General features: G+C 51.7%; 48 protein-coding genes, 1 pseudogene and 1 riboswitch (2 of these 50 cut by a window edge). Of the genes and pseudogenes, 11 read left to right on the top strand and 38 right to left on the bottom strand.

Annotation, left to right across the window (positions count from 1 at the left end; all coding sequences use genetic code 11):
- From ACFPOF_RS08735 to ACFPOF_RS08725, 3 genes are all read right to left on the bottom strand, one after another.
- Positions 1-122: the 5' portion of an ABC transporter permease gene (locus ACFPOF_RS08735; protein ID WP_378131633.1), read on the bottom strand. 781 nt of this gene lie to the left of the window's left edge; the window shows 122 of its 903 coding nt (coding positions 1-122); it begins with the start codon at positions 120-122; its stop codon lies beyond the left edge, outside the window.
- A 147-nt stretch (positions 123-269) separates the two neighbouring features.
- On the bottom strand, positions 270-1973 hold the full coding sequence (locus tag ACFPOF_RS08730) for a type 2 periplasmic-binding domain-containing protein (RefSeq protein ID WP_378131632.1): 1704 nt from the start codon (positions 1971-1973) through the stop codon (positions 270-272).
- Between the two features lie 503 nt (positions 1974-2476).
- The gene (locus tag ACFPOF_RS08725) at positions 2477-4372 is read right to left on the bottom strand and encodes a PrkA family serine protein kinase (RefSeq protein WP_378131630.1); all 1896 of its coding nucleotides are present in this window, start codon (positions 4370-4372) and stop codon (positions 2477-2479) included.
- Between the two features lie 180 nt (positions 4373-4552).
- Here ACFPOF_RS08725 and ACFPOF_RS08720 point away from each other — a divergent pair, with 180 nt between their 5' ends.
- A complete protein-coding gene (locus ACFPOF_RS08720; protein ID WP_378131628.1) occupies positions 4553-5443 on the top strand; it encodes a DUF2161 domain-containing phosphodiesterase in 891 nt (296 codons plus the stop codon).
- Here the strand turns inward: ACFPOF_RS08720 and ACFPOF_RS08715 are convergent.
- Positions 5418-6527 (bottom strand): aminotransferase class I/II-fold pyridoxal phosphate-dependent enzyme, encoded by a 1110-nt coding sequence (locus ACFPOF_RS08715; protein ID WP_378131801.1) that lies wholly within the window; start codon positions 6525-6527, stop codon positions 5418-5420. The genes ACFPOF_RS08720 and ACFPOF_RS08715 overlap by 26 nt on opposite strands.
- A gap of 140 nt (positions 6528-6667) precedes the next feature.
- Between ACFPOF_RS08715 and ACFPOF_RS08710 the strand changes: the two genes are divergently transcribed.
- Positions 6668-6820, top strand: a complete 153-nt coding sequence (locus ACFPOF_RS08710; RefSeq protein WP_378131626.1) for a hypothetical protein — start codon at positions 6668-6670, stop codon at positions 6818-6820.
- 93 nt (positions 6821-6913) lie between these two features.
- Here ACFPOF_RS08710 and ACFPOF_RS08705 read toward each other — a convergent pair whose 3' ends face one another.
- The 3 genes from ACFPOF_RS08705 to serC all read right to left on the bottom strand — a co-directional run bounded on the left by ACFPOF_RS08705 (position 6914) and on the right by serC (position 8979).
- Complete coding sequence (locus ACFPOF_RS08705; RefSeq protein WP_115992011.1) at positions 6914-7156, bottom strand: AbrB/MazE/SpoVT family DNA-binding domain-containing protein; 243 nt, start codon at positions 7154-7156, stop codon at positions 6914-6916.
- Between the two features lie 166 nt (positions 7157-7322).
- Positions 7323-7787 carry a tRNA (uridine(34)/cytosine(34)/5-carboxymethylaminomethyluridine(34)-2'-O)-methyltransferase TrmL gene (gene trmL / locus ACFPOF_RS08700; protein WP_378131624.1) on the bottom strand — a complete coding sequence of 155 codons (465 nt, stop codon included), beginning with the start codon at positions 7785-7787 and terminating at the stop codon, positions 7323-7325.
- A gap of 103 nt (positions 7788-7890) precedes the next feature.
- On the bottom strand, positions 7891-8979 hold the full coding sequence (gene serC / locus ACFPOF_RS08695; RefSeq protein ID WP_378131622.1) for a 3-phosphoserine/phosphohydroxythreonine transaminase: 1089 nt from the start codon (positions 8977-8979) through the stop codon (positions 7891-7893).
- Between the two features lie 128 nt (positions 8980-9107).
- Between serC and ACFPOF_RS08690 the strand changes: the two genes are divergently transcribed.
- From ACFPOF_RS08690 to ACFPOF_RS08675, 4 genes are all read left to right on the top strand, one after another.
- Entirely contained in the window at positions 9108-9758 is a 651-nt protein-coding gene (locus ACFPOF_RS08690) for a 2'-5' RNA ligase family protein (RefSeq protein ID WP_378131621.1), read from the top strand.
- Positions 9759-9831: 73 nt separating this feature from the next.
- Entirely contained in the window at positions 9832-10074 is a 243-nt protein-coding gene (locus ACFPOF_RS08685) for a hypothetical protein (RefSeq protein WP_378131619.1), read from the top strand.
- Between the two features lie 51 nt (positions 10075-10125).
- Positions 10126-10809 carry a class F sortase gene (locus ACFPOF_RS08680; RefSeq protein WP_378131617.1) on the top strand — a complete coding sequence of 228 codons (684 nt, stop codon included), beginning with the start codon at positions 10126-10128 and terminating at the stop codon, positions 10807-10809.
- 181 nt (positions 10810-10990) lie between these two features.
- A complete protein-coding gene (locus ACFPOF_RS08675; RefSeq protein WP_378131615.1) occupies positions 10991-12031 on the top strand; it encodes a YheC/YheD family endospore coat-associated protein in 1041 nt (346 codons plus the stop codon).
- Between the two features lie 121 nt (positions 12032-12152).
- On the opposite strand, the gene glnA is transcribed toward ACFPOF_RS08675, so the two are convergent.
- From glnA to ACFPOF_RS08655, 4 genes are all read right to left on the bottom strand, one after another.
- Positions 12153-13577, bottom strand: coding sequence for a type I glutamate--ammonia ligase (gene glnA / locus ACFPOF_RS08670; protein WP_378131613.1), 1425 nt, complete (start codon positions 13575-13577; stop codon positions 12153-12155).
- A gap of 277 nt (positions 13578-13854) precedes the next feature.
- Positions 13855-14916 (bottom strand): 3-deoxy-7-phosphoheptulonate synthase, encoded by a 1062-nt coding sequence (gene aroF, locus ACFPOF_RS08665; protein WP_378131611.1) that lies wholly within the window; start codon positions 14914-14916, stop codon positions 13855-13857.
- Between the two features lie 168 nt (positions 14917-15084).
- Positions 15085-16035 (bottom strand): sugar phosphate isomerase family, encoded by a 951-nt coding sequence (locus ACFPOF_RS08660; RefSeq protein ID WP_378131609.1) that lies wholly within the window; start codon positions 16033-16035, stop codon positions 15085-15087.
- 46 nt (positions 16036-16081) lie between these two features.
- A complete protein-coding gene (locus ACFPOF_RS08655) occupies positions 16082-16792 on the bottom strand; it encodes a PIG-L deacetylase family protein (protein WP_378131607.1) in 711 nt (236 codons plus the stop codon).
- A 177-nt stretch (positions 16793-16969) separates the two neighbouring features.
- On the opposite strand from ACFPOF_RS08655, the gene ACFPOF_RS08650 reads away from it, so the two are divergent.
- Complete coding sequence (locus ACFPOF_RS08650; protein ID WP_378131605.1) at positions 16970-17872, top strand: AraC family transcriptional regulator; 903 nt, start codon at positions 16970-16972, stop codon at positions 17870-17872.
- Positions 17873-17884: 12 nt separating this feature from the next.
- Here the strand turns inward: ACFPOF_RS08650 and ACFPOF_RS08645 are convergent, their stop codons facing one another.
- The 14 genes from ACFPOF_RS08645 to liaF form a co-directional block, all read right to left on the bottom strand.
- A complete protein-coding gene (locus ACFPOF_RS08645) occupies positions 17885-18769 on the bottom strand; it encodes a hypothetical protein (RefSeq protein WP_378131603.1) in 885 nt (294 codons plus the stop codon).
- Positions 18770-18803: 34 nt separating this feature from the next.
- Positions 18804-19727, bottom strand: a complete 924-nt coding sequence (locus tag ACFPOF_RS08640) for a TIGR03943 family putative permease subunit (protein WP_378131601.1) — start codon at positions 19725-19727, stop codon at positions 18804-18806.
- 41 nt (positions 19728-19768) lie between these two features.
- Complete coding sequence (locus ACFPOF_RS08635) at positions 19769-20761, bottom strand: permease (RefSeq protein ID WP_378131599.1); 993 nt, start codon at positions 20759-20761, stop codon at positions 19769-19771.
- Between the two features lie 15 nt (positions 20762-20776).
- Complete coding sequence (locus tag ACFPOF_RS08630; RefSeq protein ID WP_378131597.1) at positions 20777-21970, bottom strand: HupE/UreJ family protein; 1194 nt, start codon at positions 21968-21970, stop codon at positions 20777-20779.
- A 96-nt stretch (positions 21971-22066) separates the two neighbouring features.
- On the bottom strand, positions 22067-29926 hold the full coding sequence (locus tag ACFPOF_RS08625; RefSeq protein ID WP_378131595.1) for an S-layer homology domain-containing protein: 7860 nt from the start codon (positions 29924-29926) through the stop codon (positions 22067-22069).
- Between the two features lie 550 nt (positions 29927-30476).
- Positions 30477-30986: a DUF2062 domain-containing protein gene (locus ACFPOF_RS08620; RefSeq protein WP_378131593.1), complete on the bottom strand. Its 510-nt coding sequence runs from the start codon at positions 30984-30986 to the stop codon at positions 30477-30479.
- A 10-nt stretch (positions 30987-30996) separates the two neighbouring features.
- Positions 30997-31956: a 4-hydroxy-3-methylbut-2-enyl diphosphate reductase gene (locus ACFPOF_RS08615; RefSeq protein WP_378131591.1), complete on the bottom strand. Its 960-nt coding sequence runs from the start codon at positions 31954-31956 to the stop codon at positions 30997-30999.
- Positions 31957-32582: 626 nt separating this feature from the next.
- Positions 32583-34094 carry a sensor histidine kinase gene (locus ACFPOF_RS08610; protein WP_378131589.1) on the bottom strand — a complete coding sequence of 504 codons (1512 nt, stop codon included), beginning with the start codon at positions 34092-34094 and terminating at the stop codon, positions 32583-32585.
- Position 34095: 1 nt separating this feature from the next.
- Positions 34096-34782 (bottom strand): response regulator transcription factor, encoded by a 687-nt coding sequence (locus ACFPOF_RS08605; protein ID WP_378131588.1) that lies wholly within the window; start codon positions 34780-34782, stop codon positions 34096-34098.
- 80 nt (positions 34783-34862) lie between these two features.
- The gene (locus ACFPOF_RS08600) at positions 34863-36398 is read right to left on the bottom strand and encodes a S1C family serine protease (protein ID WP_378131586.1); all 1536 of its coding nucleotides are present in this window, start codon (positions 36396-36398) and stop codon (positions 34863-34865) included.
- Between the two features lie 174 nt (positions 36399-36572).
- A complete protein-coding gene (locus tag ACFPOF_RS08595) occupies positions 36573-36977 on the bottom strand; it encodes a YugN family protein (RefSeq protein ID WP_378131800.1) in 405 nt (134 codons plus the stop codon).
- 100 nt (positions 36978-37077) lie between these two features.
- Positions 37078-37752: a response regulator gene (locus tag ACFPOF_RS08590; protein ID WP_378131584.1), complete on the bottom strand. Its 675-nt coding sequence runs from the start codon at positions 37750-37752 to the stop codon at positions 37078-37080.
- 50 nt (positions 37753-37802) lie between these two features.
- The gene (locus ACFPOF_RS08585) at positions 37803-38834 is read right to left on the bottom strand and encodes a sensor histidine kinase (protein ID WP_378131582.1); all 1032 of its coding nucleotides are present in this window, start codon (positions 38832-38834) and stop codon (positions 37803-37805) included.
- A 3-nt stretch (positions 38835-38837) separates the two neighbouring features.
- Positions 38838-39779 (bottom strand): cell wall-active antibiotics response protein LiaF, encoded by a 942-nt coding sequence (gene liaF, locus ACFPOF_RS08580; protein WP_378131580.1) that lies wholly within the window; start codon positions 39777-39779, stop codon positions 38838-38840.
- Between the two features lie 250 nt (positions 39780-40029).
- Here liaF and ACFPOF_RS08575 point away from each other — a divergent pair, with 250 nt between their 5' ends.
- Complete coding sequence (locus tag ACFPOF_RS08575) at positions 40030-41310, top strand: ammonium transporter (protein WP_378131578.1); 1281 nt, start codon at positions 40030-40032, stop codon at positions 41308-41310.
- A gap of 90 nt (positions 41311-41400) precedes the next feature.
- Here ACFPOF_RS08575 and ACFPOF_RS08570 read toward each other — a convergent pair whose 3' ends face one another.
- The 4 genes from ACFPOF_RS08570 to ACFPOF_RS08555 form a co-directional block, all read right to left on the bottom strand.
- The gene (locus ACFPOF_RS08570) at positions 41401-41760 is read right to left on the bottom strand and encodes a hypothetical protein (RefSeq protein WP_378131576.1); all 360 of its coding nucleotides are present in this window, start codon (positions 41758-41760) and stop codon (positions 41401-41403) included.
- Between the two features lie 184 nt (positions 41761-41944).
- Positions 41945-42448 carry an RNA polymerase sigma factor gene (locus ACFPOF_RS08565; protein WP_378131574.1) on the bottom strand — a complete coding sequence of 168 codons (504 nt, stop codon included), beginning with the start codon at positions 42446-42448 and terminating at the stop codon, positions 41945-41947.
- Between the two features lie 175 nt (positions 42449-42623).
- A complete protein-coding gene (gene thrS, locus ACFPOF_RS08560) occupies positions 42624-44564 on the bottom strand; it encodes a threonine--tRNA ligase (RefSeq protein WP_378131572.1) in 1941 nt (646 codons plus the stop codon).
- Between the two features lie 1126 nt (positions 44565-45690).
- A complete protein-coding gene (locus ACFPOF_RS08555) occupies positions 45691-46572 on the bottom strand; it encodes a putative sporulation protein YtxC (protein ID WP_378131798.1) in 882 nt (293 codons plus the stop codon).
- A 126-nt stretch (positions 46573-46698) separates the two neighbouring features.
- Here ACFPOF_RS08555 and ACFPOF_RS08550 point away from each other — a divergent pair, with 126 nt between their 5' ends.
- Positions 46699-47808: a GGDEF domain-containing protein gene (locus tag ACFPOF_RS08550; protein WP_378131570.1), complete on the top strand. Its 1110-nt coding sequence runs from the start codon at positions 46699-46701 to the stop codon at positions 47806-47808.
- Between the two features lie 90 nt (positions 47809-47898).
- On the opposite strand, the gene mqnC is transcribed toward ACFPOF_RS08550, so the two are convergent.
- From mqnC to metA, 4 genes are all read right to left on the bottom strand, one after another.
- Positions 47899-49035: a cyclic dehypoxanthinyl futalosine synthase gene (gene mqnC / locus ACFPOF_RS08545; protein ID WP_378131568.1), complete on the bottom strand. Its 1137-nt coding sequence runs from the start codon at positions 49033-49035 to the stop codon at positions 47899-47901.
- A 146-nt stretch (positions 49036-49181) separates the two neighbouring features.
- Positions 49182-50366 carry a MalY/PatB family protein gene (locus ACFPOF_RS08540; RefSeq protein WP_378131566.1) on the bottom strand — a complete coding sequence of 395 codons (1185 nt, stop codon included), beginning with the start codon at positions 50364-50366 and terminating at the stop codon, positions 49182-49184.
- 21 nt (positions 50367-50387) lie between these two features.
- Positions 50388-51545 (bottom strand): PLP-dependent transferase, encoded by a 1158-nt coding sequence (locus ACFPOF_RS08535; RefSeq protein ID WP_378131564.1) that lies wholly within the window; start codon positions 51543-51545, stop codon positions 50388-50390.
- Positions 51546-51548: 3 nt separating this feature from the next.
- Positions 51549-52496, bottom strand: coding sequence for a homoserine O-acetyltransferase MetA (gene metA, locus ACFPOF_RS08530; protein WP_378131562.1), 948 nt, complete (start codon positions 52494-52496; stop codon positions 51549-51551).
- Between the two features lie 95 nt (positions 52497-52591).
- A riboswitch (SAM riboswitch) is annotated at positions 52592-52706 on the bottom strand.
- A gap of 389 nt (positions 52707-53095) precedes the next feature.
- Between metA and corA the strand changes: the two genes are divergently transcribed.
- The gene (gene corA, locus ACFPOF_RS08525) at positions 53096-54031 is read left to right on the top strand and encodes a magnesium/cobalt transporter CorA (RefSeq protein ID WP_378131560.1); all 936 of its coding nucleotides are present in this window, start codon (positions 53096-53098) and stop codon (positions 54029-54031) included.
- Positions 54032-54128: 97 nt separating this feature from the next.
- On the opposite strand, the gene ACFPOF_RS08520 is transcribed toward corA, so the two are convergent.
- Positions 54129-55130, bottom strand: a complete 1002-nt coding sequence (locus tag ACFPOF_RS08520; protein WP_378131558.1) for an HRDC domain-containing protein — start codon at positions 55128-55130, stop codon at positions 54129-54131.
- Between the two features lie 236 nt (positions 55131-55366).
- Between ACFPOF_RS08520 and ACFPOF_RS08515 the strand changes: the two genes are divergently transcribed.
- On the top strand, positions 55367-55663 hold the full coding sequence (locus ACFPOF_RS08515) for a DUF3055 domain-containing protein (RefSeq protein WP_378131556.1): 297 nt from the start codon (positions 55367-55369) through the stop codon (positions 55661-55663).
- On the opposite strand, the pseudogene ACFPOF_RS08510 reads toward ACFPOF_RS08515, so the two are convergent.
- From ACFPOF_RS08510 to ACFPOF_RS08495, 4 genes and pseudogenes are all read right to left on the bottom strand, one after another.
- A pseudogene (locus ACFPOF_RS08510) lies at positions 55653-56203 on the bottom strand (fumarylacetoacetate hydrolase family protein); the annotation flags it as partial. The gene ACFPOF_RS08515 and the pseudogene ACFPOF_RS08510 sit on opposite strands and share 11 nt — an antisense overlap.
- Positions 56204-56231: 28 nt before the next feature.
- Positions 56232-56378, bottom strand: coding sequence for a hypothetical protein (locus ACFPOF_RS08505; protein WP_378131554.1), 147 nt, complete (start codon positions 56376-56378; stop codon positions 56232-56234).
- Entirely contained in the window at positions 56372-57022 is a 651-nt protein-coding gene (locus ACFPOF_RS08500) for a cyclase family protein (RefSeq protein ID WP_378131552.1), read from the bottom strand. Before ACFPOF_RS08500 ends, ACFPOF_RS08505 begins: the two co-directional genes overlap by 7 nt.
- A 19-nt stretch (positions 57023-57041) precedes the next feature.
- Positions 57042-57671: the 3' portion of an alanine racemase gene (locus ACFPOF_RS08495; RefSeq protein WP_378131550.1), read on the bottom strand. The gene runs 474 nt beyond the window's last position; only the last 630 of its 1104 coding nucleotides appear in the window; the start codon falls outside the window, past its right edge; the stop codon is at positions 57042-57044.

The following is a 57671-nucleotide window of genomic DNA, read 5'->3' as shown; positions in this document are numbered from 1 at the left end:
AAGTCCTGAAAAGCAATGACGATACCCGCCATCGGGACATAACTGAATACAATCAGAAGGATCATTGCAGGCAGCAGCATCAGGTGTAGAGAAAGGTTCTTCGACTTTTTCATTACATTCATGTTGATCATCTCCACTAAACAGGGGGGCCGATAAAAGCCCCCCTTTCTTTGCAGCTTTCGTCGTATTCAAGCGTTCTCGTTATTGCGCTAGATTACGCTAGATTGTGCTAGATCGTGCTAGGTCGTGCTAGGTCGTGCTAGATTGCGTTACTTGGCCTTGCTGTACCACTCGTTCACTTCCCGGGTTTCATCATCGCCCCCGAGCTTCTTCCAATCGGCCACGAACTTGTCGAACTCGCTCATGTCCTTCTTGCCGATTATCATCTTCACGAACGCCTCGGACTCCAGCGTCGTCAAGGTTGCCCCTTTGTCGCTCATCGTCTGTGTCGGAGCGCCGCGATAAGCATTATAGACCCACAAATTGTTATCGAAGTAGTACTGAATGTCCGCCTGTGCGATTTCCCCTACGCCGCCGTTACCGAGCATCTTGTAAAAGCCCCACACCGTCTCATCTTTCTCGTCCGTCCATTTTTTGACCTTGTCGTACACGGACTGTTCGACTGCGTTGGCAGGAGTTCCGCCCGCTTCAAACAGCTCGTTCATTCTCTTGTGATAGCTCAAGTTCTCTTCCAATGTCGGCACGGAGATCGGGGAAAGCTTCCATATCTCTTTGCCGTCCGTAGAGATGCTATACTTGGCAGGGTCTTTCGGTCCCAGCGTTTTGAGCAGGTTCATCATCTTGACCAAAGCTTCGGGATGCTCAAATTTCTTGTTGACGACATAGTAGCCTGCAATGCCTGTATCTGCTTTCGGCTTGGCAATCGTTCCGTCTGCTGCCGGAATCAGATACGGCCGCCAGTCTGCCTCGGGATGGTCGCGGCGGCTGTCTTGCAGCGGGTAGATGCCGTTCCACATGAAGCCGTACATCATTCCAAGCTTTTGCGCGGCAATATCTTGTGCGATTTTGTCGGCAGGTTTAGCGTAAAATTCAGGGTCGATCTGTCCGTCTTTATACATCGCCGCTAATTTTTCAATGGCGCCCTTTGTTTCGGGAAGCGTGCTTCCGTTAATAAGCTGCCCGTCTTTTTCCAGCCAAGTTCCAGGATAAGCGTTGTAGCCGTAGAAAAACCCTCCCAAATCCAGTGCAAAATCTTTGCTGACAGCGAGCCCGAACGTGTCATTCTTCTTATTTCCGTCCGGATCGTTATGGGTAAACGCTTGGCTGATCGCATAGACGTCATCCATCGTTTTCGGAGGATTCATGCCTACTTTGTTTAACCAGTCTTGACGAATCCACAAAATGCCGCTGGCATTGTCGCTGACCGACCACATTTGCGGAATGGCATACACCTTTCCATTGTTCTTGGCTGCAATATAAGGATCGAAGTTATAGGTCGTGTAATTTTTCTTTACTTCGTCGATTCCATATTGGTCAACGAGACCGCCCACGTCCTGGATGATGTCGGCTTTGATCGCGGACTGCAATCCAGCCGTATCTAGCACCATCACATCAGGAATATCTCCTGAAGACAGAGACAGATTAAGCTTCTGCTGGTATTCTTCAGGGCTCTTGGCTATCCATTTGTATTTCACCTTGATGCCAAGCTCGTCCAAAAATGCCTTCGTCCAGACGTTATCTTCCAACGTAACGCCGTCGGTCAAAGTCGTTTTTTCGAATTGGTCGCTAATATTGCCGACAAAAGTGATCTCGATCGGCGGATCATATTTCCCGAACGGATCTACCTTTGTTGCTTCCGGAGACTGGCTTTCTGTCTGGCCCGTTGCCGATGCCGATCCGGGTGCAGTGGCGCTCGGATCAGAGGACTCATTTTTATTGGCACACGCAGCGATCGTGAACACCAATGCTGTCGCGCTGAGAAGAGCTATCGATTTCTTGACTTTGTTTACCATAACCGCCCTCCAAGTTCATTAGGTGTTGAATGGTCTCTTGGCCGTTGAGAACCATTGATGTGATAGCGCTATCGACAGGTCGTTGTCGACCTTAGTTTTATTGTAGAAACAGCCGCTTGCGCCAACAATCGGATTCTGTTGACGCGGCTGGGACTTTGTTGTCCAGTTATCGCTGGCTGATAATGACAGATGCAAACTCCGCTGCCCTACAGTCATACCAATAACGCACTGAAAGACGCTATCGATGTAAGACCAGCTCGCCAGCCCAGCAATAGCACACTGACAGACGCTATCGACGTATCACCAGACCATCAGCCCACCAATAACGCACTGACAGACGCTATCGACGTATCACCAGACCATCAGCCCACCAATAACGCACTGACAGACGCTATCGACATACGACCAGAGGGTGCTCTTTCTCTTATTTGTGCATTGTGCGCCGTACAATAAAAAACGGCACAAAGGTGTGGATCACCTTTGTGCCGCCATTTATTCATCAGTCACCGATTCAATAAGCTGCCGACGTAACGAAGCAGTTCGTTCGCGCAGTTCGGGCAATAATGATGCTCGTCGATCAACCGCTTCGTCACCTCGTTGATGCGCTTGAGCTGGCTTTCGTCCGGCGTCTTCGTGGACGTCGTAATTTTCACGATGTCTTTCAGGTCGGTGAACAACTTCTTCTCAATCGCCTCGCGCAGACGGTCGTGCATGCTGTAGTCGAACTTCTTGCCCTTGCGCGAATACGCCGAGATACGGATTAAAATTTCTTCGCGGAAAGCCTTCTTCGCATTCTCGGACACGCCGATCTGTTCCTCGATCGAACGCATAAGCCTCTCGTCCGGGTCCATCTCCTCGCCGGTGAGCGGATCTTTGATTTTCGACCAGTTGCAGTACGCTTCGATGTTGTCGAGATAGTTCTCGAACAACGTGCGCGCCGATTCCTCGAACGAGTAGACGAACGCCTTCTGAATTTCCTTTTTCGCCAGATTATCGTATTCTTTACGCGCGACGGAAATAAAATTCAAATATTTCTCCCGCTCTTCGCGCGTAATCGACGGATGCTGATCGAGTCCGTCTTTAAGCGCCCGCAACACATCCAGCGCGTTAATGCACGGCAAGTCTTGTTTGATAAGCGCGCTCGAAATCCGATTGATGACATAGCGGGGATCGATGCCCGACATGCCCTCTTCGACGAATTCGTTCTGCATCTCCTTCAGATCGGCTTCCTTGTACCCTTCGACTTCTTCCCCGTCGTACATCCGCATTTTTTTGACGAGATCCATGCCTTGTTTCTTCGATTCCTTGAGGCGAGTAAGTATGGAGAAAATAGCGGCGGCACGCAGTGCATGCGGCGCAATATGCACATGGCCCATATCGGATTGTCCGATCAGCTTCGTGTAAATTTTCTCTTCGGCGGACACTTTCAAGTTGTACGGAATCGGCATGACAATCATCCGCGATTGCAGTGCCTCGTTTTTCTTGTTCGAGATAAAAGCTTTATACTCCGATTCGTTCGTGTGAGCCACAATCATCTCGTCGGCAGAGATCAGTGCGAACCTTCCTGCCTTAAAGTTCCCTTCCTGCGTCAGCGACAGCAAATTCCATAGAAATTTCTCATCGCACTTCAGCATTTCCTGAAACTCCATCAGCCCGCGATTCGCTTTATTTAACTCCCCGTCGAAACGGTATGCGCGCGGGTCGGACTCCGAGCCGTACTCGGTAATCGTCGAGAAGTCGATGCTGCCGGTCAAGTCGGCAATATCTTGCGACTTCGGATCGGAAGGGCTGAACGTGCCGATACCCACGCGATTTTTCTCCGAGATGAGCACTCGCTCGATCGGCACCCGCTCGATATCCCCTTCGAATTCGGTACGCAGCCGCATCTGGCACGAAGGGCAAAGATCGCCTTCGATCCTTACGCCGAGCTCATTCTCCACTTCCGGTCGCAGCGCATCGGGGATCAGATGGAGCGGGTCCTCCTGCATCGGGCAGCCTCTGATCGCATAGACCGCTCCTCGTTCCGTCCGCGAAAATTGCTCCAACCCTTTCTTCAACATCGTGACGATCGTCGATTTCCCGCCGGACACAGGCCCCATCAGCAACAAAATCCTTTTGCGGACGTCCAGCCTTCTAGCGGCCGAGTGGAAATATTCTTCGACGAGTTTCTCGATCGTCTGGTCAAGCCCGAAAATCTCGGAGTTAAAAAACGTATATTTTTTACTCCCTCCCCGCTCCTCTACGCCATGGGACACGATCATGTCGTAAACCCGGGCATGAGCGGTCATCGCCGGAGCTTGATCGCGGCGAAGTAGATCGATGTATTCCCGAAACGTCCCCGACCAGCTAAGTCTCTCGCTCTCGGCCCGAAATTCCGAGATCCGGCTGAAGATGTCCATGCCGCTTCCTCCTCGCGTCTTTCTCTAGTGCATCGACGTATTACATTCTTATGCGGACGACCGAACGAATTTGACCTAACATTCAACGGACAGGCCGTCAATCAACCATGAGCGTTATGCTATAATGGCCGTAATAAGCCATGTGCCGGGTTATGCGCTTGCCGTAAGGAGGAAAAGAAAATGGCCGTCAAACACGAAACCGAGCTTTATCCCCCAGTCAAACGTTTTTTCGAGGAGCGCGGCTATGAAGTCAAAGCCGAAGTACGCGGCTGCGATCTCGTCGCATACCGCGCGGATTTGTCGGACCCCCTCATTGTCGAGATGAAAAAGACGTTCACCCTGCCGCTGCTGCTTCAAGGCGTCGACCGGCAGAAAACCGGAGGCGACGTCTGGCTCGCCGTCGAGCGGAATCGCGCGAAAAAAGGGGCGCACAACCAGCGCTACGGCGAGATTACCGCCTTATGCCGCAGACTCCAGCTCGGTTTCATGACGGTGACGTTCTATAAGACGAAAAAGCCGGTCATCGAAGTGTGGTGCGAACCGCCGGCTTCGCCCGAACGGCACGCCGTTAGCAGTGCTACCATCATGCTTGAGCCGCGTCCTCTCATCGCGGAACCATCTACGCCTTATACGGCTTATGCGCCAAGCAAACCGCCGCGTCGCTCCAAGGCGAAAGCCGAGAAGCTGCGCAAAGAGTTCGACGCTCGCAGCGGCGACTACAATGTCGGCGGTAGCACGAAGCGCAAACTTGTGACCGCATACCGAGAGAAATCGATTCAGTGTGCCCTTGCCCTTCAATGCCACGGTCCTTCCGCTCCCCGGCAAGTCCGGGCGCTCACGAATTGTCCGACGGCCGCTACATTGCTGCGCGACAACTATTACGGCTGGTTCGCTCATTTGGCCAAAGGCTCGTACGGCATTTCCGCCGCCGGGCAAGCCGCCTTGCACGAATATGCCGAGATTACTCGCGTATGGGCTAGCCGATTCCCATGGGCGGCGGAATACGTATTGACCGGCGATGACAGCGATGGTTCGGAGATAACGCTTAACTACGCGACCAGCGCCCCGTAAACTCTTCTACGCTCTCGGCAAGCCTCGCCAAACCTTGTTTCATCTGACGTTCGTCCGAAAAGGCGAAAGTCAGCCGAATCGTATTGGCGCGAGCATCCTTCACATAGTAAGGAGCACCCGGTTGAAAGATTAATCCTTTTAACCACGCAGACTTCAGCAACGATTCTCCGTCCAGTCCTTGGGGCAGCGTCACCCACAGGTGCAAACCGCCGCGAGGAGGGAGCCAGCCAAGATCGGGGATGCCTTTGCGAGACAGCAAATCGATCATTCTTTTCATTCGCTCCTCGCATTGTACACGCAGCATCTCGATAAGCGGTTCAAGCGGTTGTTCGTCGATTAATCGAGACAGTGCTAACATCTCTAATGTGTTCGACGGGGGTTCAGCCGCGCTGGTTGACGACTTTCGCCAGCGATCCGTCTGACCGGCGATCCAGCCGAGCTTAAGTCCCGCGATGAGTCCAGGAGGCAACTGGCCGATCGATAAGACACCGGGATCAAGCCTTCTCGCAGAAGGTCCCTTCTCCGGCTCGAACAGCAGCATCTCTTGCCTATCGTCCGTCACAAGCAGTACACCTGCTTCCGAACACCTTGCCTGGCAAGCCGAGCGCAGTTCGACGCTCCATGAAGTCCCTTCGGGATCTGTACAAGCCGGGGCGATGTACACCATTTTCGGCCGATACCGGAACAACGCTGTCGTTAAAGCTTCGGGGTCCATGCCCCGCCGATCTCCGGCAACCGCCTCCGTCTTTAACCCCGCTTTGCGAAAAACGTGCAGGGCCGATCTTGACGTCAGCTTCTCTGTCAGCACCGTGTCTCCCGGTTGTAGAAGCTGATCCGCGATCCACGCAAGCGCTCCGTCCGCCCCTTGCGTTACTTTCACTTGGCTTCCGTTGCCGCCAGTGCGTGCCTTCAGCAAATTTTGTGCAAGCAGCGACCTGAGCTTCTCGCCGTAGGGCTCGGCGTTACTTTCCCGAGTCCCGAATCGTTCCGTCGTAGCGATCGAGGCTGCTGCTTCTACCCGTTCTTCCCAATCGGCAGCCGATATCAAACCTTCCTTCGGCCATCCGCCCATCCAGTTGATCATCGCACCCAAGGCTCTTCCCTCCCTTGAAGATCTCGGCCTTATTTCATTTATATGACCGCCCTCAGATTGTCACAACATTTTGCGTTTTCTTTTTTCCGGTCGTTGGTTATAATAAAGGTAGTCAAGCGGAGGTGTGGAAAATGTTTCTGGCAGAAGCGGCTAGCGAAGCGGCGAATCAGATTAAACTGTTCGGAATGTCCAACAAATTCTGGATCGTTATTCTCGTACTCGTTCTGTTTGTCGTCTCCATCCTGACGGCATCTTATAACGAAGATAAGACCAAAGGGCTCTAACAGCCACCGAAAGCCGACCATCCTCTTCGATGGCCGGCTTTTTTCTTATACAAAAAAACCGTCCCGGCGGGACGGCTTCTCTGTGCCTTATGTTTACAGTCCGTGCATATCCTTCACGCAAGAAGCGCATACGTAACGCTCCTTGAATTCTCCGACGCCTTCCATCGAAGAACAGAACACGCAACGAGGCCGATAACGTTCCAGAATAATGTGATCTCCTTGGACCAGGATTTCTACCGGATCGCCTTCATTCATCTGATACCGTTTGCGTAACGATTTCGGAAGAACGATGCGGCCCAACTGATCCACTTTACGAACAACGCCTGCAGGTTTCAATGCTGTACCTCCATCCCATATGCTAATCTAGCTAGTAATAAATCCTCGAAACCTTTGCCACTCTACATATTTCTACATCTTATGACATTTTCCTGCCCAGAACTGGATTTGCTTACTATCGTGCAACAATACAGGCAAAATAGCCAAATAAAAATGAGATTTTGCGTCACTCTAATGGAAAATCGTTCTGTCTGAGCGCCTCGAACACAACGATCGCCGCCGAATTCGCCAAATTCAGCGAGCGGACTTTATCGGTCATCGGTATACGCATGCCCGTATCGGCATTCGCGTCCAGCAGCTCTTGCGGCAGCCCCTTTGTTTCGCGGCCGAACACGAAGTAGTCGCCATCCCGGAACGCGAAGTCGGAATAACGTTTCGTAACCCGAGTGCTAGCGAAGAAAAATCTTGCCCCGTCTTGCGCCGCCGCTTGCACTTCTTCGAACGAATCGTAATACGTAATGTTGACAGCGTACCAATAGTCCAATCCCGCCCGTTTCAGCGTTTTGTCATCCGTGTCGAAGCCAAGCGGACGTACAAGATGAAGATGCGTTCCCGTCGCGGCGCACGTTCGGGCAATATTGCCCGTGTTGGCCGGGATTTCCGGATTCACAAGCACGATGTGAAAAGGCATAAACGTTTCCTCCTTCGGAAAAAATCGAAAAATAGCGGCGAACAACCGCTATTTCTCGAAAACGGGCCGACGAGGCCCTTATGGATGATCATTCATTGGTAGATCAGCTGTTGCGGCTTTGGAAATCGCGCATGAACGCCGTAAGGGCCTTCACGCTTTCAAGCGGAGCAGCATTATAGATCGAAGCGCGCAAGCCGCCGACGCTGCGGTGGCCTTTCAATCCGACGAAGCCTTTTTCTTCGGACTCCTTAACGAATGCCGCCTCCAAATCCTTGTTCGCGAGCGTAAACGTCACGTTCATAATCGAACGGCTTCCTTTGTCCGCGAAGCCGTTGTAGAAGCCGTTGCTTGAATCGATCGCTTCGTACAAGATGGCTGCTTTCTCGTTGTTGCGGGCTTCCATACCTGCTGCGCCGCCGTTTTCCTTGATCCATTTCAATACTTCGCCGACCATATAGACCGCGAACGACGGCGGAGTATTGTACAACGAGTCATTCTTCGCATGCGTGTCGTAACGAAGCATCGTCGGTACTGTTATCGCCGGCTTCGCGATCAAATCCTCGCGAATGATGACGATCGTTACGCCCGAAGGGCCGAGGTTTTTCTGTGCGCCGGCATAGATAAGAGCGAACTTCGACACATCAATCGGACGGCACAAAATGTCGCTCGACAAGTCTCCGACAAGCGGCACGCTTCCCGTGTCCGGATATTCCGACCATTGCGTGCCCTCGATCGTTTCGTTCGATGTCAAGTGCAGGTATGCCGCATCTGCAGGGTAGTTCAATTCGCTGATGGCGGGAATGCGCTTATAAGCCTGCGCTTCCGAAGAAGCCGCGATCGCCGTCTCGCCGAACAGCTTCGCTTCCTGAATCGCCTTGGTCGCCCAGCTGCCCGTCGCCACGAACGATGCCGTCTTGCCTGGCGTCAGCAGGTTCATCGGAACCATCGCGAATTGCGTGCTTGCTCCGCCTTGGACGAATAATACTTTGTAGTTAGACGGAATAGCCATCAATTCCCGGAGCAAAGCTTCAGTCTCGAAGTGCACTTTCTCGTAGATCGCTCCGCGATGGGACATTTCCATCAAGGACATGCCGCTGTTCTCGAATTCGACGAATTTCTGCTGAGCTCTTTCCAGCACTTCCAGCGGAAGCGCCGCCGGGCCGGCATTGAAGTTATAAGCGCGGTTAGCCATCTTGTTCCCACCTTATCTTAAAATCATAATAGGCTTATCATATCAAAGCTTTACACCGTAGAGCAACCATTAACTGCTCTTGTTTTGCAGAAAATATCGCTAAATTCCGAACGAAAGCGGTGTCAGATGTGAATAATTTTCGCCTTTTTATCGGCTTGCCTTTGCCTGAGGCGCCGACCGCAGCGCTCGCTTCCATTATGCCCGCAATTGCGGGCGCAGGCGTGCGCTTTCGCAAGTGGACGCATCCGCAAGATTTGCATATTACGCTCCATTTTCTCGGCGATACTCCGGAGGCTCGCATACATGAGCTCGCCGCGCTGACCGCCGCCGCCGCGGCTAAGGCGGCGCCTTTCACGCTCGCGCTGGCCAGGCGGCCGGGCGTCTTCGGCCCGCCAGCCGCCGCGCCGCGCGTGTTATGGTGCGGCCTGGCCGCCCCTTCCGCGTCGGACGCGGAAGGGAATACGGCCGGCGACGCACCCATGGCGCTCGCCGCGCTGCATGCGCTGCACGCTGCGCTTGGCGAGCGCCTCAGGGCCTCCGGCTTCGCGACGGAGGCCAGATCTTACCGCGCGCACGTCACGCTCGCGCGGGATGCCGCCGCCGGCTACGATGCGGCGGCGCTTGAGGCGGCATGGCGGGACGCTTTCCCCGCCGTGCCGCCCGTTTGGCCGGCGGCCGAAGTTGCGTTGTACCGCACGCATTTGGGCCGCCGGCCAAGCTATGAGGCGATCGGACGTTACTCGATCGGGACGGATTCACCCACCAATATCCTCTTATGAAATTCCGAAAACAAACCATTCTATAAGCGTGGAGTCATTACGCCACAACAACTACGAGGAGGTTTTTCACCGAATGAAAAAAGCAGCAATCGCCCTTCTGGCCGCCAGCGTCCTTTTGACCTCAGCAACTGCCGCTTCCGCAGCGCCGGTTGACGGCCATCATAAAACACATCACAAAACGCACATGAAAGCAAAAGCGGCCCACAAACACAAAGTTCACGCAAAAAGCGCCAGCAAAGTGAAAAAGCTGGAAACAAAAAAAGCTAAGACACCAAAAAAACTGCCAAAAACAGGCTACGGCGGCATAAGCGAATAAACGACTTATTAAAGGACGTAGCTCTCCTTTTCTAGCGGACGGAGAACTCAGATGAAACAAACGCGCGTTTTGTTCGTTCTGTCGCTCCTCCTCGCCTGCTGCGGTTGCGGAAGCGAACACGACCCGGTCAAAGACAAGGCAGTGCCTGAGTACTTTTCTCATGCTTCGCCGTTACCGTCACCGTCCTCCGTCATCCGGAAGGCGGTGACGGAACAAGCGAAAACTGATGCGGCACCGCCGCCTGTCTCACCGACACCATCCGCAACCGTTAAAGTTAGGGAAACGAAGCAGCAGCCGCTTCTTCCCGATACGATCTGGATTCCGTCGGTCCAAATCAAGTCCAAAGTCGAACCCGTCGGCGTGCTCGACAACGGGCAGATGGACGTTCCGAAATCGCCCGAGATCGTCGGCGTACTCGCCTCGGTTAAACCGGGACAACCCGGCAACGCCATTATTGCAGGCCATGTGGACAACTATACGGGACCCGCGATTTTTTACGGACTGAAGCGTCTAAAGCCCGGACATCCCATTGTTTTGTCCAATACGTCGGGGCAATATTTGGTGTTCAGCGTCGTTTCCGTAGAAACATTCGACACGGCGAAAGCACCCGTTGAGCGGATATTCGGTAAAACCGACGAGGCTCGACTAAACTTGATTACTTGCACAGGCAAGTTCGACAGGAAGAAAAAAGAGCATCTCAAACGTCTGGTCGTGTTTACTCGGCTGATGCAATAAGGTTCAAAAAAAGCGGCTCGGGGAACGATCCCCAGCCGCTAATTGTATATTCAACTCTCTTGGGAAAGCGAAAGAGGGTATCGCAGCTTTTTTTGATTCGGCTGTATTGTTGTCCACGCGGTTTCCGTCATCGGTACATAACTTAATTTTACGATTTCTTTATTTTTGACGGAGGCTTACGATGAATAGCAAAAACGGTCTGGTAGGTATTCTGGTCGCCAATCAAAGGCAAAGAAAATATGCCCTTAGTCAGTTTCTGTCGCACAACGCAGCCGGGATGAAGCTAATCTCCTTCACCCCCTCGTCCATCGACTGGAAACAGAGAACCGTCATCGGATTGCATCGGGTCAAAGGGAAGTGGGCGGTCGGGAGATTTCCTCTTCCTCAAGTCGTATACAATCGTTGCTACGGCACCGAACCAAAACAGATTGAACGGTTAGATGCGGCAATCGGAGGCGGCAAATGCTTTAATAAGATTAACCAGCTCAACAAGCTGGACATTTACAATGTTCTCAATAGATGGCTCACCGACTATTTGCCAGAGACCGTTTTGTATGACCCGGAGAACGCCTTGAACTTGCTGGAACGATATAAAGTTGTTTATTTCAAACCGTTCTATGGAAACATGGGTAGAAAAGTTTATCGGGCGGAGATAAATAGCGCAGGGGAAATTCTCATCGGCCACCACTACTTCTCTCCCAAGACGATCGCGAAGAACCTTGACTCGTTTCATGAGAAAGTGGGGCAGCTTCTTGGCTCTACCTCTTCCATCGTTCAAAGAGGCATCCCTATTCAACAAACAAATGGCCAAGTTTTCGATATCCGTTCTCTCGTTCAGAAAAACGAAAAAGGGTTATGGTCCGTAACGAATCTTGTGAGCCGAATCGCTTATAAGGGCAGCTATAATACAAGCATCTTCGTGAAAGTCTGCCAGTCGGAAGAAGTACTCAAGCAATTGTACCCAGCTGCCAAGGTAAAAGAGATCATGACTTCCATCTACGATATTAGCCTAAGATCGGCGGAAATTATCGACATGAGCACGGATTATCATCTAGGCGAGTTCAGTGTCGACGTCGCGTTGGACAACGACTCCCACCCTTGGATTATCGAATTGAACGGCAAACCCCAGAAGGAACTTTATAAAGAGATCGCTAATCGTTCGGTCGTCTACCAACGTCCGATCCAATACGCACGATATTTGTACGGGAAGCAACCGTTGTGATGTCCAGTATATGGGTGAATGCTTGACTCTGTTCTTAAAGATTGCGGCTGAATCATGCGTGCCAATACATTTTCTCATACAAAAAAGCGCCCCTCGGGGCGCTTTTCGTCGGTAATCATTATTAGCAATCGAAATATAGGCCGAACTCGTGAGGATGGATGCGGATCGCAACCGATTTGGCTTCAGCACGTTTCACCGCAACATAGTTCTCGATGAAATCTTTCGTGAATACGCCGCCTTCGATCAAGAAGTCGTTATCAGCTTCCAGAGCGTCAAGCGCTTCGTCCAATGTGCCCGGTGCGCTGCGAATTTCTTTCTTCTGATCGTCGGAAAGCTCGTAAATGTTCGTATCGAAAGGACCGTAGCCGAGTGCGCGCGGATCGATTTTGCGTTTGATGCCGTCCAGACCTGCCATCAGCATCGCTGCGAAAGCGAGGTACGGGTTCGCCGTGGAGTCCGGCGTACGGAACTCAATGCGGCAGCCTTTAGGCGTAACCGCAGCGATCGGAATACGAATTGCAGCGGAACGGTTGCCTTTGGAGAATACAAGGTTAATCGGCGCTTCGTAACCAGGCACGAGACGTCTGAACGAGTTCGTGGACGGGTTCGTAATTGCGATCAACGCCGGAGCGTGGTAGAGAATACCGCCGATGTAGTTCAGCGCCAATTCGCTCAAGTTCGCATACGCGCCTGCTTCATAGAACAAAGGCTCGCTGCCATTAAAGATAGACGTATGAACGTGCATGCCACTACCGTTGTCTCCGAAAAGAGGCTTCGGCATAAAAGTTGCAACTTTGCCGTATTGGCGAGCAACGTTGTGCACGATATATTTGTATTTCATCAGATTGTCAGCCGTTGTCGTCAACGTATCGAAACGGAAGTTGATTTCCGCTTGGCCGGCAGTCGCCACTTCGTGGTGGTGACGTTCAACGCGTAGGCCGGATTCTTGCATCAAACGAACCATTTCGCTACGGATGTCTTGTTGGGAATCAACTGGAGCAACCGGAACATATCCGCCTTTGACGCCGATTTTGAAGCCGAGGTTGCCGCCTTCTTCTTTGCGATTCGTATTCCAAGCCGCTTCTTCGGAATCTACGAAATACGAAGAGGAGTTCATTGTCGATTCGTAACGAACATCGTCGAAAATGAAAAATTCGGATTCAGGAGCGAAGAACGCAGTCGTGCCCACACCGGATTGTTGCAGGAACTCTTCGGCTTTGTGTGCGATCGAACGCGGGTCGCGCTCGTAATGTTGGCCGTCCGGCGTGTGGATGTTGGAGACAATAACCAACGTAGCATGTGCCGTGAATGGATCGACATAAGCTGTGCCTGGGTCCGGCATCATAACCATGTCAGATTCTTCAATGCCGCGGAAACCAGTGATGGAGGAACCGTCGAATGCAACGCCGTTAACGAAAGTATCTGCATCAACTTCGGTAGCAGGCAATGTGATGTGATGTCCGCGACCGAGGAGATCTACGAAACGGAAATCCACGAACTCAATATTCTTTTCCTTGATTAAATCCAATAATTGTTGTACCGACATCTTAATTTCCTCCCTATTTCCGAACATTAAGTGATTAAAGCCGATCGAATGTTCAAGTTTTCATCGAACTTATGAAGTTATTATAAAACTCCCCTTTAGGAGCGTCAATACTTATGTCAGGTATTTTTTGAACTCATGTCAGGTATTCTTACAAATTCATCAAATGTTCAAACTTCGTCCTTCTCCCCTTCTTTTCGACAGGTTTCACGGAACGCAAAAACAACGTAGCGACCGCTCACGGGGATAAGCGTCGTTACGTTGTTTTTGAATCGCACTATTACTTTTTCCAAGTTGCGAAAGCTTCTGCGGGTGCCTTAACCGTTTCAAATTTCTTGCCTAACAACGGAGACAGCTGCTCTAGCTCCTTGAGCAAATTCGCAAACTGATCCGGGAACAGCGATTGAACGCCGTCGCCAGTCGCCGAATTGTCGGGATCGGTGTGCATTTCGATGATCAAGCCGTTCGCGCCAGCGGCAACGGAAGCTTTCGTCATCGTTTCCACCAGTTCCCTACGGCCCGTCGCATGGCTAGGGTCCGCGATAACCGGCAAGTGCGATAGCTGCTGAATGACAGGAATAGCAGCCAAGTCAAACGTATTGCGGGTATACGTTTCGAATGTACGAATTCCGCGTTCGCACAACATCACGTTCGGATTGCCGCCTGCGAGAATGTATTCCGCCGCATTCAACCATTCGTCGTAAGTTGAGCTGAATCCGCGCTTGAGAAGAACCGGATTCTGGATCGTGCCCAGCTTGCGCAACAGGTCGAAGTTCTGCATGTTACGCGTGCCGACTTGCATAATGTCCGCGTATTCCGCGCACACGTCTACGAATTCGGGAGCCATGACTTCCGTAATGGTCAGCAGGCCGTATTTCTCGCCAGCGTCTTTCATCCATTTCAAACCTTCAATGCCGATGCCTTGGAAGCTGTACGGCCCGGTGCGAGGTTTGAACGCGCCGCCGCGAAGCACTTGGCCGCCCGCCGCCTTAACAAGACGCGCGATCTCATCGATCTGCTCCGGCGTTTCCACCGCGCATGGTCCGCCCATAACAACGAGGTCTTCTCCGCCGATCTTGACGCCTTTCACTTCAATGACCGTGTTGTCCGGATGGAAGTCGCGGCTAGCGAGCTTGTAGGACTTGGAAATCTTGATGACGTTCTCGACGCCTTTCATGGAACGTATATGCTCAGCGAGCGAAGGCTCGGCTTTGCCAATAATACCGATAACGGTGCGGTCTACGCCGCGGGATACGTGCGCTTGTACGCCTGAGTTCTCAATCTGGCGAACAATTTCAGCGATGCGCTCCTCAGCAATATTCGGGGATGTAATCACGATCATTTCAGCCACGCTCCTATCGTTTAGCGCGTATACGCTGCAACGCTTATACGCTTTTAAGCACTAAAGCAAATATACGCGATTTCTCGATTGCTGTCAACATGTCGATCAGAAAAATGTCGATCAGAAAAAAAAGATTCCGACCCGGCCAAGACCAGATCGGAACCCCTATCAATTCATGTCCGCTTCAAGCGGCCCTGCCAACTCTTGCAAGTAGAATAGTTTGCCAGGCAGCGTCGGCATGTAAGTCGATGGAAGCCAGCGGTCCGGCCCGTGACGCAACGTCGTCCACAACGAGAGCCCTTGCCATTGCATACCTCTGCCTAGCGCACCGTCGCATCCGCCAATAATATAGTCTGATTGGAGAAATAGCCCGGGTCCAATCGTGTTCGCGCGACATGGAACCAACGTCGTTCTGCTCTTAAAGCTAGTGATCGCATTTTGCTCGATTGTCAAAGGGTGCAACTGAGCCCCGATCCGATAAGACTGTTGGCTCCATTCCGCATCATTCTCGAATTCCGCGCCGAAATGAGGCTCCCAGAACGCGATATGCATCATCCGCCCGATGCCGAATACCGTAATCAGTTCGGCTCCTTCTGCCTTTAACGCTGAAATTTTCTCCGCGTACGTCGGCAGCATTGCTTTCGTAGCAAAGTGTCGTTGATTGGCCGGTACCGTCAGCTCTCCAAGCGGTCCATAGAAAGCCTGTTCCATTGCATTCTGGAACGAGCCCGGGTGATCCGAAGGAAGCGTGTTACCTTCCCCATCGCTCCACTCGTCCATGTTAAAGCCATATACGTGAGCGCAATCAACCTGCCATTCCTTCAGGAAGTAGACTGCCCACTTATACATCCCCATCGGACCTACCGGCAAAATAAATGCAATCTTGCGACCAGCCTGCTTGCTCCTGCGAATGTGCACAGCAATTTCATGCCCCATTTTCACATCAAGCTCCTGCACTTCCTGGCAAGAGATCGGCTGAAAGCCATCGTTCCAGAAAGATTGACGCTCTCCGATCGTCTCCGGCATGTTCGAGCAGCAGCGGTCGATCTTCTCCATGTCCCAACCCGCAGGATAGAAGCCTTCCAGCATAGATCCTTTAACGGTTTGCATAAAATTCATACGGTCCATCCTCCCGTGCTCATGTATGGCCGGAATAATCCGGCATTTAAGGAAGCAATCTCTCTGTCGTCAACCGCGGCCAGGCTTCGCATTGTTTAAACCCCTCCGCGTAAGGCTTACCGCATTGCAATCCGCGAAATTTGGACACCGTTCTGACGAAATCGAGAAAATCGATGCCATCATGCTCGTACAACCACTTGATCTGGCTCTGATGACAGTCATTCATCTGTATTTTCGTCTCTATATAATCGCTAATGTCCACATATTCAGTCGGCAGAAACCCGACTCCGGCCAGCGTGTCCATATAATAAATAGGAGCCACTTTAGTATGGGCTTCTTCCCCGTCTGTCGGCTGATAATGAGGCACAGTAGCCGCGAAGCTGGCATCGAACACCGCGCGCGATACTTCCATATGGTCTTTCATATAATCTTCGGGCGGATGAGTAATGATATAATCCGGCCTAACCTTGCGAATCACCTGAACCAGCTTGCCGACCAGCTCGTCCTGATCGGATTTAACAGCCAGATCAGGCACATCCAGACTAATGACTTCCGCGCCAATTAAATTGCCGGCCGCCTTGGCCTCCAGTCTTCTGATGGCTTTCAGTTCATCCGGTACAATCTGCTTATGTCCCTTATCCCCGTTAGCAACATGCACCATCGTTACCCGGTGACCTTTCGCTGCCAATTTTGCAAGTGTCCCGCCGCAACCGATTTCCAGATCGTCCGGATGACAGCCAACCGCCAATACGTTCACCGCAACTCCTCCATCTCTTTCATCTGGCTTCCCCCTGAGTGTAAGCCATCCCCTCTCACTATTCTTTAGCAAAAAGACCGCGAAACGTAGCAATAAGTCCTTTTACAACATCCCGGTAATACCAAAACTTAATGTATAATAGACACAAGGTAAACTGTGCAACGGAGGCGTTAGTCGATGAAGGGAACTATCACACCATTCGCCCGGACCAGACTTCACGACTCCTTATCGGTCAAGGAGCTTATTTCGTTTCATTACTTCGAGTTTTCCAAAGACTTCGCTTTCGAAGGCGAGAAACATGATTTTTGGGAGTTTGTATATGTCGATAAAGGAGAGTTGGATGTATTCGCTGATACCGAGGGCTATCGCCTGAGGCAAGGGGATATGATCTTTCACAAGCCGAATGAATTTCATGGCGTCTGGGCGAACAAGAAAGTCGCACCGAACGTCATTATTTTGTCATTCGTCTGTCGTTCCAAGGAAATCGCTTTTTTTGAAAATAAAATTTTCACCCTGAACGAGAAGCAAAAGGAAATATTGGCGCAAATCATGAAGAACGGATTCGCGGCTTTCTCTCCTCCGTTCGACGACCCGCGCGACCACACGCTGCACAGACGCCCGGATGCTCCCATCGGTTCCGAGCAGTTAATTCGAATTTATTTGGAGATGCTGCTTATACGTTTGAGGAATGACGGGGATGCGCTTGCCGGACGGGAGCAACGTTTATCCGGCTCGATCAAGCGAAGAAGCGAAGAAGATTTGGTCAACCGGATGTGCGATTATATGGCACAGCATGTTTACGACGATGTCCGCCTCGAGCAAATCTATAAACAATTTAATTTAAGCAAAAGCCACGCTCTCTCGATTTTCAAAGCCGCCAGAGGCGTCGGCATCATGAAATACTATCGCGACTTAAAAATTCAGCATGCCAAGAGCATCATCCGGACCGAACAGCATACGTTCACCGAGATCGCGGAGATGCTCCGTTACAGCAGCGTTCACAGCTTCTCTAGACATTTCAAATCCATAACCGACATGTCCCCGTCCGAGTATTTGCGCACGGTCATGGCGAAGATTTGAACGAAATGAATATTACGGCTCAACCGAAAACGTGCATGTCGACAATCCGTCGCCAAGCGTAAACGCGTAAATGCCAGGCTGCGGATCTTTGATCAGAAAAACATTATCTCCAGGCTGCAGCGGAGCGTTGACGTCAAGATCGTTCGAAACGAGCGTCAGGCCCGACGAACCATCGGAAGCGACATGGAATACGGCCTTAATCATCGTTCCTGCCTTAAAAACGGTATTACGTGCAGAAAATCCAGACGGCGTCACTTCGAGCGTTGCCATTTGCAAATTGTTTTCTTCGTCATATTGTGCCGTTTGCGTTAACGGCTGGCCGATTTGGGCAGAAAGAATGTCATCCTTGCGCGCAATCGTAATCGCAGCCACGATTACGCAACAGACCGCAAGCAAAGCAATTCCCGTGAATGGCTGCTTTGCGCCCCCCTGCTTACCAACCTGATTCGCAGCTTTTTGTGCCTGCTGGCGATTATTCCGTTCCCTGCCCGCATTCCATTCGCCGAAACGTTGCAGCAAATACATAAAAACAACGAATATCGTGTCCACGATCAGAACAATTTGTGGCCTCACGAACAATATCGTTCCGAGAACGCTCCCCGCCATTGCACCGATCCATCCCGCCAAAATACCGGCAATCGCAACTCGTGCCTGCAGCGGCCACCTGGAACATGCCCCAACGATCGCCGCGAACAACAGACAGACACCAGTGGATGTGAACAAACCGTAATGGAACGTCTGCGCAAACACAATGCCAAAAGCAAAGCTGGATGCGAAGGAAGCTGACAATCCCACGACTGCTCGGGTAAACGTCCCCTCTATTCTCCGCGCGTTAAAATATAACGTATACGCTGCAAGCAACGCGATGATAATCAAACTCCCATAATGAAGCGCCATGAAAAGAACCTCCGTTTCTCGGTATCCGGCAACATTACAACTTAGATGCGAAATCCCAATCCGGGTACACGTAGGGCGCATTTTTTACGTTGGCAGGTTCGATTGTCTCGACGTTAATTTTTATGACCTTGATGCCATGGAATATCGTCGAATCGATCGTTCCGGTAATTGTAATCCATGAATCGTCCGAATAATTTCCGGCATCCGGTGACTCAACTATGATGCCGTATGGAGAAATATCGGCAATGCAATGCGTCATAGCCAATCTTCCAATGATGAACTGCGAACCCGAAATGCCTTCTTCCCGGTAAACAAAGCCGGTGATCTTGATTTCCTTGCCGGCAAATTGATCTGCGAACGTATTCAATGCTTGCAATTTTTCGATAAACCATTCGTCTTTCATTTCGATTACGTTTTGCTGATATAACTTCATGCCTAATTTGGCGTAATCTCTGTTTATTGGGGTCGTTCTGAACAAGCTTCTCAGCGCGGGATCCCCATCGCTTTGCAGTTCCACCATTTCGGCCGACGCGGCGGCTTGATCGGCGGCAACTCCGCCAAGGTTCATTCCTCGTTTGGAAGCAAGCGAACCTGCAAGCGCAGTGTTCGGCAATAGACTCCCCAGCACAAGCGGCAGCAGGAACATGCTGTAAATAAGAACATTTTTCCAAGGCGAGTTGGAAGGCTCATGACTATGCTGTTCATCATGATCGTCATGATCATGCCCGCACTGGCAAACGATAATCGTTTGTTTAAGCGAGACGATCGAAATGTAAAATTGGAAAGCCGATATGACCAGTAGCCCCGCGCCTGCCGCGACTAAATAAACGATAAGTTTTGGCGCCACATAGAGAAGAGCATCTCCGCTAATAACCAAATAACCGATCAAACAGGCAAAAGCGAGCAGAATAAACGCCCGCAAAAAGTTATGGCCATCCGCCGCGCTCACTTTTCTCATCGTGATTCACCTTCTTACATCAGATTTCGCCTGCCAGCGGATTACTTCAATACGGTCGCTTCCAATATCAGCGTTCCGGCGTATACGAGAACGAGGACGAGAATGCCGAGCAATGCGACAAATTTCGTTTTGAATACGGCCAGCATCATCAAGAGTCCCTTCATGTTAAGCATGGGACCGAACACCATAAACGCGACAAGCGAACCGCCGGTGAACGTATTCGCGAAAGATTGAGCGACAAACGCATCGGAGGTCGAACAGAGCGAAAGGACGAAACCCAAGCCCATCATCAGCAAATTCGCGTTGCCATATCCATGCCCTATTGCCGTTAAATGATTTTGGGCGACGAAAGTTTGCAACAGGCCGACCAATATCGATCCGAAGATCAAATATTTGCCCATATCGAAAAACTCTCCGACCGTGTGCCCCATCAACTCAATCATTTTGTTGGAAGACGAAGGGGCTTGATGAACATGATGTTCGGAAGGAACGGCATCGCGCTTGCCTTTTAACTGATCTTCCTTGATAAATCGGTAGACGATCAATCCAATAATGAGCGCGACGATAAAAGCGAGTCCCATCCTCCAATAGGCAATCTCCGGTCGATTTCGGAAAGCGATCAGCGTAGACCAAAACACAATCGGATTCAATATCGGCCCGACGAGAATAAAAGTCGTCGCGGCGTATAGCGGCATCCCTTTTTTGATCAGCTTGCGAATAGCAGGAACCATACCGCACTCGCATAATGGAAAAACGATTCCAAGAACGCTGGCGACGACAATACCCAACACAGGGCTTTGCGGAATGACCTTACGAATAACCGAATCGGGGACGAACACCTGAATCGACGCCGAAATCAGAACGCCGATAAGAATAAATGGCATGGCTTCAAGAAGAATGCTAATGAATACCGTCTTGAAAATTTGCAGCTTCGGATCGTTCACAATCGTCCCGGGCGCGTGGCTTGACCAAAAATAGAGCGCCAATATCGCCGCCAGGCTGATGCCTGCAAACATATTATGGTTTCGTTTCATCGGTTTCTTCCTTCGTTATGATAATTCGATCAGCCGCTCCATTAACCAAATTCCGCCCAACAACAAAGCGACCGAAGAACCCGCAATAACGACTCGCCGGGAAAATTTCCATCGGTGCAGTAGATACAATAACGGCAGTATTACCGCGACGATCGTAATCTGTACCGCCTCAATCCCCAGATTAAAGCTGATTAAGTCTACCGCCATCGAACTTTTCGGGATGTCCATTTCTTTCAGAATATCGGCAAACCCCATGCCGTGAATCAGACCGAAAACAAAAGTTAATACCCAACGGTATTTCACATTTCGATTCACGATATTATCAAAAGCAACGTAACAAATAGAGAGCGCGATAGCCGGCTCGACGATCATCGGAGGAACATTAATCCACCCCAATACCGTCAAGGACAAAGTTAAGCTGTGCGCGATCGTAAATGCGGTAATCATTGTCGCGTACTGCTTGAAGGTTTGTCTGGCAATAAGTAATGAGAACAGGAACAGCAGATGATCGTATCCGCCAAGAATATGATTCATGCCGAGTTTGAAGAAGGAATACCATCCCGAAATGCCCTCCGTCTCTACAACGGTTTGAGCTGTTTGATCGTCAATTGCAGCTTCTTCAGACGATGGCTGTTGCGAATCAACCTTCAACCTGGAATACTCGTTTTCCGTCAGAAGCATGCCCCAGGTGCGGTCCGATTTCGAAAAGGCCGCGGTGCTCTTCTGCGAACCGTAATTAACGGTGAGCAGATTAACATAATTGGTAGTTGCTTCGGTGTATAAGTTATCTATAAGTGATATCGGCTGTCCTGCGTTAGCCGGTGGATAAACAACCTTCAGGCGCAATTTTGAACCTTCTCCGTTACGATCAAGAACAAGGCTATCCACTTGGGTCCACTCCGTCGGCTCGCCGTTTATTTTCAACGTTAGCTTTTCCTTGAATACGGTTAACAGACGATCTTTGACAGCATCGAATTCTTCTTGTTCAAGCATGCCGTTATGATTGACATCTCCATTCGATAATTCGATGGCCGACAATTCGTCAATCGCGAATGTCATCTCCGTTTTCGTTTGATATAAATACAAAGTCGTGTAGCTTGCGCTATAAGCATGCGCATGAGCTTTCGGTATGAGCGGCAGCAAAAAAAGCAACAATGCAGACAATAAGAAACAACTGATTATTTTCGAAATCGTCTTTTGCTTGCCCATGATATCCCTCTTTTGCGAATCTTATGGCGAAGATAAGCCGGATGCCATTTTTGCGGAATGGCATCCGGCAATCTTCTATACCGTGAAGCTAACTGCTTATTTCAAAAACAGATTATAGATGGCTTGCGCCGCTTCGGCGCGTGTAGTCAAACCTTTCGGAACGAATTGCCCCGATGTGCGTCCATTAACCAAACCAAGGGCCGCCGCCGCATTCACTTCATTTTTCGCCCACGACGATATTGTTTTCGCATCGGTGAACGGATAATCCGCGTAAACGCCGAGCTTCTTGCCGTTTTTCAATTCGTAGGCTTTCATCAGCATCGTTGCCATTTCTTCGCGAGTAATTTGTCCTTTCGGATCGAAGATCGTCTCGCTTTTGCCTTTGACTAGTCCAGCTTCATACGCTTTACCGATCGTTTCCGCATACCATGCATCGGCGGAAACATCGGTGAACTTGGTCGTGCCGGTCGCCGTCAGCTTTAATCCGTCAACGAGCATCTTCGCGAATTCGGCGCGGGTGACAGGACGTTCCGGATCGAACTTCGTAGCGCTTGTACCCGTCAAATACAGCTTCGACGTTAATTCGTAAATCGCGCTCGCCGCCCAATAATTGCTTTTAACGTCGTCGAATGTCTTCTTGACCTCAAGTACCGCGTATTTACTGAAGTGATTGATCTGTGCGACCATCTCGCCCTTGTCGTAAACGCCGCCGACATATTCAAGGCTGCCATTGTCGGCGATATAGTAGATGCCCGCTTTTTTCGGGTCGACGGACGGATCCACTTTCAACCTAATGATCATCGGTTGATCGAATTGCGTCAGGGGGTACGTTTTCCCGGTAGCGGTTGTGACCGACAAACTGAATTCGTACACTTCTCCCGCATGTTTAATGCTCCCGCGAACGTTCTCTTCGCCTTTGCCGATGATTTGATTCGCTTCTTTCTGAGTAAGAGGAACCATGCTTAACGAAATCGTGCTATTTTTGATTTCTTCTTTCGTAAGCTTGTCCTCAAGCTGTTTCAGCAGAACCGATGGAACATCCAATGTGATGTTTCCGGTCTTCAATTCCAGCTTGTTCTGTCCGAGCAATTCAGCGGCATTCGCAGGCAGTTTCACGACGGTCGTCTCTTTCGGAACCTCAACGATCGCCATGCCGCCGGAGACTCTGCCCAGCAGTTTATCCGGTGCGATCACATATGGCTTATCCGTATTGCCGCCATTGTTGCCGTTGTTGCCGTTGTTGCCGTTGTTGCCGTTGTTGCCGTTGTTGCCGTTGTTGCCGTTGTTGCCTCCGTTAGCTTCAACGGTTACGGTATACGTCGACTTCGTAGTACCGTCCTGCGCTGTGACGATGACTTTGTTTCCCGTTGCCAAAGTCGTCGCTTTGGTCGTACCGTTCGCATCGTAAACCTCGAAGGTTGCGTTTGCCGCAGGCGTAATCGCCGCCTTCAATGCCGCCAATGTCGTTCCGTACGGTACCGTGATCGTCTTCGCATTTTCGACTACCGTACCGAGCGTCGAAGTCAGTGACGCATCTGAGCTAAGTTCTTGAGCCAATACGGTTACGGTATACGTCGCCTTTGTCGTGCCGTCTTGCGCAGTAACGATGACTTTGCTTCCCGTTGCCAGCGCCGTTGCAACTGTCGTTCCGTCTGCGTTGTACACTTCGAAAGTTGCGTTCACCGCTGGCGTAATCGCCGTCTTCAATGTTGCTAATGTCGTTCCGTACGGTACTGTGATTGTCTTCGCACTTTCGCTTACCGTACCGAGCGTCGAAGTTAACGTTGCGTCGTTACTTGCTCCATCAGAAACTTTTTTCATCAACCGGGTATCGCCTACCCTCAGTTGCGTGCCGGATGCGGCTTTCGCCGTGTAAGCGACGACTTCGAGCGTCTCACCGTTTTTAAGAATCGGGATCGGTCCGCTTTGGTTGATAATATATCCGTCGACGAATACGAGCAGATCACCGCTGCCGTCATTCATCACATAAGATGGAGACAAATCGTTCGCTTTGCTGGCGTCAACGACTTTACCCGTTACTTTCACGAGTTGTCCTTGATAGATGTCTTCTGTTGCCTCTTTTGTCGTCAGGACACGCGGTGCTAGCGGCGTACCGCCTGAGCTGATCTTGACTACGCTCTTATCAAAGCTGCCGAACTCAACCTCGAAGTTATTGTCGTATATTTTGATATGGCCATATACGCGGACGGTGTCGCCCACCTTCAAGGAGTTGTCAGGCACTTCGTTAAAGGCCATGATTCCGCCGGTCTCGTCCTGCAGGTAGAATGCATCGAAGAATACGCCCGCGGCGCTCGTTACTTTACCTTGGACGACAACTTCCGTACCTTCGGTAAACGTACGGGCAGTGCCGATTTTCGTAACTTTCGGCTCAAGATGAGCCAACCAATCGACGACTTTTACCGAGAACGGCGTGTTATTCGTCGGTCCGTCATTTTGCGTCATCTGCTTGTCGTTGAAAATATTCATACCAGCCACGAAGATTCTGCCGCTGCCGATTTCCTCGGTTGCCGCCAGCGGTATAGCCGTTCCGCCGGTTACGTCTGTCAACGCTGGCCCAGTCGGTGCTTTGGATGTTTGGCTATTGTAAGTGAACGAATCAGGCTTGAGAACGGCCGCGCTTTGGAAAGTCGTTTCGTTACCGCGAGCAACGATTGTAACCGATCCTCCGTCGGTCAACGCGACCTTTTTGCCTGTTCCGTCATTTTTAGCCAAGCTCGCGCCGCTGTAGTAATCCAACAACGGGATGAAGTCGGTCAAACCGTTGTCCACCGGCGACAGATGAAGCCGGACGGAATAGTTCGAAGTGAGCGGCGTACCCCAGAAGTTGCCGCTGGACGTTTCGTCAAATACGCCGTCGTTATTGATAAGAATGCTTGAACCAATGCCTGACAATAATGTGTTCAAGTTCTGAGGCGTTCCGCCGTTATTGCTCTTCTCCGTCATCAACACCGACTTACCGGATTGGACGAATTGATTAACTGCTGCAATTTCCGTGTCGTTATATACGCTGGAAGGATGCGTAATAATCAATACCGAGACATTTTGCAGCAAAGCATCGGAAAGCGTCGCTGTATTTTCTACAACCGTATACCCTTGTTGTTTCAGCGTGCTCGACAAGGTTTTCAGGTTGTCTTTGTACGTACCTGTATCCTTGGTCGTATTCTCGTTGTTATGCGAAGCATCGATCATGATCGTCTTGCCATTCGGTGCTTTAACGGTAAGCGACTGCTCATACTTGTAGGCAGTCAGATCATTGCCGTCGCCCGCTTCCAGCGTAACAATCAGCTTATGCTCGCCAGGTTTCGGATTCGTCCATTTGACCGAAGCCGGGTTGGAAGCGTTCGCCGGAAGGGAAGAGATCAACGCGTCTCCGATCAAATGATTGGAGTCCACGCTGTCGTAATAGAAGTGAACCGTCAGGTTGTTGACGTTAACCGATCCTTGGTTGCTAAGATTTGCGTTCAGGGTGGCTTCAACACCACCGACAAGCGCCCCTCCGGCAACGTCGACGTTACTCACTTTAACGGACAGCGGCTCCACAGGCGACCAGATTGGCGAAGAATATACGCGATCTCCGTCTTTGAGCGTGACTTTAACGACAAACCATTGCTGCCCGCCGCCAACGATTACGTTTGGTTTCCAACTAAATGTCGGAGAATCCGTCGTCGGGGTGAATGTTTGGATCGCGACCCCGCCGTTCGTAATCAATTCCACTTTCGCCACATTCGGGTTAGTCGGATTGCTGTATTTCGGATCACCCGGGCTGTATACGGTCTCGCTGCCTCTGATATCAAATGTCAGGGATTTGGAGTCAACGGTCGAGCCCATGTAATATCCATTTGCAAGCACATCAAGTTTGTAGTTCTGATCTTCCGTGAAATAAACATGCATTTTGCGCATGGCATCCATCAACGCATCCTGCGTCAGTTCTTTCGAGACGATAACGGTACGTCTCTTCGTTTGTCCCCATGTGGCATCATGATTATCTTCGCCATAGGTTGGGGAGACATGCCATCCCAGATCCAACGCGCTATAAAACTTCTTATCCGCATTCTCGTATGCATATTTGCCGGAACCGTTGCCGACTTCTAGCATCGTAAACAGCTTGTCGACGTTTTTGTCATACGGAATAAAATTGTCAAAAGCATTCGCCGACATCGCCGGATGGTTGAATTGCGCAACGATATCGTCATACGTCAACGTCCAGTTATAGTAATTCAGAAGCTTCTGGTACTGTCCGCCCTCTTCAACACGGTCAATAAAATTCTTCGTACCGAAAACGTTAGAGTGTCCCCACGTTGTCGATGTCATTTCGAACGCCGGGAACACGACGAATTTATTCGCTTGAGCGGCATTGTATTGATCCGCCAAGTCTTTCGTCAGCTGCCAATCCGCGCCACCTTTACGCTCCTTCATTCCATTGTGGTCGACCGTATCCGTGCCAACCAATTTGGAGTCGATGTCGTGCGAGTGGTCGGAGAAAGCGAAATAATCATAGCCGTGATTCAGCGCTGCTTTCAACGCATCTTCAGGAGTACCCGCAGCATCGTGTGAAATATTCGTGTGGTTATGGGTGGTACCATAGTAATGGTTGCCTCCCGTAAACCTTTCCGCAATTGTGAATTTCCAAGTCGCGGAAGAAGGCAGCCCGCCTGAATCTTTTGCCGTTACCGTCACGGTATGTTCACCGATGTTCAAATCCTGAGTAAGAACGAGTTTGATTTCTCCCGTTGACTGAGCAACTTTAGACGAGTAATCGATACCGTCTACTTTAATCGTCAGAGAGTTTGGATCCACGCCAGCGACGTCGCTCATAGAAACGGATATCGTCGGGTGCTGCGATTCGATGCTTTCACCGTTCGCCGGAACAAAATTGAAGAAATCCGGTCCGATCGTTTTGACGACTACATTCAGTTGTTCCGGAGTTGCCGAGCTTTTGTAATACACTGGGCTATCCGCGCCTTGCGCCTCGATATAGTAGTCAATTTTGCCGGCAGCAGTCAGCTTCGGAATACTTGCCGTATAATTCAAACCATTCGCGCTAGCCATAGCTATCGCGGTATACGACGGGTCGGCCGCTTTTTTATAATGCAAAACAACTGAATCCGCGTATTTCGCAATAACAGTAACAGGAATAGCGTAGTTTACGAAAGTGCTCGTAGGCGGCGTGTGCTCCAGCTTTAAGTCCCCGCGAACGTCAGAGGCGGTTCTTGGAAGCAACACGTATCCGCTCGTATACGGCGCGACCATTTTGGATTGCACGACGATGCCGGTAAACTTGTACGATTCGCCTTTGTTCAACATTCCGATCGCACCGGTATTTTCGAGAATCCTTACCGTTGCCATTTTGCCGGAATCGTCGACAACCGTCACATCATAGTTAGGGCCTGTCGCCGGTTTATTGTCTACTTTGGCTCGCAGAGATACTAATGTTCCTTCCAACGGCTCCATTTTGGCGAAGCTGCTCATATCCTCTACATTGATCGCTTTCACGCCCGGCACGGGATTGCCCGTATTCACGATTGTAATTGCCGCAGGAACGAATTGTGTTGTCCCCGCCGTAAACATGACGTGCCCGTCGATTTTCAGCTTATCCCCGACTTGAAGTGCAGCAGGAACTTTCCCATCGAGAACATTGATGCCTCCGGTGGCGTCTTGGAGGTAGAAGTTCGTACTTTCCGTGCCAACGACGTTGTTGCCAACCGTAACAACGCCTTCGATCGTCGCGTTATACCCTTGGTTGATCGGCTTGCCGTTGGCATCGCTCGTACGCAATTCCCCGATATTTGTTGTTGCGTTTACGTAAGTGCTGTCGTTCACGCGCGCATAGCTGCTTTCTTTCGAAACGGGTTGAGTCGTATCCGTATGAGTCAAATATACCGACTTGTTGTTGCCCGGATTCGAAAAACTTAATGTGAAGGAACCATTGGCAGCAGCTGTAGCCGTTTCGGAAACGCCGGATACTACCCCGTTGTTTTCCAGATAAGCCTTCACGGTCGACGAAGGCGGAACTGAACCTGCCGCACCCGCAACAGTGGCTGTGCCTCCTGCTTGGGTGAACGTCACTTTCGTCGCATCCGGAGAAACCATGTAATTGGAATTGCGGATGATAATATTTTCCGGAGCACCGTTGGCCGCGTACACGGGGCTGTTCAGAACAAAATCTTTGGACACATCCGATTTCGTAAACGTTCCGTTGCCCATGCCAATCGCGACTCTTGGATCCGATCCAATGTCCGTCTTGCGAAGAAGAGTTCCACCGCTAATTGAGCCGTCGATGAATCCATTTCCCCAATACAACGGGTTTTTGAAATTTCCAGCAGCGTTGGAGTATGCGAACAAATCTACGAGATTCGGATCGTCTGTCCCTGTAATCGCCGTTGTTTTCTGCGAAAGTCCGATTGCTCCGCCTGTGCTTGCGCTAGGATTCAACGTCGTCGTCACATCGGTTTTAACCGGAAGAGGTTTGTCCGTTACCGATGTGCCCGAGGCACCGCCGATTAGGAAGTATCCATGGGCTTTGATGGTGCCGGAAAGTGCTTGGCCGTTGCCGAACTTCATCGTACTGGCGGATGAGTAAGCAATCGACCAGCCGTCGAGGCTGATGTCTTCATTCGTTCGGTTGTACAGTTCGAAAAACTTCTGCGTATAGAACGCGCCTCCGTTGCCGCCACTGACATACAACTGGCTAAAAACAACGTCGCCGGGTTGATAGATCTTCGCCCCTGAGCCGGGGAGCTGCACGGAAACTTTACCGCTCTCATCTTTACCGGATTCAACTGTCGACACATAAACTGTCGTTTTCGACTGCGGATTAGCCAGCGAGATGTTGAATGCACCGTTCGGATCAGCCTTGCCTGTGGCAGCAGGAACCGTATCGGTAGAACCGAAGTACACATGAACTGCCGCATCAGCTTTCACTGCGCCCGCAGCGCCGTCAACATGCGTAAAGTCCGAGAACGTGATTTGGGCTGTAACCGGATTGGCGGACTTCGCCAAACTGATGAGCACTTTGCCGCTCTCGGCTTTGCCATCTTCTTTCGCCGAAACGTTGACTTTCTTGAGCGACGACGGATTCGCGATCGTTATCGTGAAAGAGCCGTCGGCATTTGCCGTCCCCGTACCTGCGACGGAACCGTCCTCATAAAACACGTTAACGGCAGCATTCGCTGCCACGGCATCGGCTGCTCCCGAAACAGTGTTCATGTTCGGGAAGCTTAATTTTGTCGAATTGGGATTAGCCGTAACTTGCTGGCCCGGACTCGGATCGGGGTCAGGATTTGAACCGTCCAAGGAGGTGCCGGAAATGACGATTTCTGCAATCCGACTCGTACCCGTGCTAGTAATCGAACCATTGCTTTGGGATGTAGTCCCGTTAACAACCCATCTGAGGAACACGATTGATTTATTTTCCGCGCCCGGTAATGGCACGTCCGTCAGCGAACCTCCGCCGGACCAAGAATTAGCCGTTGCAGACATGGTTACAGTTCCATTGCTGACAGGTACCCAGTTACCATCGGGACTTGATCTGTATTCCAAACTAAAATTTTTCGGACCATTCCCATTGCTGGTTTGCTTCGAAGAAACCGTAATATTCGTATATCCGGTTGTTTCAAATGACACTTGCCAGTAAGGCGATGGATTATTCCATGCGTTTGCCGATGCTACGCTAGTTCCACTCACAGGTCCACTTGAAAAAGCGGTCCAACTGGCGCCGGAGAGAGTCAATTTCTTGTCGTCATTCATCGTCAATCCGCCAGCAGTTGTCGATACCTCTGGAGAACTGCCCGTCCCTGCCCACTTCGCTATAACGGTCGGAGCCGAAGCCGCGTTCGCATTCCGAATCCATCCGTTCTGCAACATTATCGACATAACCATCGTTACAATGATAGCGAGGCTTAGCCATTTTTTATTTCGATTCATGATCTTGTACACTCGCATGTACACCTCCGAAAATGAGATCAGCTGAAGTTCATTGCCCGGTTACCTAAATTGTGGTAAATTAGAAAAGGTATCTTCGGAACGACAAAAAAAGTCCATGCCGAAAGAAACCCCCGAGCCGATTATCCGTGCGCCCGCCAAAGCTACCGGAAATCGGCTTTTGTGTTGATCAGCCCCCTTATTGTAGGCATCGTTGAACCAGTTGCAACTTCGAGTTGCCAAAATTGAACAAATGTAAAAAACAAAATATAGCAAATGTAACTCCCAAGATCAATATAACGGACAACCCATCAACCTGTAAACTAAAACTAATTGATTTTTTCAAAGTATCGACAAGCCGTTTTCGAATAGGTTTAACGCCCAGTTTACAATTATGTAATCCCTTTCACGATTTTGAATTTTCAAATGCGGAAATCGTGCGATTATTTACAGATCAGGCCATTTAAATGTGAAACTTCGTCAATTAATGTATAAATCATCCATTCATATTTAATCGTCTGATTACAAAAAAAAGTCGCGGGCTCCCAACGGGTCCGCGACTTTTTTAATCGTTCAAACGTAATGTATCCATCTTGGCTTTGTTCGCTTTCCGCTTTTCCCTGCGTTTCGCCTTGTATGCGTTCAGACTGTAGCGAATGGGGAAGTAACAAAGCAACCCCAACAAGATGCCGTCGACGATACCTCCGACGATCAACTTCAAATTCGTATAAAGTAGACGATTAATCCATTCCGGAACTACCGGGATATGAATGCTAAAATGGCTTGGCAAAATCCATCCGCCCATGATCGAATTTGGGTACATCATCGGAATGTAGATAATTTTACCGAAGACGAAACCGATTAACGCGGCGGGCAGATTCCCTCTTAGCAAGTAACAGAGCGGAAAAATAAGCACGAAAGCGAAGCCAAGTGTCGGTAACGTAAACATCTCTATGGCAATACCGATGGCGAACCCCATCGCGACGATGGAGGCGCCGCCCTTCTCGCGAAGCAGCATCTTGTACTTGTACTTCAACCAACGGCCGACACGGGTAAGACGTTGCTTCAATCGCATAAGTCGCTCCTTAAGTTTTACCTTCAACCGTCTTTACTTTCACATTTGGCAGCAACTTGTGCGGATTAACCGTTCGATGGATCGGCCAAGTATCCGGATTCTCGGAGTCGAACTGTTCCAAATAAGCAATGACTTCTTTGGTCAGTGCGGTCGGCGTAGATGCGCCGGACGTGACTGCGACTCTCTCCAGTCCTCTCAGCCAATCCAATTGAATCTCGGATACGTCGGCAACGCGGTAAGCCGGTACGTCGGCAATTTCTTGCGACACTTGCGCCAGTCTATTCGAGTTATTGCTTCGGGGGTCTCCGACAACGATGCATAATTGTGCTTGACCGGCTTGTTCCGCAACGGCTTCTTGTCTTACTTGGGTCGCTAGACAGATTTCGTTATGAATTTCTGCGGACGGAAACGCTTGAAGAAGCAGAGCCATCAGATGTTTGATATCCCATTGAGACATCGTCGTCTGATTCGTAATAATAATACGTGTCGTATCGAGTCGAAGTTTCGCGATATCTTCTTCCCTCTCGATCAGATGCACATGGCCGGGCGCGATACCGATGGCACCTTCCGGCTCGGGGTGATTTTTCTTGCCGATATAGATCACTTCGTAGCCGTCGCCGACTTTCTCGCGTATGAGATCGTGCGTCTTCGTCACGTCAGGGCAAGTCGCGTCCACGACTGTTAACCCTTTCTCTTTCGCCCGCATGCGAACTTCCGGAGATACGCCGTGCGCAGTGAAAATGACGGTGCCTTTCTCGATTTTCTCCAAAATTTCGAGTCGATCGTTGCCGTCTAGCGTTATGATGCCTTCGTCCTTGAACGCTTCCGTTACATGGCTATTATGAACGATCATACCCAAAATATAAATCGGACGCGGAAGATCCAAGTTGCGCGCAGTTTGCAGCGCGAGCACCATGGCGTCCACAACACCGTAGCAATAGCCCCTCGGGGATATTTTGACGACTTCCATGACATGCGCCTGCTTTCTTGTCCGCCGACCGGGTTCGTTGCCCCATGACCTTGGACGTATTGACTGTGATTCTATTATAACGGATTCCGACAACCGAAGAAAGGCAAGGAGAACGTCGAAGAAGGCAATTCAGTGACCCGGCGCAGTTGAAAAAATTGCCGTTGCTTCTCGAACAACTAGACGGTGCTCGAAACCAATCGTTTGGCTGCAATTTTTCACATACATTCGGCCATGGTCCCTACGCGATTGGTGCTTCTCGTACAACAATCCCCCCCTCAAATTCACATACAAGCTAAAGCCCCGCGGGAGAGAATAGCGTTACGGGATCACCCTATCGACTACTCCGGTGCCTGTTGAAGGGCAAATAAAGTTACGGCGTAACTTTATTCCATACAAGCCCCCCCCCTAATATGCTCCTGTTGAATACCAATAACGTTATGCCACCCTCTTATTCGCGCCGCCGACGCCATTTCTGGACGAATAAAACTGTGCCATAGCGCTATTCCGCTGCATATCGGACTTTTGTTAGTCAATTGTGCCGTCGTTGAAAAAAATAAAACAGCAACGGAACAAGACTCGAAAATAAAGCCGTGAACCGCCGCTGTTCATCAATCGAGCATCCATTTCTACTCAACTTCAATCACTTTACTTTCCCTCGGCAACGTCACTGGCAGCCATAACGTAAACGCGGTCCCTTCGCCAAGCCGGGTCCTCACCTCGAATTTGCCGCCATGCATGTCGCCGATCCATTTGGCGATCGACAGCCCGAGGCCTGTTCCCGAAGTTTCTCCTCGCGAGACGTCAACCCGGTAAAACCGTTCGAAAATGTGTGGAACTTCTTCCGTACGAATGCCGATTCCGGTGTCGGCAACCGTCAGGCCAACTAAGTCGCCGGAGCGTGCCGCATAAAGTCTTACTGTCCCCGACGGCGTGTATTTGAATCCGTTCTCGATCAAGATAAACAACAATTGAAGCAAATAATCCCGATTACCCCTCACATGAACGTCTTCGAGCGCCTCAAGCGGACCAACAGCCCATTCCGCCTTACGGGGAAGGAAGTACGCCCTGCGCGCAGCTTCTTCTGCCAACGGACGGAGCGGTACGTCCTCCATCTCAACGACATACCCCGCATCAGCGCGGGCAAGGGCGAGTAGATCGTTCACGAGTCGACTCATCCTTCTCGCTTCATCGGCGATATCGCGTATCGATTCAAGCGACATATCCCGTTTCTCAGCTTCGGATAGCAGTGTAGAGTTCCCAACAGTTCCTTGCTCCAGTTGCCCGGCAGTTTCGTTCCATATTTTTTCCAACAGATCGATATTGCCCCGAATCGTCGTCAGCGGTGTCCGTAGCTCGTGCGATGCGTCCGATACAAAGCGACGCTGGGCGGTATTCGACTCTTCCAAGCTTTTGTATGCCCGCTCCACGCCGGAAATCATATCGTTTAACGTATCGGTCAGTCGACCGATCTCGTCGTTCGGTCGCTCCCGTGGAATGCGCAAGCTAAGCTCCGAACCGCCCTGAATGCGCTGCGCCGCTTCCGTCACGCGGTTAATCGGTGCCAGCACCTTTCGCGATAATAGCATACCGATCAGGAATGCAGCGAACACGCCGGCTACGCCGGAAAACCACAAGATAGTGCGCAGCCGCGTTAAGAACAGCATTTCCGGCCTTGAGTAGGCGCCGATCTGTAGCAATCCGACGACGTCGTTGTTAAGCTTAAGAGGAGCCTCCATAATATAAAACGGAATGCCATTCACTACCGCATTTACGAAGCGAGGCGTGTCGAAATGAATCTGGTCCTGTTTCGGGAACTCGAACGAGAATCCATCACTTTGGGCGTCCGCCATCATATTCCGCGATTTCTTATCGACAACGCCTTGAAGGGAGCCTGTGTAATTCACGACTTGCATGTAGATGTTGCTGTACGTAATCCCTCGCGGCGTATCCACCCGGACTTCGAGGTCCTGGTCCGGCGTAATTCGCACGCCTGTCACTTCGTACACTTGTTTCATCTGGGTGCGCAAGCCGCCCATTGTATTGCTTTTTACGACGCCATAAAGAATAATGCCGAAAGCAACCAATGCGAGCGCAAGCACGCCCGAATACCACAACGTCAACCGCAGCCGGATGGACATCTCAGCTGTCTCCCTTCAACACGTAACCGGCGCCCCGCACCGTCTGGATAAGACGTTTCTCCCCGCCCTCTTCGAGCTTCTGCCGAAGCATAGCGACATACACCTCGAGCACATTGGACTCCCCGCTGTAATCGTAGCCCCAGATTCGCTCCATGATGAGGTCGCGAGACAACACCCTTTTCGGATTTTGCATAAACAAATGCAACAAGTCGAACTCCTTCGCAGTCAGATCAATCCTGCGATCGTTCCTAAGTGTTTCCCTGCCGTCCACATCGAGCAGCAAATCTTCATACTTGTACTGTCCGCCGCTCTCCGGCTTGTCCGATTTTCTGCGCAGCAACGCTCTAACCCGCGCCATTAGTTCTTCCAACGCAAACGGCTTCACCAAATAATCGTCCGCACCCAGGTCAAGACCGCGCACCCGATCCGTTACGTCGTCCTTGGCCGTCAGCATAAGCACAGGCGAGGCGACCCCTGCCTCTCTCAGTCGACGGCATACTTCCCATCCGTCCATCTTCGGCATCATAACATCAAGGATAACGAGATCCGCTTGACGCCCGGCAAGCTGCTTCAGTCCTTCTGCCCCATCCGGCGCCGTCGTCACTTCATATCCTTCGAATGCAAGGCTGCGTCTAAGCAACGCCGTTATTTTCTCATCATCATCAATCACTGCAATATGAGGTCTCACCGACAATGCCTCCCTTTACGCCGAAAAGCGGGATGACCAGCGATCGGCATCCCGCTTGTTCCCGGCTTCGCGACTATTCGTTATTGTTGCTGCGGCTGGTAGTCGTTTTTGTTGCCGATCGTCACTGTAATCTCGATTTCTTTGCCGTTACGGAGAACGGCCAACTTCGCTTTATCTCCGACATTCTTCTTCTGGATGGCGGCGATCAAATCCTCTTTTGTTTTGTATGCCGTGCCGTCCATTCCCGTAATCACGTCATATTGGCGCAAGTCGGCTTTGTACGCCGGCGTGTTAAAAGCAATCTCGCGAACGAACGAGCCCTTCGTATTCTCGTCGATTTCCAGACGTTTGGCGATGTCCGGCGTGACGTCCTGCAGCGTTGCTCCGATGAAAGGAACCGGCTTCTGTGGAATTTTCGTGTTGCTCTTCAGGTTGTCAAGCACTTCGGTGATTGTGCTCGTCGGAATCGCGAACCCGATGCCTTGCGCCTGGGAGCTGACCGCAGTATTAATACCGATGACTTCGCCTTGCAGGTTCAGCAGCGGCCCGCCGGAGTTACCCGGGTTAATCGAAGCGTCCGTCTGCAGCAAGTGCTCGTAGTTGCGAGTTCCATTCGTATCAGGGATGCTGATCTTACGCTCGTTGGAGCTAAGCACGCCGACCGTCACCGTATGCTCGAAGCCGTACGGATTGCCGATCGCAACCACCCAGTCGCCCATGTTTAAGCTGGACGAATCGCCGAGTTTAAGCGTCGGGAAGTTGCTTCCTTCAATTTTCAGAACCGCAAGGTCAAGATCGTAGCTCGATCCGAGCAATTTCGCCGTGTACGGCGTGTCGTGCCCTTCAATCGTAACCATGATTTTGCTTGCACCGTTAATCACGTGCTGATTCGTCAAGATGTAACCGGTCGAGTCGAAAATAAATCCGGAACCCATGCCGCTTGGTTGAGCGTCTTGCTGACTGTTTCCGTCGCTGCCGTTGCCTCCGTTACCGCCGTTACCATTTCCCCCGAAATCATCTCCGAAAAACTGGCGGAAGAAATCGTCATCCCACGTGCTGCCGCCGTTGTTTTGCTGTGCCGGCGCATAGGTCTCGATTTTGACGACCGCAGGAGATGATTGCTCGAAGATTTTCGCGATATTGTTCGGCCGAACGACGTCGCCCGAGTTGCCGACAGGATTGCTTACCGGCTTGGCCGTCGCTTCCTGCGTATGAGAAGTGCCGGTGACGTTCACATCCGAGAACCAATTTTGTTTATCGGCCGCATACATCAAACCGCCGACGGCGATAACTCCCACCAGGAAAGCGATGAATATCGCGCGGAACGATGTACGTCTTGGAGGTTGAGCTCCCCATTCTCCGCGTGGTGCACCGCCGGATACGGTGAAGGGCCGGTACTCCTTGGAAGGTGAAGAGGAGATATCGATCGCCGCCTGAGACTCTGCCGGCCTATACTCGGACGGGCCGTAAGTCTGTGAAGGCGTTCCCGAACCGCCGAACGGTCCGAATGTGTATGGCTCGCTCTCTCTGCGCGCTTCCGCGTAAGGGTCCGCTTTTTTCTCCTGGTCATATGCAAAGCCTTGCAGCTCTTCGTCTTTTTTGTTGTGTTCGTCCATATGGTTAGCCTCCTTGCGCCGTTTATTGCCGGCGACGTTCTGAACTTCATAATCGTATCTTAAACCAGTTTCCTTAAAACTATCTTAAACGTTACTGAAGCCCAAGTAAAAGCAAGGAAAATGCCAGAAGGCTTCCGGTCGCAAAGAAACGGCACTTTTGTGCCGCTTCGGTTGCTACGGATATAACGTTTCCGCTTCGTCTAATTTGATCTGCGCCTTCTTGAGCCAGTGACTTTCGATTTCAGCGTCCGGATCGATCGGATCGGAAAACTGATCTAGTAACGCTCCCATTGACCGAGTATGCATCTCGGGGTCTAACTCTTCGTTATACAGATGCTTCAGCACATAGGGATTGCCGAATTGAATGCGCGTTCCGCTGCTTGGCGCTTCGCTATCCAATCTGCCAGCCGTCACTTCGAAGGGGAGGCGGAGCCATACTTTATTCGCATCATCCAAGGCGCAATCGAAGGAGCCGTTATCGTAATTCCAGTTACCGCCCAACGTGAAGCCGCGTTCTTCCAACGCTTCTTTCGATTCTAAGTAATCGCCGAACCGGGTCGTCAGCGATGAGGAAAGCATATGCACTTAGGGAATCCCCCTTTTTCTCGCTAATTCGGGTTCGATTATGCCGACATCCGACTTCGAACGACTTATACTAGCGTTTCCAGAGCTTTCTGAATTATCCTTCCTTCGCCCACCCTTTGCGATGGGCATAGATGGCAAGCTGAGTTCGGTCGTCCAGCTCACACTTCATAAGCAGGTTGCTTACGTGGGTTTTCACCGTCTTGATACTGATGTGCAGTTCATCCCCAATATCTTTGTTCGACTTGCCTTCGGCAATGAGGAGCAGCACTTCCTTCTCCCGCTCCGTCAATCCTTCCGCTTCATTGCTTGCGGTACGTTGACGCAGACCGCGTGTCAACGCCTGCGACACATCCCCGCTCATCACCGGCATATTCTTGACCGCGCCTTGCAGCGCGAAAATCAATTCTTCCGCCGACACCGTCTTCAGCACATAGCTGACGGCACCGCTCTCGATCGCTTCAACCACCTTCTCATCCTCTAGAAAACTGGTCAAAATGACAATCCGAAGCGAAGGACGAAGAGCGAGTAACGCGCGAGTCGCTTCGACGCCGTTCATGTCCGGCATCATCAAATCCATGAGAATAAGGTCCGGCGAGCGCTCAGCCATCTCTCCACTTCTTAGTTCTTCGACGGCTTCCTTACCGCTGCCGGACTCGCCGACCACTTCGAACCGAGAATCCAGCGACAAATACGTCTTCAACCCTAATCTCACCATCTCATGATCGTCCACGATCCATACTTTCCATTTGATCGCCGATGTTTCCCCCATTTTGCGCTCCTCCTTAAACTCCGTCAGCTTAGGGCGTGTGCAGACACGCCCTAAGCATTGCTGTCATCGAATAGGGGCAATGCCACCCGCACGCGAGTTCCCGCCCCCGGCTTTGTTACGATTTCCGCTTCGCCCCCAAGGCGCTGCGCTCTCTCCCTCATCGTGAACAATCCGTAAGCCCCGGTTCGGACTTGTTCGCTTCTGAATCCTGTGCCGTCGTCCTCTATGGATAAAGTCACTTGCCGCCCCACAATGCCGAGCAACAGCCGGACGTGTTTCGCCTCTGCGTGTTTAACGACGTTTGCCATCGCTTCCTGAATGATAAGAAACAACTGATGTTCCTTCGCCTCGGATAATCGGACGACAAGCTCCGCTTCGAGCGTTCCTTGTAATCCGTTCTGCCTGCAGTAATCCGGGAACCAGCGGCCAAGTGCCTCTTCCAACGTTCGACCCTGCAACTCCAGCGGTCTGAGCTGGGCGATCAGGCCTCTCATTTGTTTCTGGGCGGTCGACGACATGGCAATCAACTGCTCCATCACTTGTTTCGCATGATCCTTATCTCGTTCGAGCAACATCGGGAGTGAAGAAGCCGACATATGAAGCGCGAACAGTTGCTGGCTTACCGTGTCATGCAAGTCGCGGGCAAGCCGTTTTCTTTCTTCCAATACGGCTGTCTCCTGCAATGTAGCGTCTTCGGTAATTTCTCTCTCGCCTAATTGTTGCAACAGCTTCATTCGCGATTCCAAACCCCCGAGCAGCTCATTAAATGCGCGGTTAACGCCTGAGAACACGTCACCCTGCTGCACAGGAAGCCGCGATTCCCAATTGCCGGCGGAAGCTTGCTTCATCGCCAGTTCGAGCTGATCCAGCTTTCGCTGCTTTCTCTGCCCGATCCAGTAACCGATGCCAGCTTGACCGATCACTACGACACTTGTCCATCCGAACCACGATTCTGCGTCAGGCGCTGCTGAAGACATTCTAATCCAACCGTAGTAAATCGCGCTTAATAATAGTAATGACAGAAGACTGGAGACGATCACGTCCTCCCACTTGCCCGCCCCCACCCGGACCCGACCGAACATGCCTCAACCTACCTTCGTCACGCGTACGTCGCCGATTAAGCTACTGACGATAAGCACGATCTTTTTGTCCGAATCTGAATAAGCAGGCGTCGATATCGATACTTGTTGAAAAATCCCTTCGCGTTTCTGGCCGAGCACTTTCACATCGCCGAGTAAGCAACTCGACTCGACCAGAACGCCGACGCCCATATCGTTGGGCACATACACTTTCACGTCTCCGATAAAAGAAGAAATGTTGATTTTCGTCACACCAATGGGAATTTGAGCTTTCGTCAAGTCGAGCGTCGTGTCGCCGATAAAATGCGAGATGTTCATCGGACGAAGCTCCCAATAATCGTCGCCGAAATGAGCATCGCCGATAAATCGGGAAAAGTTGCGCCTCTTCATGCCGTCATCGTTGCGGTATTCCGGGTAACCGTGCGAATTCGCCCGTCTGTCGCTTTCTTTCTCGAGATTGATTTTCGCAGTCGGCGTCGGCTCTTCATGATCGAACCCGTCCCATTCCGGCGGTGCCGGAGGCGGCCCCGGAGGGTGGTCCTGCGGGGGAGACGACGGCGGAATGAATGAATTCCACGAGTCGCGGTTCCTATCCCGCCTCCGGAAGCGGTCTGGCCTATCTTTCCTGAAGATCATACCCAGGCCGAATATAATAACGGCGATCGGCCAAAACGTCCGAAACACGTTAAAACTTTCGTCGAACCATCCCAAGTTCCTGCCAAGGAAATAGAAGCCAGCGGCAAGCACGATACCGTTCCACCATAACCCGCCGGATTGCTGCATTAAAATCCCCTGTAAACCGAAAACAATCAAAAGCACCGGCCAAAAATCCGAAAACAATTGCCCGATGCTGATGTTAGTCACGCCAAGCTGATTCGTCAGAAAAACAACGCCGATCGCGACGACGACGATACCCCATAGAAGTCTTTGCGCAGATGATGAATGCATGTTCGCGCCTCCATTTTTTGCCGTTGTTCGTTTTATGGTTCTATTATAACGAATATTGCAGATGTTCGGACAGCAGCGAAAGATGTAAACCTGTCTCGGTCCATAGACGGAGACGAACGGGCACCGGCAAATGAATTCATGTCACTTTTCATCACACATTTCGTTGACTCGTATCCTTCATCTCGATATAATGAGTTCGAATTTCCGGAAACCATGTCAGGTATTCAACATAATGCTAGGAGTTGTCTTTATGAATATTACTCAAGTCTCACAAGGATTGGACACGATATGGGTCGTACTGACAGCGGCGATGATTTTGCTTATGGAAGGCGGATTCGCCTTGCTTGAAGCCGGATTCGTACGGCAGAAAAATGCCGTCAGCATTATTATGAAAGTATTCGTAGACATCGCCTTCGGTGCGCTCGTCTATTACTCGATCGGGTTTGCACTTATGTATGGCAGTGATAAAGGCAACTTAATCGGAATAACCGGCTTCTTCATGGAAGGAGATCTGTCACACCTTCCAGCAAACATTTCCCACGACACGTTCTGGCTGTTTCAAAACGCGTTCGTCATTGCCGTTATCTCTATCGTGTCGGGCGCCGTGGCCGAACGAATCCATTTTAAAGCATATATTTTGCTTACGATTCTCATGACAGGCTTGATCTATCCGATTGCCGGCCATTGGATATGGTCTCCGAACGGCTGGTTAGCCCAACTCGGCATGGTCGACTTTGCCGGATCGGCTGCCATCCACGCGCTCGGAGGATTCGCCGCTCTCGCCGCCGCCCATCTCATCGGCCCCCGGATCGGAAGGTTTGGAGCCGATGGCAAAGTCAATATCGTCCCGCCGTCCAATTTGCCGCTCGCTTCCGTCGGCGCCTTTATCCTCTGGTTTGGCTGGTTCGGTTTTAACTCCGGCAGCACGCTTAGCGCAACCCATCCAGGCATCGGTCATATTGCCGTTACGACGATGCTTGCTTCCGCAGCAGGATGCGCCACCTGTATTCTGTTTACGATGATGCGTTATCGTAAAGCGGACCCGCCGATGGTCATCAACGGCGCACTTGCAGGACTTGTCGGCATTACCGCCGGATGCGCGTTCGTCTCCGACGCCGCCGCCATTCTGATCGGAGCCGTATCCGGCATCGCCATGGTGATCGCCAGCGAGAAGCTGGAAAGCCGGAAAATCGACGATCCGGTCGGCGCTTTCGCCGTTCACGGCATTAGCGGCACCATCGGCACGATCGCTGTCGGCTTATTCGCGCAACCGGGTGCAACCAAGTATGCGGGGCTGTTCTATGGCGGCGGTTGGCGGCTGCTCGGCGTACAAACGCTCGGACTTATCGTTATTGCTGCATGGGGTTTTGCGCTTGCTTGGCTCTCCCTGCAGCTCATCAAGAAATTCACGCCTATCCGCGTATCGCGTGACGAGGAACTGATCGGCCTTGACGTCGGCATTCACGGCGTACCCGCCTACAGCCAGGAACACGATTTCCTCGACGTCGACAAGCTCCGGAATCCGTCATAGCGTTATCGCAAAATAACAAAGACTCATCACTCGCAAACTTTTTGCGATGATGAGCCTTTTATTTTCGCGACTTAGGTATTTGGCATATGATTAAAGCTCCGGCAGATCCGATAGTTCCGCAGGCAACGTTCCATTAAGCATCTGCTGATACTTGGCGACTTCCGCCCTTAGCCCTCTCGCTTTCTCGAGCGGCTTCTTTACATAATGAATGTACTCGACGGCAAGGTGGTGATCCGGCTTTTTGCCGCTTAACATTTTGCGAAAAGCCGACATTGTCCGATAAGCTTGCTCTTCCAGACGAATCCGACGTTCATAACGTTCGACCATCTGCTCAATTTCCGCAATCTCTTGCACCCTCTTGGCGATGAGCGCCTCCAGCAAACTATGGACTTCAGCCGTTTTTTTACGGGAAACTATTCGCCCCGGCAACGACGTTATCGGCTCCTCCATGTAGTCCCCTCCGTTAATTCACGTCATATTTCATGACATTGTAATAATGATAACGGAAAAATTACATTTTGAAAACTACCATGGCAATATTATTGCCATGAACCCGTCCTTCGTTAAGCAAAAAAGGACCCTTTTGGGCCCCTCACGCTTCGGAGCGTTGCAGCTCGGCGGCTGAACGCTTACATCACTCGAACTGAACTTTGATTTTCGCTTTGCTACGGTGAATGCGCGCCTTAACCGTGCCGACCGGCAGTTCCAAAGCCGTAGCGATCTCCGCATCTTTCAGTCCGTAATAAAACTTGTACAACAGTAAAGTTCTCGTTACCGGATCCATCAATCCGAGCAACTCGGTTAATTCGGCCATCGACTCAGGGTCTGTATCTCTTCTAGAGCTGGCATATTCGCTTTCCGGCAAATCGTCGATTCTCTCGTGCCTTCTTGCCCTGTTCGCATTCGACGCCAAATTCGCGGCAATCGCTTTCGCCCACGGAATAAGCTTGTCCTTCTCGCGCAACGTCGACTGCTTCTCAAGAATGCGTACCCACGCTTCCTGTACAACGTCTCCGGCATCGTGTTTATGCCACAGTTTATGACGTACGACCTTTAACATCTGAGCATACAGCTCGTCCAGTAACTCATCTTCCGACAAGAACGCTTCCGGATTATTCGAATTCTGAATAAAGTTCATGCGTCCCGCCACTCCTATTGGAAACATGATTGCAAGTGTAACTATTCTATCATAAGGGAGAGAAAAAGAGAATATATTCCATTTAATAGGGAAATTTCGACACTCCCATCTTAGAATTCGTCACCACGAATAAAACCCCGCTAACCGAAGATTAGCAGGGTTTTATAGCTAAATATTAATCAACTCGTTTGGAAGAGATATCTCCCGTAATGCGGGCAATGAACTGCTCTACCGTCTCCGCGCCAAGATCGCCTTCTCCGCGTCTGCGTACGGAAACCGTCCCATTCGCGGACTCGTTCTCGCCGATAACGAGCATGTAAGGAATTTTTTCTAATTGCGCTTCGCGAATTTTGTAACCGAGTTTCTCGTTGCGCAGATCGGATTCGACACGCACGCCCGCCAGCTGAAGCTTTTCTTCAACCTGCTTGACGTAAGGCTCGTACACCGGATTGACCGGAATAAGCTTCGCCTGAACCGGGGCGAGCCACACCGGCAAAGCGCCTGCGAAATTCTCGAGCAAAAACGCCGTCATACGCTCCATCGTGCTGATGATGCCGCGGTGAATGACGACCGGGCGGTGTTTTTTGCCATCGTCGCCGACATATTCGAGCTGGAACCGCTCCGGAAGCAGAACGTCGAGCTGCGCGGTGGAAAGCGTCTCTTCTTTGCCAAGCGCGGTTTTGATCTGCACGTCGAGCTTTGGTCCGTAGAACGCCGCTTCGCCTTCCGCTTCGAAGAACGGAAGATTCAATTCTTCGACGACTTCGCGCAGCATGCGTTGGGAATTTTCCCACATCGCATCGTCCGGCCAATATTTCTCGGTATCCTTTGGATCGCGGTAGGACAAGCGGAAGCGATACTCCTTAATGCCGAAGTCTTCATACACTTGACGAATCAAGTTCACGACTCGCGTGAATTCTTCCTTAATCTGATCCATCCGGCAGAAAATGTGCGCATCGTTTAGCGTCATCGCCCGTACACGGTGCAAACCAGTCAGCGCCCCCGACATCTCATAGCGGTGCATCGTGCCGAGCTCGGCGATCCGCAAAGGCAAGTCGCGGTAACTCCGCATATCGCTCTTATATACCATCATGTGGTGCGGGCAATTCATCGGACGCAGCACAAGCTCTTCGTTATCGAGCGCCATTTTGGGGAACATGTCTTCCTGATAGTGCTCCCAGTGTCCGGATGTTTTGTACAGCTCAACGTTGGCGAGCACCGGCGTATAGACGTGCGTATAACCGAGACGCTCTTCCAGGTCGACGATATATCTTTCGAGCGTCTGGCGGACTTTCGCGCCGTACGGAAGCCATAGCGGCAACCCTTGACCGACTTCGCGGGAGAAAGTGAACATTTTGAGCTCGCGGCCAAGCTTGCGGTGATCGCGTTTTTTGGCTTCCTCTAGGAAATGAAGATGCTCGTCCAGTTCCGCTTTCTTTACAAAAGCCGTGCCGTATATCCGCTGAAGCATTTTGTTTTTGCTGTCCCCGCGCCAATAAGCACCGGCCACGCTCAGCAGCTTAAACGATTTGATCCGGCCCGTGGACGGCAAGTGCGGCCCGCGACACAAGTCGAAAAACTCGCCCTGGTCATAGATCGTAATCGCGACGCCTTCCGGCAACGCACTGATCAAGTCGATTTTGTAAGGATCGGAGATTTCCTCGAAAATACGAAGCGCTTCTTCGCGGCTTACTTCGCGCCGGGTAATCGGCAAGTTTTCCTTGACGATTTTCTCCATTTCTTTCTCGATCTTTTCCAAATCTTCGGACGAGATCGGCTGCTCCATATCGATATCGTAATAGAACCCGTCCTCGATGACCGGACCGATTCCGAGCTTGACGTTGTCCGCGCCGTAAATACGCTTAATCGCCTGCGCCAGCAAATGCGCCGTGCTGTGTCTCATCACTTCGAGCCCGTCTTTGCTGTCAAGCGTAACGATCTCGAGAGCGACATCGCCTTCGATCGGGGTGTTGAGATCGACGATATTGCCGTCGATTTTGCCTACGACAGCATTTTTCTTTAAGCCGGGGCTGATCGAGAACGCGACGTCTTCGACCGTTACGCCCGCATCATAAGAGCGAGTCGCGCCATCCGGCAATTTCACTTGAATGGACATGGATATTCCTCCGTTTCGTAAATGGCAACAAAAAAAGCACCTCGTCCCGAAAGGGACGGGTGCTCTGTATGCGGCCCGTGGTTCCACCCTCCATTAACCGGCTTCCTTAGCCCGGCACTCTGGCATGAGATATCGGTCATGACCCGGCGAGGAATACAGGTGCACCTATTGCACACGTTCATCCTGCAGCTCAAAAGGGGTCGATGCGGGCGGTAATCGGAAGGAACTTGCAGCCAAGGTTCCTCTCTCTGGGCCGTCCATTTCCAGCATCGGTGTCTTTCTCATCGCTTTAGTGGTTGTTATGGATACAACAAATTATATCGAGCGGCGGTTCCCGAGTCAATAGAAGGCATTTTCCATGATTAGCGAACGCAATGACTCCAAGTTACTTACGATGACACATTAATTCCGCCTCGCACGGGGCTGCGAGCACCAAGTTACTTACGATGTGCATTTATTCCGCCTCGCATGGGGTTTCGAGCACCAAGTTACTTACGATGGCGCATTTATTCCGCCTCGCATGGGGTTTCGAGCACCAAGTTACTTACCATGACACATTAATTCCGCCTCGCACGGGGCTGCGAGCACCGAGTTACTTACGATGGCACATTAATTCCGCCTCGCACTGGGCCGCGAGCACCAAGTTACTTACGATGACGCATTTATTCCGCCTCGCATGGGGCTGCGTGTACCAAGTTACTTACGATGGCACACTAATTCTGCCTCGCACGGGGTTGCGAGCATCAAATTACTTACGATGACGCATTAATTCCGCCTCGCACGGGGCTGCGTGTACTAAGTTACTTAAGATGACGCATTAATTCCACCTCGCACTGGGCCGCGAGCACCGAGTTACTTACGATGACGCATTTATTCCGCCTTTCATGGGGCTTCGAGCACCGAGTTACTTACGATGGCGCATTTATTCCGCCTCGCACGGGGCCGCGAGCACCAAGTTACTTACGAAAACACATTAATTCCGCCTCGCACGGGGCCGCGAGCACCAAGTTACTTTCGATGACGCATTAATACCGCCTCGCACGGGGTGCGAGTACCGAGTTACTTACTCGGGCGAGCTTAATGTGCCAGCACAGACCCTAAGCACAGCCCCTGTCGCCCCCTGCGCTTAATGCGCGGGTTGTTCGGGATACACGGCCGCGCGGTCGCCGAATATGCCGACGATCGTACGGATGACTTGCGATTCGGGCTCCGGCGTATGGATATATAGTTGTCTTGGCGAAGCCTCAAGAAGCCGGCTGACCACTCTGCTCTCTTCTTCCTGTTCCCCGGGCTCGAGCCGCTCAGCCAATGTTTGCCGCTCTTCTCTTGCCGCCACGCCTTCCTCCAGCGGCCTCATTTCCTCGTCCAGCAATCGGAACGCATGACCCCCCGCATGAAGAACGTGAACGGCCGATGTGCGCGTCTCCTGCCACTCCACCATCGACTTAAGCAGCTTCATGAATTCTTGATATTGTCGTTCCATCATCCGTTCCTCGATAGCTGTTTCAGCTGCTTCCTGGACTTCCGCTCGGTAATCCCCTAGTCGAAAACGTAAGAAACCGTCCAAGTGCAGCCGATCATGACCCTCCAAATAATGGGAGTACCGAGCGGCCAGTTTCTGCAATCTTCGCTCGCGGCCTCGACCGATCCAACTTTCGCCAACTTCCGGTTCTCCGTCCAGCAACGACACGGTCTCGGCGATTAACAGATCGGTTTCCATTTCGTCCTTCGAACCGAAGCGCTCGCGAAAAATGGCTCGGAGAAGCGACGGTTCTTGATCGTAAAGCGTATATTCGGCGAGTACCCGGCCTACCCGATCGCAGTATGTTTTCTTGTTTTGCGGTTCGGGTCCCAAAGGGAACTGGCAGCGGATCATCCCGTCTTCCCGGCACAGCTCCCATTCCACGCTGCCGACCGGAGGTTCGCTGCCGACAGGGGTCCGATTTAACATGGCGGCCAACCGTTCGAGCGAAGATGTGTCGTTTCCGTGCGCAAAGACGAATTCCACTTTTTCCAACTCGTCACCTCCATGCTCCAGCCTTGATACTAACTATATGGTGGCCCAAAAAGGGATATACGATAGGGCTTCCGTTATGGTATATTTTATGAAGCTGTAATCGGAGAGGAAGTTTGTATGTCTTTGCCTGCGCTTGAAATCAATCAGGAACGGTGGAACCGTATTCTTCTGAAGAGCTACTGGGCCGTACTCCTTCTATCCATTCTGGTCGAATGTTCCTTTCTGATGGTGACCAAACTTTCCCCCGGCGACTTCATTGGAAAATTTATTGTCCGACCGACGATCATTATGACCGTGATCGTTGCGCTTGCCGAACTTGGCGTCAGACGGCTGACCAGATTCCACGATTACGTCATGATTACCGCCGCCACCCTTCTCACCGTATCCATCAGCGCGATCCACTCCAGTTTGCAATATCTGATGTTTTTCCTCTTCTTCCCGGTAATGATCAGCATTTTTTACTTTCAATCGAAAAAACTGCTTTATGCCGCCTTGAGCACGGTAGCTTCGCTTTTGCTGCTACATACATTTAACAGCGTTATTCATTCGCATGTCAGCTATCCAGGCCTTCTCGCCCTGCTTGCCCTTCTGTTGGTCTATTGCGGTGTTGCTTTCGGCATTCTTGCGCGTGGAAGGGAAATATTGATGCGCCTGCGAACGTCCTACGAGTCCAATCAAGAACTTCTCGTTCGCACGATTATGATGGACAAGCTGGCGAAAACAGACGCCTTGACCGACACTTACAACCATATGGCTTATCATGAATATTCCGATTATCTTACCGTTCAGGCGGACGCCGGCATGCCGTTGTTCCTCGCCGTCATGGATATCGATAATTTCAAGAAAGTTAACGACACCTACGGTCATAAAGCAGGCGATCTTGTTCTTCGAAGCGTCGCTGAAATCGTCCGGACGAAAGTCGGGAGCAACGATATCGTAGCTCGTTATGGCGGGGAAGAATTCGTCGTGTTGTTCGCGGAGAAAAGTTTCCAGGAAGTGTACGACATCGTCGAGGATATTCGTCACTCCATCGCTGCCAAAAGCCAGGAAGCGTTGCTTGGATCGAATGTAACCGTTAGCATCGGACTGAACGATTATGAAACCGGCATGGGCAAGGAAGCGTTATTCCACGGAGCGGACGTCGCGCTTTATGACGCCAAACGTACCGGCAAGAACAAAACATCGCTGTCGGAATCGCTCGCTATGAAGGCTATGCAATTTAACTGATAATCGTCGCCTATCTAAGCGCACAAAAGGCTGTTCCGACAGATCATTGATCTGTTGGAGCAGCCTTTTTTACGGACAATCCAGCTTCGATTAGTTCTGCATCACATAGTCTTTCTCTACCGTGTCGTTCTCGTTGTAAATTTTGAGCGTCTCGTATTTCGTGTTCCGTTGCGCCGGGATTTTGCCTGCTTCGCGAATGAGCTTGAGTATAAGTTCGATGTTGACTTTGTGTGTCGTACCGGCGGCCGAGACGACATTCTCTTCGATCATCGTGCTACCGAAGTCGTTGCAACCGTAGGAGAGCGAGAGCTTCCCGACTTCCGGCCCCATCGTCACCCAAGACGATTGGAAGTTATCGATGTTATCCAACGTAATCCGGCTGATCGCCAGCGTCTTCAAATATTCTTCCGGCGTCGCTTTCTCGCGTTTCATGTTCGTGTTGTCCGGCTGGAACGTCCACGGAATGAAAGCAAGGAAACCCGGAGACGGATAACCATTGTTAATGCACTCATCCTGCGCCTCGCGTACGCGGAGCAAGTGAAGCGCGCGCTCCTCCATCGACTCGCCGAATCCGATAACCATCGTCGCCGTCGTGTTCATGCCGATTTTGTGCGCCGTCGTCATGACGTCCATCCAATCGCGCCACGAGCCTTTCAGTCGGCTGATCTTCTTGCGCGTACGGTCGTCCAATATTTCCGCACCGCCGCCCGGGAGCGAGTCGAGGCCGGCTTCATGAAGCTGACGTACGACGTCTTCAAGCGGGATGTTCCCGGCGACAACTTGCATTTTACGGATTTCCGCGGGGGAGAACGAATGCATCGTAATTTGCGGGAAACGAACTTTAATCGCCCGCAACAAATCCAAATAATAACTGAATGGCAAGTCCGGGTTTGTTCCGCCTTGCATAAGAATTTCCGTCCCGCCGACATCAACCGTCTCCTGGATCTTCTGGAATATCGTTTCGTCCGGCAGAACGTAACCTTCCTTGGAACCAGGCGGGCGATAGAAGGCACAGAAGCGGCAATATACGTCACAGAAGTTCGTATAATTGATATTCCGGCCCACGACAAACGTCGTGATCGGCTCCGGATGCTTCTTAAGCATAAGCAAATTCGCCGTATGCCCCATCTTCTCTATTTGATCGCTTTCGTACAACGCAACAACGTCTTCCAATTGCAGTCTGTTGCCTTTCAAAGCGCCTTCCAGTATCCGGTCCACATGACTCATGTCAGGACCCTCCTTCGTACGTAACTAAATTCACAAATGCGCTTTCTCCATCGTAACATAAAAATACCGCGTCAGTCACCCTAAGAGGCGACTAAACCGCGGCATTGCTGAATTTTGCCTTCGTTTTCTGGAATATGCCACGTTCGTCATTCCGATTGCGTAAATGTGCTTGCTGCATTCGCGAACTTCTCCAACGCTTCGAGCAGCAAAGATCGCGGACACGCGAGATTCACCCGCAAATAACCTGCTCCTTGCTTGCCGAAGACGGAGCCTTCGCTGAACGCTACGCCGGCTTCCTCGAACATCAGTCGCTTCAGCTCCTGCGGCTTATCGGACAATGCCGTGCAGTCCATCCAGACGAGGTACGTCGCTTCAGGGCGGATCACTTTCACTTGTGGAAGGCGTTTGCTGATGAAATCCTCAAGCGTATCGAGATTTCCTTCCAAGTAAACAAGCAATTGCTCAAGCCATTGTTCGCCGTGATTATAACTGCTGACAACGGCTGTCAAACCGAAAAAGCTTTCCATGTGGATCGACAGCGTCTTCAGCAGTGCGTTGTACTTGCGGCGAACTTCGTCGTTCGGAATAATGACGCTGGCTGTCTGCAACCCCGCGAGATTAAATGTCTTACTCGTAGCTATGCAAGTCGCCGAATGCTGTGCGAACTTGTCCGACAGCGAAGCGTAAGGAAGATGCTTGTGCCCGGAAAACACGAGATCGTGGTGAATTTCGTCCACGACGACGAACACGCCGTACTTGTCGCATATTTCACCAATACGCTCCAATTCCTCTCGCTTCCATACCCTTCCTCCAGGATTGTGCGGCGAGCAGAGCAGAAGCATTTTCGCTCCGTCCTGCGCTTGCCGTTCAAGCCTTTCGAAATCCATCCGGTATTGTCCGTTCTCAAGCACGAGTGCATTGTCGACGACATTACGGCCGTTCATCTTAATCACATCGTAAAACGGATAATAAACGGGAGACTGCAAAATAATGCCGTCGCCCGGCTCTGTCATCGCGAGCACGAGCAGGCTGAGTGCAGGCACGACGCCTGGGCTCGAAGTGATCCACTCCTGCTCGATCTTCCAGCCGTGCCGGCGGTCCAGCCATCCGCTCACCGCATCGAAATAATCCTGGGTGCGGAACGTATAGCCGTAAATACCGAGATCCGCCCGTTGCTTAATCGCATCTACAACTTCCTTCGGCGCTTCGAAATCCATGTCGGCAACCCATAGCGGCAATATGTCAGCACGACCGAACAACTTCTCAGATTGGTCCCACTTATAAGATGCCGTTCCTGATCTATCCATTCTTTTGTCAAAATCGTATTTCACGTTGACGTCCTCCCGCTTCGCTTACTTGCCGATTTCGCGTAATGCTTCGTCGATCGCTTGCTCCAGGTCCTGTCGCAAGTCGTCCGCATGTTCGAGGCCGACGGAGAAACGAAGAAGCTTGTCGTCCACTCCAACCGCTTGGCGGATTTCAAGCGGGATGTCAGCGTGTGTCTGAACGGCCGGGTACGTCATGAGCGACTCTGCTCCGCCGAGGCTTTCCGCGAAAGCGATCAGCTTAATATGTCTTAAAATCGGCTCGATCGTTCTGGCATCCTTCATCTTAAACGAGAAAATACCCGCGTTACCGGACGATTGCGCATTCTGGATATCGTGTCCGGGGTGATGCGGAAGGGCAGGGTAATATACCTCTTCGACTGCCGGATGGGTCTTGAGCCAGCTAGCCAATGCGATCGCGTTCGCTTGATGGCGTTCCATACGCAGAGCGAGCGTCTTCATGCCTCGCATAAGCAACCATGAGTCTTGCGGGCCGAGAACAGCACCGATGGAGTTGTGTAGAAACGCGATGTCCGCGGATAGCTTCTCACCTTTTGTCACGATCAAACCTGCAAGTACGTCGTTATGGCCGCCGAGATATTTCGTTGCGCTATGGACGACGATATCGGCGCCGAGCTCAAGCGGACGTTGGAAAAAAGGCGTTAACAGCGTGTTGTCGACGATCGCCAGTAAGTGATGTTGCTTCGCCCAAGCCGCAACTTTGGCAATATCAGTCACCATCATAAGCGGATTAGTCGGCGTCTCGATTAGCACTGCTTTCGTGTTAGGTTGCCGGCGGGATTCCAATGCATCAAGATCGTTCGTATCCACGTAGGAAGCAGTCACGCCGAAACGGGTCATCACTTGCTCAAGCAGCCGATATGTGCCTCCGTAAAGATCGAGCGAGACGAGCAAGTGGTCTCCCTGGCTGAACAAAGCGAACACGACTTGCAGCGCAGCCATACCGGTACTGCAGGCGAAGCCGGCATCGCCGCTTTCCAGGTCTGCGGCTGCCGATTCGAGCACTGTTCTCGTCGGACTTTTCGTACGTGCGTAGTCGAAACCGGTGCTCTTGCCGAGCTGCGGATGGCGGAACGCGGTCGCTTGGTAGATCGGGAAACTCACGGCTCCCGTTACGGGATCGCTCTGCGATCCGATCTGGGCTAAACGGCTTTCGATTTTCATCGTTTACTTTCGTCCTTCCTGTGCCACCGAATTTTTATTCGCTTTGCCGAGCTCGAACGGAGTCGCCTGGTAGACGTAATAGTTCAACCAGTTGGAAAACAGCAGGTTGGCATGTGCTCTCCAAGTCGAAATAGGCGTCTTCGTGGGATCGTCATTCGGGTAATAATTTTTGGGAACGGCGATGTCGAGTCCTTTGGATTTGTCGCGATCGTATTCCCATTTCAGCGATTGCGGATCGTACTCGGAGTGACCGGTAACGAAAATTTGCTTGCCGTCAGCGGTCGAAGCGATATAGACGCCTGCTTCAGCCGATTCGGACAAAATTTCCAGCTCTTGTACTTTCGCGACATCTTCGCGTTTCACATCCGTATGGCGGGACTGCGGCACGTGAAATGTCTCGTCAAATCCGCGAAGCAACTTCACGTTCGGTTTCGTTACCGTGTGCGGAAACACGCCGAATACTTTCTCCTCCAGGCCGTATTTCGGGACGCCATAGTGGTGGTATAGACCTGCTTGAGCTGCCCAACAAATATGGAATGTCGAGGTGACGTTGTCGACGGTCCAATCCATAATTTCCTTCAATTCTTCCCAGTAGTTCACATCCTCGAATTCCAGATGTTCCACCGGAGCGCCCGTAATGATCAAACCGTCATACTTTTCGTCTTTAATATCGTCGAACGTCTTGTAGAACGTCTCCAGATGATCCGCTGACGTATTTTTGGATGTGTGGGTTTTCGGGTGAATGAGCACCGCCTCGACTTGTAACGGCGTGTTCCCAATTAGGCGCAGAAGCTGAGTTTCGGTCGTCTCCTTCGTCGGCATCAAATTCAGTATCGCAATTCGAAGCGGGCGAATATCTTGATGATAAGCGACGCTTTCGTCCATGACGAAAATATTTTCCCCCGCGAGCACTTCCTTCGCCGGCAAATTATCCGGAACTTTAATTGGCATGTTCGTTCCTCCTTCGTCTGTTTCAAGCTGAAAAAGGCAAAATAAAAACGACCCCAAATATGAGAAAGGGTCGTGTCGAAAACGTACGCGCGCCCCTCTCATCTGTCAGAAACGCTTCACGTCTCCGCAAGAATTAGCACCGTACATGTTTGACACATGCCGGTTGCCGGGCTTCATAGGGCTAGTCCCTCCGCCTGCTCTTGATAAGATGGCAATTCCTATTCGGTTGTCGGGTAAACTACTCTAAATGTACTCCAAATCCGGTGAGTCGTCAAGGCTCGGAGCGCCTGCCTCGAAAGGCGAAATCTCCCGCGAGATTTGCCGAAATTCTCCTTGAAAGGCGCGGGCGCGGGGCTTATACTTAACACGTCGTATTTGACCTTGCCAACCCGTTATTGACTTGATTATAAAGGGGGGAAATCCGGACATGGAAGGCGATAAACCTGGACCGAGTAGACTGTCGAAGCAAGCAGCAGGGCCTGACTCCGCCAAGCGGAAGCTAACCTTGTCCGGATTTTCTCTGGACAGCCGTTAGCCGATCGCTACGGCGCGGGTTTCGTCCTGCATGAACCGTTCGGACATGCAAAGGAGCGAATCCCATGAAAATCAGATTGGTTAACAACGGCGTCTTTACGCCTATAGAGGATATTAACGAGGCGCTTTTGCCGCCTATGGAAGGATTTTTTTGGATTGATGCCGATTTGGAGGACCTCGCCGTCATCCAGCCGCTGTTCGGCCTTCACGACCTCGCGGTCGAAGACTGTCTAACAGAGGAAGAGCAGCGCCCAAAGCTAGAAATTTACGAAAACCATTACTTCGTCGTCATAAATAGCATTCGCTTCGATGATGAAGAAATTTTCCTCCGCGCCTTGAACATGTTTCTCGGCCGCCATTATCTCATAACCGTTACCCGTCAGAAAATCAACGAATTGCGCAGCGTCAAGCCGATATTGTGGGAAGAGGAAGTCGACAGACCGGATCGATTCATGTATCACCTCGTCGATCTCGTCGTCGATAACTACTTGTCCGTCGGCGATCGGATCGAAGCCCGCATCGAAAACCTCGAGGAAGACATTTTGATGCATACGAAGAAGTCGCATCTGACGGAAATTATCAGTCTGCGAAGCGAAATTTTGTGGCTGAAGAAAGTTCTCGGCCCTCAGCGCGAATTAATCTCCACCCTCAACAGAAAAGAACTACGGCTGATCGACAACGAGCTTCAGAAATATTTCGGAGACATCTACGAGAACGCAGTCAAGATTTATGAGACGTTCGAAACTTACCGCGACTTGATGGGAAACTTACGAGAGGCTTACCAATCCAGCCTCGCCAACCGAGCGAACGAAATCATGCGCGTATTCACGGCTCTAACGACGATCTTCATGCCGCTCACTTTCATTACAGGCATATACGGAATGAACTTCGACTTCATTCCCGGAATGCACTACCATTTCGGATCCGTTGTGCTTTTGTCGCTTATGACCATTATCGGCTTGGGCATGTTCTATCTGTTCCGTAAGAAGGACTGGTTATGACAGAAGGCGAACCGTGGACTGCAGATGATAAGGGACCGCCCGTCGTTTGTGCGACCGTTAATCGACGCGCATTTGACGGGCAGGTCCCTTATTGATGTTATCCGGCCGAAGCCTCGCTTGTCCTACGGTAACGTATCCTTGCCATTCGAAGCTTCTCGTACCGCTTCTCCGTCTCGTTCGCATCCGTGGCGGATTCCCCGTACACTTCTTTAAGCAGCGGTTTCAAGTATCGATCCCCGATCTGTCCCAGCGCGGACTCGATCTGCAGCGCTTCTTCCGGCGGCAGCTCCGTCAATTCCCGCTCGACGATCGCCATGACGTCATAACCTTCCTCGTCCAGCCGTTCGATGCGTTCGACAAGTTTGCGTCTCGGACAATTCAATGCGCTCTCCAGCTGTTCTAGCGTTCTTCCGTCGCGGATGCCTTGCAGCAAGGAACGTTTCTCCTTAACCGCAGCAAGAGACTTGCCATACTTCTCCTCCTTCATCTGGAAAAGCCAATAATTCAACATCTCATCGCTTACAGCTTCCGCCACCCATGCATCGAGCGGGAAGCCGCGTTCGCGCGGCATATCTTTTAGCATATCGATAAGTTCCTGTCCATAACGCTCCATCTTCACCTTGCCAAAGCCCGGCAATTGCCCCAGCTCTTCCAGCGTATGCGGCTTAAACACCGCAAGCAATTGGAGTTCTCTGTTCGTCGCGATCAAATAGGCCGAACGCTTCTCTTCAACTGACTTCGCTCTACGCCACGTTCTCAGCGCTGACGCCATTGCTTCCTCGTCTTGATTGTCCGCGTAACATTGCAGAAGCTGATGATGGGCCGGACGGCGCTCCCAGAATGGCGTTTCTTCCAACATGCCATCGAGCAGCGGGCGAAAACCGTCCTTCATCTTGCTTGCGACTCCGTGACGGAACGAAGCAAGCAGCTCTTCCCAGCTCATGCCTTCGTACCATAGCTCGTCCACGGATGAAACGCCCTCGTTCAGCGTACGCCATCCAGCGCTCCATAGTCCTTGCGTCTCTCCGATGAAGACGTGCGACCGCTCTTCCGCTTGCCCGACTACTTTCTCGAATTGATTCATAAACACGACCTGCATTCCGTTTCCTCCCTGACCGCGTTGGCGGCGTTGTTATGTTGTCCATCGTGCGGGCCGGTGGGGGAAGACGCCAAAAAAGCACCTCTCCGCCGATCGGCGATGAGGTGCTTCCTCTATCGTGCAATATGAACAACTACAGATTATCAAAATGCGAGACTTTAGGCAATACTTGTTAGGCAATACTTACAATGTTCATTTATAATAAAGAGATTCAATAGGAGGAGGACTTATTCCGTATGAACATGAAAGACTACGACTTCCTGTCCGATTCGACCGAGCAGACGACAACCCGCTTCGTCACTTTCGTGACGCCAAGTTTGAAACGGTTCGATCTCGCGATTCTGTCGACCAACCGCTTCTACGGAAAGAAGCTTGTGACGGATATGATGTTCGGTCGCAGCGCCGTTCTTGGTCCAGACGATCTGGAAGAGGAAGGCGTGCTGGAATCGGTGTTCCGCATTAACGAGGAAGAGGCCGCTGAGTTGGCCCAGTTTCTGACTCTTGTACTAGGTGCGGTGAATTTCACGGACTAGAAAATTGCCTGGTTCCGCTTCTAATCATTCGGTTCGTGAGGGAACCCAGCATCTCGATTTCGATCGTCACCGTATCGCCGTCGCGCAAATAGATTTGCTTTTCCGGAGGGTAGCCCATGACGACTCCTTCCGGTGTGCCGGTCAGAATGACGTCGCCGGGGAGTTCTGGCGGACTTCTCCGTTGACGTAGGAGCGAATCGCAAGTCGGTTCGGGTCGCCGACTTCGTCAGCGGCGACCAAGTAAGGGCCGAGTGGCGCGAAGCCGTCGCACGTTTTGCCAAGCAGCCATTGCGAAGTCCGGTTTTGCAAATTGCGCGAGGATAGATCTTTGGCGTTGCATTAGCCAAACACGTAATCCAGCGCTTCCCCTTGGGAAACGTTACGCGCCCTTCTCCCGATGACGATCGCCAGCTCCGCTTCGTAATCGACTTTGTCGGAAGTATCCGGAAGTTCGATCTCGTCTCCGAGCGCGGACAAAGCATTCCCGAATTTATTGAAAAGCACCGGGAACGACGGGATCGGCAATCCCGTCTCTTTCGCGGCCGCCTCCCTCCTTCGATTACTTCGCTCACCGTTCCCGGAACGCCCTGCACGCCCAGCGCGACGGCCGCTGCGCTGACGTCGAGCACGCCTTCTTACGTCCGCATGCCCAATCTATAGCTAGCAACTTCTCTCCCGTCAGTCCGTCGCCCGCGATCAACCGGAGCGTCACCATGCCGCAAGCACCGCCCGGCACGGCGTTCCGCACACGCCCGGAATGTTCAAGGGCAAGGCGATCAACCGGTATGTCGAAGCGCGATTCGCTTTTCTTAATCCGACGAGCGGGGCGAGCAACAGGCGGTCCTTTTGGAAAAACAGCCGGTTCAGTTCCCCGTCGTCCGCTCTCGGATCCTGAACGCACGGAATATCCAGGCCAAGAAGGGCCACTTCCTTGTCGACGACCCACTCCATCGCCTCTGGCATAAAATACGGGCAGCTTTCCACAAAATCGCTCTCGTTCCACCGGCGGTCCCACCCTGTCGCCACGAGCAGCGCGTCGCCGGGCGCGAGATTGCCGCCGGCCGCCTGTTCCAGCTCACGCGCGGAAATCGGCTCCAGCGGCCCCTTCTCCGCCAGTTGGGCGACGATAGCCCGCCGGATGAATCGCTCCGCCGGAACGTCGGCGATCTGCTCGCGCCCTTCGTACAAATGATCCGCAGTTTCGATATACGTGCCGGCGAGCGTGTGCAAAACGAGTTTGTGTCCTTTCCAGCCCGCATCGCCGAGACGAGCGACAGGCTCGATCTCGATCGGTGGAAGCGGGGATCCGTAGGACCGCATGCCGGCCCGGATCGGACCGGTCAAATCAATGACTTGCATCGGCTGTCTCCTCTGTCCGTTATTTCGATTTTCCGCGTCCCGCGACTGGCCAGACGGCAACAACCTCGTTCCCGCGTACGACCGCTACCTCGTCAACCATGTTCACGACGGCGCAGCAATGTACAGGAACAATCTCGAGCGTATCGCCCACCCGCAGCGTCTCATCTTCGGCAGACAGCTCGAGCATTCCGTGCTCCTCGGTCAGCCAGGCAACCCGGATACCGGGATGCCCGAGCACATAACCTCTGCCTGTGCCGATCCGCGAATCGCCGCCGTCGGAGGTGAACACCTTCGTGCCCGCGTCCACTACCGCCCGGCCCGGCCCGGGTCTGCTGACGATCGTAACTTTGACGGTCAGCGCACAATCGTCAAGCTTGTGCGCGCCGATGCCGACCTGCATCAAGTCTCCAAAAATGTACGTGCCGGGGCGGACCTCCGTGACGCCAGGCACGCGGGCCGCATACGGAGACGACGGCGTCGAACCGCAGCTGACCCGCTTCGCGGGAAGGCCGTTCGTCTCAAGCAGCCGCGCAGTTTCCGCCGCGATCCGGCCCTCTTCCTCGCCAATGCGGCGCAGCGCGTCTTCACTGTCCGCGTCGTACGATTGTCCGGCAAACGTAAGAACCCCTTCGAAGCGCACGCCCGGCAA

The sequence above is a fragment of the Cohnella soli genome, assembly GCF_042655525.1.
In the GTDB taxonomy this organism is placed as follows: Bacteria; Bacillota; Bacilli; order Paenibacillales; family Paenibacillaceae; genus Cohnella; species Cohnella soli.
The sequence above is the reverse complement of the archived record's forward strand: the minus strand, read 5'-3'. Positions and strand labels throughout refer to the sequence as shown.

Excerpts from the sequence above, each read along its gene's own strand:
- ACFPOF_RS08600 (WP_378131586.1), bottom strand. The coding sequence starts at position 36,398 with ATGGACGAACACAACAAAAAAGACGAAGAGCTGCAAGGCTTTGCATAT.
- ACFPOF_RS08725 (WP_378131630.1), bottom strand. The coding sequence starts at position 4,372 with ATGGACATCTTCAGCCGGATCTCGGAATTTCGGGCCGAGAGCGAGAGA.
- liaF (WP_378131580.1), bottom strand. The coding sequence starts at position 39,779 with ATGCATTCATCATCTGCGCAAAGACTTCTATGGGGTATCGTCGTCGTC.
- ACFPOF_RS08645 (WP_378131603.1), bottom strand. The coding sequence starts at position 18,769 with ATGGCGCTTCATTATGGGAGTTTGATTATCATCGCGTTGCTTGCAGCG.
- ACFPOF_RS08550 (WP_378131570.1), top strand. The coding sequence starts at position 46,699 with ATGTCTTTGCCTGCGCTTGAAATCAATCAGGAACGGTGGAACCGTATT.
- ACFPOF_RS08595 (WP_378131800.1), bottom strand. The coding sequence starts at position 36,977 with ATGCTTTCCTCATCGCTGACGACCCGGTTCGGCGATTACTTAGAATCG.
- ACFPOF_RS08585 (WP_378131582.1), bottom strand. The coding sequence starts at position 38,834 with ATGTTCGGTCGGGTCCGGGTGGGGGCGGGCAAGTGGGAGGACGTGATC.
- ACFPOF_RS08680 (WP_378131617.1), top strand. The coding sequence starts at position 10,126 with ATGAAACAAACGCGCGTTTTGTTCGTTCTGTCGCTCCTCCTCGCCTGC.
- ACFPOF_RS08675 (WP_378131615.1), top strand. The coding sequence starts at position 10,991 with ATGAATAGCAAAAACGGTCTGGTAGGTATTCTGGTCGCCAATCAAAGG.
- ACFPOF_RS08685 (WP_378131619.1), top strand. The coding sequence starts at position 9,832 with ATGAAAAAAGCAGCAATCGCCCTTCTGGCCGCCAGCGTCCTTTTGACC.
- metA (WP_378131562.1), bottom strand. The coding sequence starts at position 52,496 with ATGCCAATTAAAGTTCCGGATAATTTGCCGGCGAAGGAAGTGCTCGCG.
- ACFPOF_RS08640 (WP_378131601.1), bottom strand. The coding sequence starts at position 19,727 with ATGAGAAAAGTGAGCGCGGCGGATGGCCATAACTTTTTGCGGGCGTTT.
- ACFPOF_RS08615 (WP_378131591.1), bottom strand. The coding sequence starts at position 31,956 with ATGGAAGTCGTCAAAATATCCCCGAGGGGCTATTGCTACGGTGTTGTG.
- ACFPOF_RS08505 (WP_378131554.1), bottom strand. The coding sequence starts at position 56,378 with ATGGTGACGCTCCGGTTGATCGCGGGCGACGGACTGACGGGAGAGAAG.
- ACFPOF_RS08715 (WP_378131801.1), bottom strand. The coding sequence starts at position 6,527 with ATGATCAACTGGATGGGCGGATGGCCGAAGGAAGGTTTGATATCGGCT.
- ACFPOF_RS08720 (WP_378131628.1), top strand. The coding sequence starts at position 4,553 with ATGGCCGTCAAACACGAAACCGAGCTTTATCCCCCAGTCAAACGTTTT.
- glnA (WP_378131613.1), bottom strand. The coding sequence starts at position 13,577 with ATGTCGGTACAACAATTATTGGATTTAATCAAGGAAAAGAATATTGAG.
- ACFPOF_RS08660 (WP_378131609.1), bottom strand. The coding sequence starts at position 16,035 with ATGAATTTTATGCAAACCGTTAAAGGATCTATGCTGGAAGGCTTCTAT.
- ACFPOF_RS08630 (WP_378131597.1), bottom strand. The coding sequence starts at position 21,970 with ATGGGCAAGCAAAAGACGATTTCGAAAATAATCAGTTGTTTCTTATTG.
- ACFPOF_RS08710 (WP_378131626.1), top strand. The coding sequence starts at position 6,668 with ATGTTTCTGGCAGAAGCGGCTAGCGAAGCGGCGAATCAGATTAAACTG.
- ACFPOF_RS08565 (WP_378131574.1), bottom strand. The coding sequence starts at position 42,448 with ATGAACTTTATTCAGAATTCGAATAATCCGGAAGCGTTCTTGTCGGAA.
- ACFPOF_RS08620 (WP_378131593.1), bottom strand. The coding sequence starts at position 30,986 with ATGCGATTGAAGCAACGTCTTACCCGTGTCGGCCGTTGGTTGAAGTAC.
- ACFPOF_RS08650 (WP_378131605.1), top strand. The coding sequence starts at position 16,970 with ATGAAGGGAACTATCACACCATTCGCCCGGACCAGACTTCACGACTCC.
- mqnC (WP_378131568.1), bottom strand. The coding sequence starts at position 49,035 with ATGAGTCATGTGGACCGGATACTGGAAGGCGCTTTGAAAGGCAACAGA.
- thrS (WP_378131572.1), bottom strand. The coding sequence starts at position 44,564 with ATGTCCATTCAAGTGAAATTGCCGGATGGCGCGACTCGCTCTTATGAT.
- ACFPOF_RS08610 (WP_378131589.1), bottom strand. The coding sequence starts at position 34,094 with ATGTCCATCCGGCTGCGGTTGACGTTGTGGTATTCGGGCGTGCTTGCG.
- ACFPOF_RS08590 (WP_378131584.1), bottom strand. The coding sequence starts at position 37,752 with ATGGGGGAAACATCGGCGATCAAATGGAAAGTATGGATCGTGGACGAT.
- serC (WP_378131622.1), bottom strand. The coding sequence starts at position 8,979 with ATGGCTAACCGCGCTTATAACTTCAATGCCGGCCCGGCGGCGCTTCCG.
- ACFPOF_RS08635 (WP_378131599.1), bottom strand. The coding sequence starts at position 20,761 with ATGAAACGAAACCATAATATGTTTGCAGGCATCAGCCTGGCGGCGATA.
- trmL (WP_378131624.1), bottom strand. The coding sequence starts at position 7,787 with ATGCCTTTTCACATCGTGCTTGTGAATCCGGAAATCCCGGCCAACACG.
- ACFPOF_RS08575 (WP_378131578.1), top strand. The coding sequence starts at position 40,030 with ATGAATATTACTCAAGTCTCACAAGGATTGGACACGATATGGGTCGTA.
- aroF (WP_378131611.1), bottom strand. The coding sequence starts at position 14,916 with ATGATCGTGATTACATCCCCGAATATTGCTGAGGAGCGCATCGCTGAA.
- ACFPOF_RS08515 (WP_378131556.1), top strand. The coding sequence starts at position 55,367 with ATGAACATGAAAGACTACGACTTCCTGTCCGATTCGACCGAGCAGACG.
- ACFPOF_RS08500 (WP_378131552.1), bottom strand. The coding sequence starts at position 57,022 with ATGCAAGTCATTGATTTGACCGGTCCGATCCGGGCCGGCATGCGGTCC.
- ACFPOF_RS08520 (WP_378131558.1), bottom strand. The coding sequence starts at position 55,130 with ATGCAGGTCGTGTTTATGAATCAATTCGAGAAAGTAGTCGGGCAAGCG.
- ACFPOF_RS08570 (WP_378131576.1), bottom strand. The coding sequence starts at position 41,760 with ATGGAGGAGCCGATAACGTCGTTGCCGGGGCGAATAGTTTCCCGTAAA.
- ACFPOF_RS08535 (WP_378131564.1), bottom strand. The coding sequence starts at position 51,545 with ATGAAAATCGAAAGCCGTTTAGCCCAGATCGGATCGCAGAGCGATCCC.
- ACFPOF_RS08730 (WP_378131632.1), bottom strand. The coding sequence starts at position 1,973 with ATGGTAAACAAAGTCAAGAAATCGATAGCTCTTCTCAGCGCGACAGCA.
- corA (WP_378131560.1), top strand. The coding sequence starts at position 53,096 with ATGAAAATCAGATTGGTTAACAACGGCGTCTTTACGCCTATAGAGGAT.